Here is a 55,920-nt window from a genome sequence, read left to right on the forward strand (position 1 = left end):
GCTTGCCGAATAAACCTGCACCTATGGCTTGCACCTGTGCCAGTGAATTTGCCCGGAAGGGTATCCATGCCAGTGTCACCAGTATAAATACCAGGCCCCTGCGCATGGCTGGGGTCAGGTAAGCTGCGATTGCGCGACCACTGCAAGCACGTTCGACAATAAGAAAACTGCCATGCAAAGCGCCCCACAGCACAAACATCCAGGAAGCGCCATGCCATAAACCACCGATCAGCATGGTGGCGAACAGGGCCAGATATGTCCGGCCCCAGCCATGGCGGTTACCACCCAGCGGGATATACAGATAATCCCGCAACCAGCTGGACAGGGAAATATGCCAGCGTCGCCAGAAATCGGAAAAGCTGGTGGCGGTATACGGATAATTGAAATTTTCTGGGAAATAAAACCCCATGCTTTTCGCCAGGCCGATAGCGCATAGCGAGTAACCACAAAAATCGAAATAAATCTGCCCTGAGAAACTGAAGACCGCACACCAGGTTTCCAGAATGCCGGATTGTTCAGGATGCGCATACACTTCATTCACCAGCGGCGCAAACAGGGTATCTGCCAGCACCAGCTTGCAGAACAGACCCAACAAGAACAGGCAAAAGCCCCAGCCGACCTGGTGCTGGTCTGGCAATACCGGCTTTTCCAGCTGTGGCATGAGGATATTCGCCTTGAGGATGGGTCCGGCCACCAGATGCGGGAAAAAACTGACAAACAGGGCATAGTCCTTGAGGCTATAGCGCGAAGTCAGCACTCCACGATACACATCGACCGTATACGACAGCGAAGCAAAGGTATAAAACGATATCCCTATCGGCAGGATGATGGAATGGTCGGCATGCACAAATTGCCAACCCAGGGCAGCACCCAGGTCCGCATAGATATCCAGCACGAAATTACCGTATTTGAAATAACTGAGCATACCCAGGTTGCAGATCAGGCTGAGCAGCAGGTACAGGCGACGTCGTACCTGCGAGGCAGAGGTGGCAATGCGATTTGCCAGCAGCCAGTCCACCAGCGTGGACAACATCAGCAGGATCACATAGGGTGGATTCCAGGCGGCATAAAACACATAGCTTGCCACCAGCAACAGGCTCTTCCTGGATGCCCATCCGGGTAATAGCCAGAACAGGCCGTACACCGGGATAAAAAACAACAGAAAGGTAAATGAGTTAAACAGCATCAGTGGCCAGAACGGTCGTATTTATCCAGAAGCTGGACAGTATAAATTACTGCTGCGCAAGGTCTGATGAATACTTTAGGAACTTCGCATGCCCGCTGCGAAAACTGCACAAAAAATATGCATCTGACAGCAGTCTGCACGCTATATTCAAATTTATTCTATAGTAGTTAGGTAAACAAACCGAACAATCCTAAGCAATCATTAACAGGCTGGCTTTCCCGGCAGTGGCCTGCTAACCCTTAAAAATGGAGATCTGCACAATGACTTCGTTGAATATCAACAGCAAAGATCATCAGCTCGATGCTGACCCTTCCACCCCTGTATTATGGGCCCTGCGCGATTCCCTCGGCCTGACTGGCACCAAGTTTGGCTGCGGCGCGGCCCTGTGTGGTGCCTGTACCGTGCATTTGAACGGCCAGGCCATACGTTCCTGCGTTACCCCCATATCTGCTGTTTCCGGCCAGAAAATCACCACCATAGAAGCCATGAGCCAGGACAAGGTCGGCAAAGCCGTGCAAACCGCCTGGGTTAAGCACGACGTGGCGCAATGCGGCTACTGTCAAAGTGGCCAGATCATGAGTGCAACCGCCTTGTTGAAAACCAATAAGAAACCATCCGACGCCGATATCGATGCCGCCATGGCAGGCAATATCTGTCGTTGTGGCACCTATGTACGGATACGCGCTGCGATTCACGACGCCGCATCCACCTTGGCTTAATTCAGGAGAACGCTATGCATTTTGATTCCCGTTTGGCTGAGATGCCAAAACATTTGCAGTCCCTGATGCAACAGGCGGCTGTAGAAGACAAGCCCGATACCAGCGGCTTCAGCAGGCGCAGTTTCCTCAAAATGGCGACCGCCAGCGGCTTTGCCCTCGGTTGCTACCCCATGCTGGCAACAGCACAAGATGCTGCGGCAAAAGCCCCGGCAGGTTTAAAACCCACGGAACAACCTGGTGCTTTCGTCCAGATTGCCAAGGATGGCACGGTCACCGTCACCATCAATCGCCTGGAATTTGGCCAGGGGGTGCAGACCGCCCTGCCCCTGATACTGGCTGAAGAACTGGATGCCGACTGGTCGAAAGTCAAATACGCGAATGGCAACAATCACCCGGCCTATGTCGATCCGGCATTTGGCATGCATTTGACCGGTGGTTCGAATTCCATCGCCCACTCTTACACCCAATACCGTGAGCTGGGTGCACGCACCCGTGCCATGCTGGTACAGGCAGCAGCGACACAATGGAATGTCGATGCGTCGGCCCTGCGTACAGAAAATGGCTACGTCATTGGACCTGGTGGCAAGAAACTGGGCTATGGCGACCTGGCTGAAGCGGCAATGAAATTGCCGGTACCAGAAAAAGTCGTGCTGAAAGACCCAAAAAGCTTCCGCCTGATAGGCAAACCCACAGGTCGTCTGGATGCCAAAGCCAAATCTACCGGCACCCAGGATTTCGGTATTGATACCCACTTGCCAGGCATGCTGACTGCCGTGGTTGCCCGCCCACCTGTATTTGGCGCGAAACTCAAGTCTGTGGACGATACAGCGGCCAAAGCAATCAAAGGTGTAAAAGCCGTGCTGCGCGTGCCGGTTGATCGCGGAGGTGAAGGCGTTGCCATCATCGCCACCGGCTACTGGCCAGCCAAACAGGGCCGCGATGCCCTGAAGCTGGAATGGGAAATGGGCAGTGTGGAAAAAGTCGATAGTGTGAAACAACTGGCCAGTTACAAGGAAATGGCCAAACAGCAAGGCGCATTGAAGTACAACGACGATGTTTCAAAAATCGCAACAGCACCGCATAAACTGAATGCAGAATTCATCTTTCCTTACCTGGCCCATACCCCGATGGAGCCTTTGAACTGCACGGTAGCGATAAAAGGTGACAAGGCAGAATTGTGGGTGGGCACACAAATGCCCGGCCTTGACGGTTTTGCCGCATCCACTGCCCTCGGCCTGAAACCTGAAAATATCGCCGTCCATACCCAGATGGCCGGTGGCGGTTTTGGTCGTCGCGCCATTCCCACCAGCGATTATGTAGTGGAAGCCTGTGGCGTAGCCAAAGCAGCAGTGGCCGCCGGCCTGGATGCCCCCATCCGTACACTGTGGAGTCGTGAAGACGATGTCAAGGGTGGTTACTACCGCCCCATGCATCTGCACAAGGCTGAAATAGGTTTTGATGCCCAGGGCAATATCCTCGGTTGGGATCATGTGATCGTCGGCCAGTCCATCGTCAGCGGTACCCCTTTCGAAGGCATGATGGTCAAGAATGGCGTCGATGCGACCGCCGTGGAAGGTATGAAAGAGCCCTATGAAATGCCGATGCGGCTGTCCGTCCATCATCCCAAAATCAATGTACCAGTCTTGTGGTGGCGCAGCGTGGGTTCTACCCACACCGCCTTTGTGATGGAAACCCTGCTCGATGAAATAGCCGAGACCACCAAGCAAGACCCGGTTGCCTATCGCCTGAAACTGATGGGTGACAAGCATCCGCGTCATAAAGCGGCCTTGCAACTGGCGGTGGAAAAATCCGGCTACGGCAAGAAAAAACTGCCAGCAGGCCGTGCTTATGGTGTCGCCGTGCATGAATCCTTCTCTTCCATCGTGGCCTATGTGGTTGAAGCATCCATGAAAAATGGTCAGCCCAAACTGCACAAGGTGACGGCTGGCGTGCATTGCAACCTCGCGGTCAATCCTAAAACCGTGGAAGCCCAGGTACAGGGTGCGGCCTTGATGGGATTATCGATGTGCCTGCCGGGTGCCGCCATCACGCTCAAGGATGGGGTGGTCGAGCAGAGCAATTTCAGTGATTTTGTGGTGCCCCGCATTACCGACATGCCACAGATCGCGGTGCACATCGTGCCTAGCGCCGATGCGCCTACCGGCATGGGTGAACCGGGCTTACCCGCATTGGCACCGGCATTTGCGAATGCGATAGCCAGGGCAGGTGGCAAGCGCTGGCGTGAATTGCCATTCAAGGCAGCTTAATCCACAAAAAAGCGGTACCTGTATAACAGGTACCGCTTTTTTTGTTCCCCATCCTGCGATGACTTCAACAACTAGCGGCTATTCCGGTACACCATTGGCAAAGAAACTGGGTATCCGGGCGGGTAGCCTGGTCTTGGTCAAACATGCACCTGACAATTATCTGGACTTGCTGGCAGATTTGCCAGCCGATGTCGTCTTTGAAAAAAAGCTGACAGCCGCAACCGATATTGTCCACTTGTTTACTGAGCAGAAAACGGTACTGGTCAAAGAATTGACAGCGTATAAGTCAAAGCTGCGCAGTGATGCTGCAATCTGGGTATCCTGGCCAAAAAAATCATCCAAAGTACCTACCGACATCACCGAAGACAGCATCAGGGAAGTTGCCCTGCCACTCGGTTATGTCGACATCAAGGTCTGTACCGTCAGTGAGATATGGTCAGGATTGAAGATCGTCGTGCGTAAAGAACTACGGGCCGCATGGCCAAATGCATAGTGCCTGCAAATTTGCAGGCACTGTATATTCCATCATGTTTATATTACGTCAGTTTAATTTGATTCCTTGATCAAGCGCCCGGAATTTTTCTGTACAGGCCGCGCATTCATGGGATACAGGCGACTGAATATCATCAACTGATCGGGTGAGATTTCTATCGGCTCTTTCATGACCAGCCACAATACGCCTTCACTGCAAGGCGGGGTCGTCAACGAGCCCATGTAGGTAAAATAATCACGCTTGACTGGCAAGATGTCATTCATGTCCATTGTGACCAAAGCCTGTGCCGGGTCATTCTTTTCCAGCGGCAGGTTATTCCATACCTGTTGCACCAGACTGTGTGCCTTACCCCGTTCTATCAGCACAGCCACCACAGCCAGTTTGCCATCCGCATCCTTATGTACCAGATGGGCGACCATTTCAAAGCTCTTGCCATTCACACGTTCTTCAGAAGGTTTGTGGAAATGAAACTGCACCAGTTCATAATTGTGCCCCAGTACATTGATGTAGTTACCGGCCCCCATATTCACCTGTATGGTATGGCCATTATCCAGGACAGAAAAACGGCTGGGCTTGTAGTCAAAAGCAATCGGGTCCAGATTCACCTTGATGCCATCGCGGATATCAATCGGTGACTGTCTTTCGCCGATATCACACTTGGCATTGGCAGGGTTCAGCTTACCCCAGTTAAGCGGACCGCCTTCACCTTGGTAACTCCAGTGTATTTCGCCATGGCTGGCAGCCATGGCACTGGCGGATGCCGCAGTGCTGCTACCGCTGCCGCCGCTGCCACCATTTGTCCCATGTTCATTTTTGGCTTTGGCAAGCTCTGGCCTGCGCACCGGTGGGGCATAAGCGGGGCGTGCGGTGGCTCTGGGGGCCGTGCGGGCAGTCTCGTCTTTTTCCTTGCGGATGACGCTCAGGCGGTCGGCGATGCGCGCTGCCAGTTCATCTGCGGCCTGGGCATCCTTGGCGCGGGCAGCGGCTTCCTTGGCGGATTCTTTGCTTTCCTTGGCAGTGGGCTTGCGTTCTTCCTTGGCGGATGCGGATGCAGATGCCGAGGCAGACGCTGAACCGGACGCAGATGCAGACGCCTCTTCTTTCGCAGATGCCGGTTTGATCGGCTTGGATGGCGGCGGGTCGTTCGCGTGAACGGCCGCAGCCATCAGCATGGTAACAAGCAGAGCAAGATAGCGGCGCATAGTAGGAATAAGTAACGGGAATAAGCAAAGGGAATAAGTACCTGGAATAAAAACAGGCAGATACCCTTGTTACGGCAAGTCTCTTTGCAAACTTGAATTCCTGCAGGCAATTTGTGGTTTTTGTGTCGTCAGGCTGCCGCTGCCACGCCTTCGACAATGAACAAACGACCTATGGAATTGGCCTGGCGAATTGCCTTGGCCTTGCCATATTCGACCGAGTCGTACCACAACTGTGCCTGGGCCAGCGACGGAAATTCGACGAGCACGGTACGCCAGCCTTCATTGTGCTGGTCATCCCCACCTTCTTTTTGCAAGCGTGTACCCCCGCGTACCAAAAACTGACCACCATACCGGTCTACACTGGCGGTAGACAGTACACGGTACTCGGCATAGGGTTCGGGCCTGGTCACCTGTATTTCGGCGACGACATATGCTTTACTCATACAATTCCTGACAAGAGTGGTTAAAAATTTATCAAAGCGCCTGGATACGGGCTTTGGCTGCAGCATATTCAGATTTCAGGCGCGCCACGACTTCTGCCACAGTCAGGACATCATTCATCAGGCCCACACCCTGGCCCGCCCCCCAGATATCACGCCAGGCCTTGGCCTTGCTGCCGCTACCGGAAGCGAAATTCATCTGGCTCTTGTCGGCCACTGGCAGATTATCCGGGTCCAGCCCAGCAGCAACGATGGATTTCTTGAGGTAATTGCCATGCACGCCGGTAAACAGATTGGTATAGACGATATCTGCCGCTGCCGAATCAAGGATGGCTTGACGATATGCTTCGTCCACATTCGATTCAAGCGTAGCCAGCCAGCGCGAGCCTATATAGGCAAAATCAGCTCCCATGGCCTGTGCCGCCAGTACCGCATCGCCCGTCGCGATGGAACCGGACAGGGCGATAGGGCCATCAAAGAATTGTCGCACTTCCCCCACCAGGGCAAACGGCGACAAACCACCAGCATGACCACCGGCACCGGCGGCCACCAGGATCAAGCCATCGACCCCGGCTTCCAGTGCTTTTTGCGCATGGCGTATCGAAATCACATCATGCAGGACAATGCCGCCATAGCTATGAATCGCATCCAACATGTCTGGCGGCGGCGCACGCAACGAAGAAATGATGATGGGAATCTGGTGTTTGACGCAGACTTCGACATCATGCGCCAGCCTGTCATTCGATTGATGGACGATCTGGTTGACAGCAATCGGGCCTATCAGCGCATCCGGGTGAGCTTCCTGGTGTGCGGCCAGGTCAGCCTGCAATTCAGTCAGCCACACATCCAGCATTTCTGCCGGCCTAGCGTTCAGGGCCGGGAAAGAACCGACAATCCCGGCCTTGCATTGCGCCGCCACCAGTTTGGGGCCGCTGGCAATGAACAGGGGTGAACCGATGACGGGCAAGGTCAGGTGTTGCAGCACTGCAGGTAGATGTGACGCTGAGCGTGGCATTGAATGTGATACAGGTGAGTCGAGAGCCATAGTCGGTATCCTCTAACGATGAGCATAGAATGCTTGATGGACATACATATCCAGTATGATTTTACCGTGCTAATAAAAATCCTGTGGAGACACCATGACTTATCAATGTTTTGACTTCAGTATCAGCAATAAAATCGCCCACCTGCGCCTGAACCGCCCAGCCACGCTGAACACCATGCAGCCGGTATTTTTTCGTGAACTGACAGAAATTTTGCAAAATCTGCAAAACCAGGCAAATGCCCGCGTGCTCATCATTTCTTCGACCGGCAAGCATTTTACGGCTGGCATGGCGCTGGATGTGTTCGCCGGTGGCGGCATCACACTGGATGATGCCAGCGCCGTTGGCCGTGCCAATATTGCCCTGGCGCTGACGGACATGCATCGCGCCTTCAACCTGATCGAATCCCTGCGCATGCCGGTGATTAGCGCCATCCACGGTGGCTGCATAGGCGGTGGTGTCGACATGATCTGTGCCAGCGACATACGGCTGGCCAGCAGCGATGCCTTCTTTTGCATACAGGAAATCAACATAGGCATGACCGCCGACCTCGGCACCCTGCAACGCCTGCCCAAGCTGATCCCCGAAGGCATAGTCCACGAAATGGCCTACACCGGCCGCCGTCTGCCCGCCCAACGCGCGCTGGCGGTTGGCCTGCTCAACGAGGTATTTGACAACCAGGAGAACATGCTCGAAGCCGCCATGCAAATGGCCACAGAAATCGCCGAAAAACCCCCAGTCGCCATCTGGGGCAGCAAACAAGCCATCCACTACGCCCGCGACCACAGCACCCACGACGCCCTGCAACAAATGGGCTGGCTACAATCCGGCATCTGGCAAAGCAGCAACCTGATGGAAGCGTTCATGGCGAAACAGCAGGGAAGACCGACGGAGTATGCAGATCTGGCACCGGTTAGTTCGTTTTCAGAGACTGCGTATCATTTGAAGTAAATGGCAGTTTCATCAAAATTGGCTCATCACCTATGTTGGGCTGATGAAGCGTAGCCAAGCGAGGCCCGGCCCAACCTACGCCTCGGAAGTAGGTGCGCCGCGGTCAAAAACATTGGTCAACCACGAAGTCAGCAATGTAAATTTAGGTCGTATTGACGTTGCTTTTGAAGTTGCGGTTGCTTTTGAAGTTGCGGTTGCAGTTGCTTTTGAATTTTGTAGTTCCCATGTGTCGACGCCGTTTGTGCACTACAGAAAATGGAAAAAGAAGGGCCGGTGTCTGAGCGAAGCGAGTTTCGGACCTTCCCATTTTTTGTAGTGCACAAACGGGAACCCCGCAGGGGCAAGACGCCTGGGTCGCCTTTTTTGCATACCTTTTTGGCGAAGCAAAAAGGTATGTAGCCGCCGGTCTACCACCGGCCTGCAATCGTCAATAACGACAGAAAGTCATCTCAAAGCACGGCCCATAAATATCACAAGGCGACAAAGTAATTACAGCAAAGCATTGAAACGAACGAACTAAAATCCGGTATGGACGCAAGTCAATCGCAGGCCTACGTTAATCGCAGGCACAGTGTTGGGCTGATGAAGCGTAGCCTAGCGAGGCCCGGCCCAACCTACACGCTGAGATGAGTAAATCACTTAACGATATACGACGGACGTCGCTGGAGCACCAGCCCGGTGGAATGACGTCAATAGTATTGTTCGTATGCCAAAGATTGCTTAACCTGGATAAGCCATACAGAAGAAATAGCATTACAGCCGCTTGCACAATACCCGATTTTCATGCGCTTCCCCCTCCATGAAAAAACTGGTACTGCCCCTATCCGCATACCCCAGCCTGGCATAAAACTGCAAGGCTCTGGTGTTATGTACCCATGGTGTCAGCCACAGCATATCGGCACCGGACTGGGCCGCGCTGGTTTCTGCCGCATGCAAAAGCTGGCTACCCAGGCCCATGCGGGTAAAGGGTTCTTGTACATACAATCTGTCGAGTTCGGCAGGATGCGTGGCGGTGACCAGCTCTTGCCTGGTTCCCAGCGTAATTTGAGAAAACCCCAATAAATTCCCTTCACATTCGGCGACATGAATGAACCTACCATCCCGGGTCAGCAAATCTGTAAAAGCGGATACGGAAAATGCATGCAGCACTTCTTTGGCGATGGCTGGCCGTATGCCGGTCGTCGCATAGGTATCAAGAAAAACCTGCATCGCCAGCACACTCAGACACAGTGCGTCATCGTGCGTGGCAGGACGTATCTGGATTGATGTATTCATGAATGAATTTTATTCAACAGTCTTGGTTACGGCTTCGATGTGATGGCCATCAGGGTCAATTAAAAATGCGGCGTAATAATGAACGCCGTAGAGTGCAGCACTACACTAGCGCGTACTAATCAGCATATCGTGTTCCAGGCGGGCAGCACCGGCGGTGACCAATTCATTTGCCATTTGCAGCATCAACGCGTCGGTTTCCAGGCCCAACAGTCTGGCAGAGGAACTGACCAGGCGTGTACTGCCCAATTGGGATAGGGTGGCACTCAGGCTAAGTCGCTGTGACTCCAGCAACAGAAAAGCCAGCAGGACCTTGGCTGCATTGCGGGCGTTGCGGCGGGGATCGGCGCTTAGGTAATCCAGCCGCGACTCTGCCCGTTCCAGTGCGGCAGCCACATTGCCGAAGGCAGGGCCATGGCCGGGAATGACGATACGCGGATTCAATTCACGTATGACTTGCAGTATGGCGGCCTGTTCGGCAAAACCTGATTCGCCCTCCAGTTCTGGAAAGATCACGCCGAAACCGTTTTCCCACAAGGCGTCCGCAGAAATCAGCAGGCCTTCTTGCGGACAATACAAGATCATGGAATGCGGATCATGCCCGGGTGCAGCCAGTACTTGCCAGTCCATGCCACCGAGTTGCAGGCTGTCGCCATGCTGTATGGCGGCATCAAAACCGAAACGCTCGCATTGCTGGCCGGTGGCGGCATAACTGAGGGCGGCTTCATCCCAGGCTGCTACTGCGGCTGTTTCGGCAACCGGTATCAGGGTATGGCAGCCATAGTGGCGCTGCAACAGGGCATTGCCGCCGCAATGGTCGGAATGCAAATGGGTATTCACCAGTAAATCCAGCTTGCGCTCGCCCAGGGCTTGCTGCACCAATGCCAGGGTCTGTGGCGCATGACTGAGGTAGCCACTGTCCACCAGAGCAGTTTGCTGTTCACCGATGAACAGGATGTTATTCGAAGATAACCAGCCGCGTTCAAAGACTTGCATACCGGCGGGCAGTTGGATCATGTTTTCTCCGTGATCTTGCGCTGCAGGCCATACGGCATCTTGCGTGCAGCCAGCAGGTCGGGCGAGTTAAAGAAGTCATCACCATTCAGGTAAGCCTGCAACATGTCGGTGCTGTCCAGTCCCCAGAAACAGCGGCCATCCACCACCGTCGTGGGTACCCCAAATACGCCGGCGGCAATGGCCTTTTCACCATTGAGCCTGAGCATCTGCTTGATTTCGGGTGTGTCCAGCATGGCTGGTGTCACCTGCAATTCCGCCAGCAGGGCTTGCCAGTGCCCAGTCTGGGTAGGCAGATGGCCATCTTGCCATACGAAACTGAACAGGCGACTTACCACAGCAGCGCTAGAACCCAGCACCAGGCACAGGCGCAATAAAGGCAAGGGATTGAATGGATGTTCGGGCAACATGCGCAGGCTGATGCCGTGCTTGCGGGCGAGCCAGACGCAATGTTCAAAAGTCCATTGTCGCTTGGGCGGAATTTCTGCCGGGCCTTTGTTGTCCCAGTGATTCAGCAGGCTGGCAAACAAGACCGGATGGTAGTGCAGGCTTTCTGTCATCTGCGCGCGCGCCAGCAGTTCATGCTGCAGGTAGGCGAAGGGAGAAATAAAATCAAAATACCAGTCCAGCTGTTTCATGATGTCTCCTCTGCCTGCCGGCCCGGCCCGGGATGCTGTAAGAACGTAAAGAGGTTCTAAGCGTTAGGGCAACATTCTTTGTTGTATCAAATCCCAGATTTCCAGTTTTTTATGGCTATCCGCCTTGCTCCAGCAAATGATTTCATCAATGCTGCGATAACAGCCACTACACAGGGCAGTTTTTTCATCCATGCGACAGATATTCACACAAGGTGAGGGCACGGTGCTACCAGGTGCCATGACAAACTGGGCCGGATCAAATTCATGCAAAATGTTCATGCGCGCAAGGCCACGTCAGCAACAGGTGCACCTGTCATGGTTTTCAATTGTTCCGGCGTAAGCCTGAACACTGCATGCGGATGACCGGCTGCCGCCCAGACATGGGCGTATTGCAGCAAATCCTGGTCAATCAGCATCACGGTTTTTTCCAGATGGCCGATAGGGCAAACACCACCTATGGCATAACCGATTTTTTCTTTGACAAAACGCGCATCAGCTTTACCCAGCGGCCCCACCAGGGCCGCGACCTTGGTTTCATCCACGCGATTGATGCCACTGGCGACGACCATGACGGCAGCATTATCCTGCAAGCGACGGAAGACTATGGATTTGGCAATCTCGGCGACTTCACAGCCCAGACCGGCGGCCGCTTCAGCCGAGGTCTTGCCGCTTGCCGGCAACATGACGATGGATTGATCATGCCCCAGGCTTTCCAGCAGACGGGCGACACGCAAGACGGTTTCAGGCAATTCAGAATGCTTGGACATGATGCAGCAAAAAAAAGCTAAAAACTGGTTATATCACAAGCCTTGAACCTGCGCTGTCAGACGTGAACTGAAACAGCAGGCAGGCAGGTCAGCCATACCATGCAGAAAGCAGGTCTACGTATTCTAGCGGCACGTCAAAATATTTCATGCCGGCGCGGTATTCGCTACCACTGAGTATGGAGTAGATACAGGTTGCCTTGCAGACCACCTGGGTGCGCTGGGACGCATCACGCAGGCTGGGGACTTCCATCATCATCTGGTAAGTTTGTTTTTCTTTCAACAGGGCACTGCACTGCATCTGTATGCCACTGATGGAAAAATTAACTATTTTGACCGGTACGATTTTACCGGGGATCACCTGGATAGCGCCGCGCCAGGTCACATTAGAGCGCGGATTGGTACGGGTTTCACTCATACAAACACGAAAAAGAAATGCAAAGACATGTAGTCCAAAAAAATTGATCTCAAGAAACATGCATTGTACCGACTTCTGCCAAGCTCTGCCGACTTGCAACAAGAGCATACAAAACTATTTGTCGTTCTTCAGCCAGTCTATGACGCCCTGCGCTGCCTGCTTGCCGCTGGCCATGCATGCCGTTAGCAAATAACCACCGGTTGGTGCTTCCCAATCCAGCATTTCTCCCGCAAAAAATAGACCCGGATATGCTTGCGCCATCAACCCGGCAGTCAGTCCTTCGAAACAAACCCCACCGGCACTGCTGATGGCTTCATCGATGGGGCGCACGGCCTTGAGGTGCAGCGGCAGGCATTTGATCCCCTGTGCCAGTAGCTGGGGCTGTGCAAAATCCGATTTTTGCAGGCATTCGTGCAAAAGGGCGGTTTTCAGTGCATCCAGCCTGAGCCTGGTTTTTAAATAACTGGATAAAGAACGTGAACCACGCGGGTGCTGCAATTCCGCCATGACTTTTTGCATGGGTGTATCCGGCAACAAATCAAGTTCCAGCACTGCCTGCCCGCTAACCTCTAACTGCTCGCGCAGGGCGGCAGACAGGGCATACACCAGGCTGCCTTCGATACCACCGGCAGTCATCACGAACTGGCCTTTGCGCATGGGCAGGTCACTGCCTTGCACCCTGGCAGCCACCGTTAGCAGTGGATGTCCGGCAAAGCGTTCTTGGAAAAAAGGCGTCCAACCGACGTCGAAACCGCAATTTGCCGGCAACAAATCAGCGACTGCGATACCACGCTGGCGCAAGGTATCGACCCAGCTGCCATCCGAGCCCAGGCGTGCCCAGCTGCCGCCACCCAGGGCCAGCACCAGGGCACGTGCTGACCGCAGGACTTCGCCTGTGGGCGTGGCAAATGCCAGTGTCTGCGCATCACGCCATCCCAGCCAGCGATGCCGCATGTGAAACCGCACGCCCTGCGTACGCAAGCGATGCAGCCAGGCGCGCAACAGGGGGGCGGCTTTCATGTCGACAGGGAAGACCCTGCCCGAACTACCTATATAAGTTTCTATACCCAGACCCGCAGCCCAACTACGTAAGGCCTGGGCATCAAACTGGCTGATCATGGGTGATAAAACAGCTGCTCGTTCACCATACCGTGTCATGAAAGAGACAGAATCTTCCGAATGGGTCAGGTTCATCCCCCCTTTGCCGGCCATCAAAAACTTGCGTCCTACCGAAGGCATGGCATCATACAGACTGACAGCCAGACCTTGGCTGGCCAGGGTTTCGGCAACCATCAGGCCGGCTGGCCCGCCACCGATGACGATCACTTCATCTGCGTTGTCATTTTGTGAATTATTTAAGTGCGTTTGCATAAGTTTGCGTCATAATAGGATGTAGTGTCATTTATACTAATTTTTATGCATGGTCGAATGACGTCAATGCGGAATTGTCGCATCTATCGTCTGAAGTGCCTGTCCGAAGTTCCGGTCTGATATGACTGTTGCTGTGTCACCCATACCACCCATACCTGTCTATGGTTAATCTGGATCGTACTACGCTTGATCTTGTCGTTGTCTGCATCAGTGTGATTTCCATGCTGGTCATGCTGGCTGTCTGGCGCATCAATCGCGGCATACCCGGCACGGGGGTCTGGGCAGCAGCCGCGTCGGTGATCGCACCCGCATTTCTGGTGACGCGTTTCATCGGCGTGATTGATGTTCCCAAAGCGCTGATCATTGCCATCAACAATTCCCTGACACTTACCACCATTCTGCTGATGCTGGAAGGCACCTTGCGCTTTCGCGGCTATCCGTCGCAAACGCGCTGGCGCGCCGGCCTGGTGCTGATTCCCCTATTCGTCCTGTTGGCATTCATCAACCGGGACGACATGATACGCCGTTACCTGTTCCATGACGCGATTGCTGCGGCCTTAATGCTGGCCACCGTCGTTATCCTGCTCAGAAAAACCCGTGATCTCGAATTGCTGGCCGCAGGCATAGGTGCCTTATCCCTGTCCGCCATGGCTGCGGCTTTCATGCTGCGCTGGTACCTGGCGTTCGGTGCTGACAGCAATGCGCAACTGGCCAGCCATCCCCTGCTGAATATGGTGTATCTGGTGGTCGTCTTGTGTCTGCTGGGCTGGACGTATGGTGTCAGCGTCTGCTGTAATTTGCGGGCGCAAAACAGCATACTGCAAATGGCCCGCGAAGATGTACTCACCAGCCTGCCCAACCGCAGGCACGTCGATGAAATACTTGAGCGTGCCATAGCCCTGAGCGCCCGCAACCAGCAAGGTTTTGGTTTTATCCTGATAGACCTGAACCATTTCAAGGCAGTCAATGACCGTCATGGGCACCAGGTCGGCGACCTGTTGCTGAAGGAAGTGGCAAAACGCCTCAAGAATTTTTGCCGGCATGCCGATTTTGTCGGCCGTATCGGTGGTGATGAATTTGTTGCCATCACTTTTGGTGTCAACCAGGAATCGCAACTCGACAGCACCTTGCTACGCTTGAAAAAAATGCTGGTTGGTCCCTGCGCCATACAAGGCCATATAGTGAATATTGAAGCAGCGCTGGGTTCTGCCATGTACCCGACGGATGGACGCACTGCCGACCGCCTGATGCAGGCGGCCGATCAACGCATGTACCTCGACAAGTCAGTCCCCGACAATATCCTGGCGGCAGTCACGCAAAGAACACGCATGTAGATTCCACTATAAAAAAACAGGCCGGAATATTTCCGGCCTGCGCTCCCAACATGTTCAAACAAATCTATTTTGACCAGTAACGCTGGTAGTGATTGCGGAAATCATTGCCCGGTTCAAAGGTATTTTTCTGTCCGCCGTCATAAGCAATATTCTGTGCGGTCACCAAATGGGCAGAAGAGCTGATAAATCCACTCGGTTCAGCGCCAGAGAAAGCGCGATTGAGTTCGTCCACCAGTTGCCATGCGTGCATGGACAGTGGCTCAGGAACGGTGGCGGTCTGCAAGCTGTTGGCGCGAATACGTTTGTAGGCGGTAGGTGAACCATCACCGGCAGCAACACCGACCAGTTTGTTGTTGGCGATCAGGGCGGCAGTGGCCGGTACTTCCATCAGGTCAAAGTAGAAATCAATGACACCGATTGCATGTGTCCACTTGCTGCCATGGCGTTTGACCAGATTTTCAACCACGCCTTTCATTTTGATATGCGCATCGATCAGCGGTACATCTTCCACGCTCAATAATTTGCAGCCTTCACATTGCTTGATGGTTTCAATAATGGCGGCGGACTTGGCCTGCAGATAGGGATTAGTGGAATCGGTAAACACCACGATGCCTGCCTTGTTGTTGGAATCCACCACGGTATACAGTGCAGCAACCTGTGCTACTTCTTTTGGGTTGGTGGCAATATTCGTGAACAGACCATCCGTCGGGCCACTTTTGGTGGAAGCATGCCAGCCCACCACCGGCACCTTGGCCTTGGCTGCTGCTGCCATGCCCTTGGTCTGGGTGCCGACATCCACACCGGCCATGATGATGCCGTCGGCCTTCATGTCCAGCGCCTGGGCGACGATGGCAGAACCCTGGTTGCAACGACCACGGCAATCGATAGGCAGGGTTTCCCAGCCACCGCTGGCACTGGCTTCACGCACCTGGGCAAAGACGCCAGCCGTACCCGGATCACTGAGATCGGCAGCGACGAAAATAATCTTCTTTTTCTTTTGTAGTCGGGGTCCGTCAGCCGGACCTTCCCAATGGTTCTTCAAGGATGCCGCTCGTGCTACTCTGGCATTCGCCTTGCTAAGAAATTGCATGGGATTATCCTGGGCAAAAGCGCCAGAAATAAAGCTGAACATAACAAACAACGCGGTCAGGCACTTACTTTGAGTAGCAGTCATGATTCTCGGCTGGTCAGGTTGACAATGGGCCTGTATTGACAAATACAGAACTTATTCTTGGTATTGAAACAAATACTTACATATCTGCGATGATTATTGCAGAAAAATGCACCAAGTAAATAGAGTTTTGGTAACAACCAGCCAGCGTCGAATCTTTGCTGCATTAATCACATTTTTTCGGAATATAATTCGTTAATTAAAATATTCCTCTAAAGAAAATATCATTCCTTAAAGCAAGGACATTTGCCCTACGCCAATAAACAACACTGATATCCGGCTTTTTCAGTCCCAACGCACCTCACCAGAGCCCGCACGCTCAACATTGCGCTTGCCAGGATTACCAAAAACGTGCACGTCACCACTGCCCGTCAACTTCAGTCTGGCTTCCTGACTGGCAAATACTCTGGCACTGGACGACCCGACAGAGTTGATGAAGACCTGGGCGCTTTTCAATGAGACAGCGTTCAAGTCGCCCGAGCCATTCAGCCTGGCATTCAATACCTTGGATTGCCCCTTGATGACGCTATCACCAGAACCATTGACGTTGAGTTCAACCGTGTCGCTATTACCCAGGTTCAGGTTCAGGTTGCCACTGCCATGCAGGCCGGCATTGACTTGCTGGAAGTCGCCATCAAAGTTGACATCTCCTGAACCATTGACGGAAATATCCATTTTATTGCCGCGAAAGCCTTTGATGCTGGCATCACCGCTACCTGAGAGTTGCAGTTTTTCCAGATTCGGCAAGCTCAGTTCCACCTTGGTCTGCTCAGTCTTGCCGATGGAAATATAAATGCCGCGGGTACCGATGTGCAGGGTATTGCCTTCGATGGTCGTGGTGATGCGGGATACCAGTTTGGCGTCACCCCTGATCAGCATTTCTGGTGTGTTGGCCTGTTTCAGTATCAGGTCAACCGGGCCATGCATGACGACATTCACCACGGTGGCATTCACGGGCCGCACTTCACTGGCCGCTGATCCGCCGCTGGCCGTAGCAACATTGGCGGCATGGGCTTTGATAAAAACGACCGATGCGCCAGTCAATATGACAGACAGAGCCAACATGCCTGCGCCGGTACGAATAATGTTTTTCATCTTGTTCTCCTGATGTTGAAGCGATGCTTCTAAAACGATACCTCTGAAACGATGCCTTTGAAACGATACTTAATGACAGACTTTCAAGCCGGACGGACCAGATGCAATTGCAACAGGTTCCAGCGCAAGTAATGTCTGAAACCGATGAAGGTATATTTGGTCATGAACATGCTCAGCATCAGTAACAGCACCGAGGCGATGATCATGCCGATTCCCAGCAAGGCCTTGCTGCCATAAAAATGATTGCCGACTTCAACATGCAATTCCTGTTTGCCTGGTTCCGCAGTAGCGGCGGGCGCACTGCCAGCGACACTGCTGGTACTGTCGATCGTGATAACACCAGCGTCTTGTGCAACTTTGCTGTCATTGCTGGCCTTTTCGCCATCGATAAAAATGCCTGATTCGGTAATCTCCACCCGCATGTTCTCATGTTGCAGAGTACTCGTGACTTTGTGATGACCGTGCCTGACAGCATGATAGTTTTGGTAAGGCACATCCATACTGAAGTGATCAACACCTGACAGGCTGGCGGCGGTCACGCCTATGCCTGCCACATACAGGCTCAGGGCAAGCACATAGCTGGAACACAAGAGGCTGAAATACACGACTGCCGGGATGAACATGAAAAGATTGAAGACCATCAGGCCGATCAGGGCCACCAGCCAGCTGGCGATATTGCCAACGGTGAAATGATGTTTCAATACCTGATAGCGGTTATTGGCTTTTTTGCGGGCAGCAACCAACTCCGGTTTGGGCAGGCCGGCCGCAGCTTCTTCTTCCGATTTGCCGGATGCCATGGCATCGGCAAAGCTGGCTTCATATTCCCAGACGGTTTCTTGTATTACTGTTGCCGGCAAACCATCGAGTGCCTGGCGCAGGGCCTGCAGGTATTCAGTCTTGTTCATGGATTTCTCCCTGTTTTTTGATTGCGTATTTTGAGAATAAACAATCCCAGGGGGCAAAACCATCGGTATGCGACAGTGCGCATATTCGGAAGGATGAAATGCAAAAGTCAGGGACAGGCAGCAGCGGCTAGCGAGTCTTTTATGCAGGATGCGGGAATGAAACATCCTGTGCGTGAAGTGTGGTTTATATTTTGAACAAGACTAACTTAAATGTTTGGCAAGATGATGGCTCAGCCATCTTGTCAGTCTTTCGGTATTTTCACCCAGCATATGCAAGCCCAGGCGGCTGCGACGCCATAAGATATCTTCGGTGGTGCGCGCCCATTCATGACGGATCAGATATTCCACCTCAGCAACATACAGGCCAGGAAGCAGCATATCCCCCATGTCTGACAAGGATTGCCGGTTCTTGAGCAAGACATGGATGCGGGTGCCATAGGCATGCGCAAACCTTTCTGTCAGATGGGGCGGCAGCCACGCATATTGCTGCTGGCAATGCTGGATGAAGAGGGGAAATTCAAGTACCGCCTGATTTTGTGGTAGCTCACCCAGGATATCGCCGCCCGGCAAGCAGGCATGTTCCGTCCAGTCTGAATTGGCATTGTTCAGCAGAGGCGCCAGTAACTCCAGCGCTTCTTCTGCCAGCTTGCGGTAAGTGGTGATTTTGCCACCGTAGACATTCAACAGGGGCGGGCCATCGGCGTCCAGTTCCAGCCGGTAATCGCGGGTCAGTGCCGCGGCTTTTTCCTTGCCGCCTATGTGCGGCTCTTCCACCAGTGGCCGCACACCGGAATACGACCAGACCACGTCGGCAGGCGTGATCAACTGGGTAAAATACTGCCCGGCCAGCTCGCACAGATACAGGATTTCCTGTTCGGTAATGGCAACCTGATCAAGCGAGCCGGTGTAATCCAGATCGGTCGTCCCTATCAGGGTAAAGTTTTGTTCATAAGGAATGGCAAACACGATGCGGCCATCCGGATGCTGGAAAATATACGCATAGGGATGATGGAACAGGCGTCGTACCACGATGTGACTACCCTTGATCAGCCTCAGGGTTTTTGCTGCGCCCTGATGCAGTATTTGATGCAGTACATTCACCGCCCACGGTCCGCTGGCATTCACAAGACTGCGGCTTTTCACCGTGATCTGGCTGCCATCGGCTTGCTGCAATTGCACCAGCCAATGCTGGTCTTCTCTTGTTGCAGACAGGCAGGTGGTGCGGGTCAGTATGCGGGCACCTTTTTCTGCCGCATCCATGGCATTCAACACCACCAGGCGGGCGTCATTCACCCAGGCATCAGAATAGGCAAAACCGCGCCTGAAGTCTGCATGCAGCGGCTTGCCGGTAATATGCGTGCGCAAATCCAGACTTTCGGCTCCTGGCAATAATTCACGCCTGGCCAGGTGATCATATAAAAACAAGCCGGCCCGTATCATCCAGGCCGGCCTTTGGCCATGCGCATGCGGCATGACAAAACGCAGGGGGCTGATGATATGCGGTGCAGACCGCATCAGGACTTCGCGTTCCAGCAGGGCCTTGCGTACCAGGCCAAATTCATAATATTCCAGATAGCGCAGGCCACCGTGTATCAGCTTGGTAGATGCCGATGAAGTATGCGCGGCCAGGTCGTCTTTTTCACACAACAGCACACTCAGGCGACGGCCAGCCGCATCGCGGGCGATGCCGGTGCCATTGATACCGCCACCTATCACCAGCACATCCACTTCCAGCATCGGTTCTGTCATCTGCGCTGTCATCTACGGTATGCCATTCATTGCTTGACCAGGTGATTTGGCAACCAGCCTATGCCATGTGCATGCAGGCTTTGTATGTAGAGGCGGTCAGCGGTTTCGGTAACACCTGTGGTTTCCGGATACTGGCCAGATGGGTCTTGCAAATCCGCCAATATCTTTCCTCCTTCATTGAAAGCCAGCACGTGGCCATAGGCTGGCGGTACCGGCCACAAAGCGCGCGGCAAGCGCAGGGTAAGGCTGCGCAGCCAGGGCTTTTCAGCCATGCTGTCTATCGCCGCACCACGCGGCTTGACCAGCCCCAGCCAGATACGGCCATCACGTCCGCGCATCAGATTATCGGGATAACCGGGCAAATCACGCAACAGTATGCTGGCCAGCTTTTTATCGGGTTTGTGTTTCAGGTTCAACTGGCTGGCATGGATGGAGATTTTCCAGATACGGTATTCACCGGTTTCGGCAACGATGAGTTGCTGTTCGTCTTCGCTCAGCGCCAGGCCATTGGCAAAGCACATCCCTTCTGCCACTACGCGTGTCTGTTTGCTGGCGGGATCATATTCCAGCACCCGCCCGGTGGATGAATGTTCAAGGATGTCGAGCACGCTGGCATGAAAGGTACCGCCAGATTCGCGTGCGCCAAACCGTTGCGAGGCATCGGTAAAATACATCTTGCCGGACTTGGCGACCACCACAGCATCCGCATATAAAATCGGGCTATCGCCTACCTTGTCGGTCAGCACCACTATTTGCCGGTCCGGCGCAATCGACAACAGGCCACGGAAGGCATCTGCGGCAATCATATTGCCCGCCGCATCAAACATGAACCCCAGAACCCGGCCATCGGTATTCACCCAGACTTCGCGCTGGCTACCATCTGGCAACATGCGTAAAATGGCGCCGGAAGTGACAGCGGCATACAGACGCCCATCCGGCCCCATGGCAATATGTTCTGGCCCGGTTTCATTGCCGATAGCGATGGTCTTCAGCGCGGCCAGTTTTTCATTGCGCGCATGCGGTGGCGAATAACCGGTAAATGGCGTGGCCTGCCAGGCAACCGGGTTGATGGGGACCGGGGCCAGCAGCAAATACGCCACTACCGCTGCCAGCAAGGCCAACAGGATCAGGATGATACGGATTATCCATTTCTTCAACTTCGTCTCCTCATAGATGCAGGACCGCCTTTGCTCAGGTAAGAACCTGTGTACGATCTTACTGCGCGCGCGCAATCGGAGTCCACGCGGGGCTCATGCGCTGCTCAAAATGCTCATGTACTTAGAGTACATTCCGCTTTCTGCGCGGCTCTTCACCCCGCTGACGCTCGCTCGCTACAGATCGTAAACAGGTTCTAAGGACAGGGTCAGGGCAACATGAACACAACACGTATTTTGCACTGTCTGGATAATCATCTAACATTTATTTTTTGCAAATGCCAACGCGCTGCGTGAGAAAAGCAGGAAATACTGAAGTAAAACAAAGCGCTATCGACCAGCGCGTGTTTCAGTTCAGGCAGCGTGTGGCGTCGTAAGTACGCAACCAGGTCATTTGCAAAACGCGGGCATCATTGCTGGCGCGATGGCGGGAAATATCCAATTCTTCCTGCACCTGATTTTTGGTGGCATGCCACAGGCCTTCCTGCTCAGGCGAGATGATTTCACGCAAATCCGCCAGACGAAAACTCGGTACCCGGTCAGCAGCGTCATACAGGCGCGCCATCCAAATATAATCATGGGTCCAGCCATCGGTATACACAGTTTGTCCAGCCAGTTGCAGATTCAATTGTTCTGTCACCAGACTGGGCGACCTGCCTCTTGCGAGGAGCATTTCGCGCGAGATGCGGTGTACGACTGCGGCATGCACGTCCCAATGCTGCCAGTCCGATTCTGGACGTATCAGGCTGCACCAGCCTTCGCCTTGACGGCGCGAAAAGCCGACTTCAATAGGGTAGCTGCCTTTACCGAAGCCGGATGCTTCAAAATCAATCACGATAGGCACGCTTATCATTGCGGGTGCTCCACAGTCTGGGAAAGTTGATGCAGGTTCGATACTTGCAAAACAGGACACACGCAATATCCGGGGGCGTTGGACAACCGTCTGAACACACTGGAACCAGCCAGCTTTTGTAGGTTTTGCAGCTTTTTCAGTTTTTGCATCACCCTCATTTCATTTTTCTACGAATCAATTCAGGGTGCAAGGCTTTGCTGAGAAATCCGGGGATTTTTAAAGATGTTTGACGAATCAGCGGCAAATTGAGGACAGTCAGGCTGCCCTCGCTGCCTTATTTGCAAGGCACATGCCAAATCATGCAAATACTGGTAAGCTCAAGGGCTCGTTTCGCTTCATGTTAAAGGAAATCCATGCGACTCTTACGCATTTTGCTTATTACTCTCGGTTTCATCGCCTGCACGGCCCAGGCCACGCCTGTCGCGCCCAAGAATGGCGCAGAATTCATTACCCTGTCGGCCCCCCAGCCGGTGCTGTCCAGCGGGAAGAAAATCGAAGTCATCGAATTTTTCATGTATCACTGCCCGGCCTGTAATGCACTGGAACCCAGCCTGAATGAATGGGTCAAGAAACAGGGCGACAATATCCTGTTCCGCCGCATGCATTTGCCGCTGACCGGTGAAAAAGATCCTGAAGCGCATCTGTTTTTGACGCTGGAAGCGATGAATCTGGAAACTGCCATGCATGCCAAAGTACTGATTGCCTGGCATGTCGATCGCAGTCGCCTGACCAATGACGCAGAAAATATTGACTGGGCCGTCAAGAATGGCATCGACAAAGCCAAGTTCCTGAGTTTCTATAACTCCTTCGCTGTCGTCACCAAATTGAGCAACCTGTCGAAGCTGGTCGCCACGTATAAAGTGGACAGTACACCGACCTTTGTCGTGGATGGCCGTTACCTGACCAACCCGTCCATGATAGCCGGGGCTAACAGCAATCTGCCGCGTGAGCAGTTGTATCCGGCCACCATGCAGGTGCTTGAGGCCTTGATAGCAAAATCAAAGAAGTAGATCACTGAAGCAGCGGGTCGCCATCAAGATGGTGACCACCCTGTCTTCCGCCAACGAGTCAGCAGCGATCAACGATGCAGCCTGGCCGCTTGTTCCTTGTCAATCACGGTTTTACCTATCGGCGCCAGTGCAATCGCAGCCAGTTTCAAATGCTGGATGCCGAATGGAATACCGATAATGGTCACAAAACAGAATAAAGCCGAAAACAGGTGTGCTATCGCCAGCCAGACACCGGCGAAAATGAACCAGATGATATTGCCGATAGTCCCCAGCACACCGGTGCCTACATCTTGCTGGCCCGTGACAGCTTGACGATCGACCACTTCCTTACCAAACGGCATAAAAGTCAGTTGCCCGATGACGAAGCAGGCCCGGCCCCAGGGTATGCCTATGATGCTGATAAAGGCGACGATGCCCACCAGCCACCAGGCAAGTCCGGTGATGAAGCCGCCAAATACCAACCAAAGAATATTTCCAATCAGACTCATCACTTGCCCTTCGGTTTATTCATACCGCAAACAATCCACCGGCAATAAACGCGAGGCGCGGCGGGCCGGATAAAAGCCAAAGAAGATACCCACAAAGCTGGCGAAGCCGCAGGCCACCACCATGGCTTGCAGGCCAACGATGACTTCCAGTTTGCCGGTAGAAGTAATCGCCGCCGCTCCCGCCATGGCCAGCATGATGCCTATGATACCGCCGACCAGGCAGATCACCACGGCTTCGGTCAGAAACTGCAACAACACGTCGCGTGGCTTGGCCCCGATCGCCATGCGTATGCCTATCTCGCGGGTGCGCTCAGTCACCGATACCAGCATGATATTCATGATGCCTATGCCACCCACAATGAGTGAGATAGCACCGATGGCACCCAGCATGGCAGCCAGGCCGGCACTGATCTTGGCCCCGGTCTCTGCGATGGAGGCCAGGTTATCGATACGAAAATCATCTTCCTGGCCGGCCTTGATATGGTGGCGGTCGCGCAGCATGTCCTTGATATCGTCCTCGGCATCCTTCAACTGTTTTTCAGTCTTGCCCTGCACCACCACGTAATGTACGTTACGCGGGAAAGGGCTGCGCATAAGCGTGGCCCGGGCCGAGGTAATCGGGATCAGCACCATCTCACCCAGGTCCCCGCCATCAAACATACGACCTTCGCCCTGCAACACGCCAACCACCTGGAAGGGTACATTGTCTATACGCACAAACTGGCCGATGGGATTGTCTTTGTAAAAAAACTGGTCCGCCAGTTTCTTGCCTATGATGACCATGCGCGCTGCACCACGGATGTCGGAATCACTGAACTCATTGCCCTGATCCACTTTCCAGTTGCGCACCTTGAACATTTCTGGCGTCACACCAAGCACGGCATTATTCGAATTGTCATTCCCCACGGTCAGTTGGAAAAAACCCTGCAAGGCAGGTGCAGCGCCATTCAAGCTGCTCAATTCATTCAGCGCCAGCGCATCTTCTACTGACAAGGAAGGTGCTGTACCAGTCCGCGCCCGCACCCCCTGGGTACGGTTGGCACCGGGCGAGATGATCATCAAATTACTGCCCAGCACTTCCAGTTCCTTGGCGATGAATTTCTTGGCGCTTTCACCGACGGCCAGCATCATCACTACCGAAGTAATGCCGATGATAATGCCCAGCATGGTCAGCGCCGTGCGCAGCCTGTTGGCATTCATGGAACGGAATGCTTCTATAAAAACCTGAAGGAAGTTCATTTTGCCTCCCCCTGTGCTTCTGAATATTCCGCATGTGAAGCAGCCAGCTGGCGCAAGCCTTCTGCCGCCGGACCATCATACAAAACATGGCCATCCTTGAGCCTTACCAGGCGCTTGCTGTAGGCAGCAATATCCGGTTCATGCGTGACAAGCAGGATGGTGATGCCGCGTTCGGCATTCAATTGTTGCAACGAGCGCATGATGTCTTCACTGGTCTGGGTATCCAGGTTACCGGTGGGTTCATCTGCCAGTATCAGTGGTGGATCAGCCACCAGGGCGCGGGCAATCGCCACACGCTGTTGCTGCCCGCCGGACAATTGATTCGGCAAGCGTTTGGCATAGTCCTTCAGGCCCACTCTTTCCAGTTCAACCAGTGCCTTCTTGTGTGCCTTGTCGCGTCCGACACCGGCATAAATCAAAGGCAGGGCGACATTTTCGGCCACGCTCATGCGCTTGATCAGGTTAAAGCTCTGGAACACAAAACCGATAGTGCGATTGCGTATGGTGGCAAGTTCAGAACGCGAGAGACTCAGGGTGTTGACACCATTCAGCAGATAAGAGCCGCTGGTGGCCTGGTCCAGGCAACCGAGAATATTCATCAGCGTCGATTTGCCGGAACCGGACTGCCCCATGACAGCCAGAAAATCGCCACGCGGTACCTGTACGTCAATACCATGCAAGACCTTGGTCTCTACCCCACCAGAGAAATAACTCTTGCTGACCTGGCGTATGGCTATCAGGGTATCGCTCATCAGCGTGCTCCGGCCTTGTCCAGTGCACGGGTAATGACTTTATCACCGGGTTTCAAATCGCCGGAAATGACTTCGGTATACTTGAAGTTGGATAAACCGATTTTGACATCAACCGTCCTGGCCTGGTTTTTATCATCCAGTTTATACAACTTGAAAGTGCGGGTCAGGTCTTTCCTGGTACGGAAAGCCACGTCATCGTCGACATCAGGTGCAGGCAGATTGCTACCGGCAGATGCCGAGGCGGTGGCTGCAGCACTGCCATTCTTTTCTTTATCCTTGAGCGCCTTGGCTTCCTTCGCCTGCTCTTCCTCGGATGGTTTATAACGCAGGGCGGCGGTCGGAATGCGTATGACATTTTCGCGGCTGCCGACGACCAGGCGCACTTGCGCGGTCATGCCAGGTTTCAGCAATTCATTCTTGTTGTCGACATCCAGCACGACGTTATATGTCACCACGTTTTGTTGCACATTCGCCGCCAGGCGAAATTGGCGCAGCTTGGCTTCAAATTCGCGATCGGGATACGCATCGACCACAAACCGCGCTGGCAAGCCATCTTTCAGTGAGCCGACATCCGCTTCCGACACGCTGGTATCAATCTGCATCTTGGTCAGGTCACGCGCAATCTGGAACAGGTTCGGCGTCTGGAACGAGGCCGCCACGGTTTGCCCCATGTCGATAGTGCGCTTGATGATAACGCCATCGATGGGTGAGCGAATGACGCTGTTGTTCAGGTCAGCCTTGACCCTGTCGAGTTGCGCCCTGGCCAGTTTGATATTGGCATCCGCCACTTCGACTTCGCGCCTGGCCTGGTCCATGGCGGTGCCCGAGATATAGTTTTGCGTGACCAGCTTCTGGTTGCGTTCCAGCGTGGCCTGGGCCAGGCGTTTTGATGCTTCGGCAGATGCCAGGCTGGCTTCACTCTGCTTGATCTGGGCATTGAAAATAGTGGGGTCAAGTTTCAACAGTATTTGGCCCTGCTTCACTCTGTCATTAAAATCTGCCTTCAATTCCACCACCGTACCCGATACCTGGGAACCGACACTGATCAGCGCCACCGGATTGAGCGTGCCGCTGGCGGTCACAGTCTGGCTGATATTGCCTTTATCGACGACGGCAGTCTTGTATTTGGGTTCTTCTTCCTTGGGATTGCCTTTTTCCTTTTGGTAATACATGGCGACAGCACCACCTACGACCAACAAAGCAATAGCCACAAAAACGCGTTTTTTTGTGAAGACAGGCATAGTAAAATCAATCCCAGGTTATCAGGTAAGCAATAGACCAGCTATCAAAGATTTCGTTCAATTCGGAAAAACCAGGCCAGCAGTGGTGCCAGCAACACGGCACAAAGCGGCACCCACAACCTGTAGGAGAATTGCATGCCGACATACACGCAACCGGCCCAGCCGAAAGAACTCAGGGCTTCCAGCAAGGCAGCTATCCACTGTGCGTGGCCACGCCGGTTAAACTGGGCCCGTGGCGCAGGTTTGGATTGCCACAGATTGATCAGGACAGAACTGAGCATGGCCAGCACCACACACAGCGTCACCCCCAGCCCCAGCAACAGCTGTTGCGCGCTGAGCCAGACCAGGGCAGGTGACATCAAGAGCATGACCGGCAACAGTGCCGCAATCAACTTGCTGCTGACAATAGTCAGTGGTTTGACCGGCGCTGCGCGCAGCAGGTCTGGCGCATCTTCTGCCGAAACGATCACCCAGATCAATGAACCGGCCAGCGAAGCCGCCAGGAAAACCATGCCGGCCGCCGCGCCTGGCAAAATCGACTTACCCTGGAAAATAACTAAAAACAGCGGTGTGATATACAACAATTGCAGCAATACCTGGGAAATCAGTTGCGGATCACGAGCGATCAGACGCCATTCTTTCTGGATGATGGTCATGCGCAGGCTGCGTCCAAAACCGGCCTGCCCTGCCTTGCTGCCAGCCCCGGCGCGCAGCAACTTGCGCTGGTTACCCACCGATTGCTGCACGCCGCGCACAAAGAATTGATGAGTAAACCGGGCAGTCAGCCAAAAACTGACCAGACCGATCAGGCTGAATACCAGGATAGCGGGTAGCGAACCCAGCATGGCACGCGCCGGTGTCCATAACGGGCTTTGCGCATCCAGCAGGCCACCGGGCTGAAACAGAGGGGTCAGGTAAGCCTCTACATCCTGACGTACTTCTTTACGCACATGGCCCAATAGTTGCGACAAAATGAAGATGGAAGCACCTGTGAGCGCACCCAATATTTGCCCGACGGTACGGGTATGGCGCACGCCTATGGTTTTCACCAGTCCCAGGGTCAGCAACATCGACAGCGAAGCGGTAATCATGGCCATGCCCAGTATGCTCGGGTAAATCCCCAGCCAGGCCCACTGACCGAGCACCGCGCCCATGTTGGCCACCGGTGCCAGCAATACCAGAAACCAGACCACCACCCCAAAAGTCACACCTGCCAGCCTGACGCCGAAGATGGTCCGCGACGATAAGGGTGACGACAGCAATAAATCCAGGTCACCGCGTTCAAACAGGGCCCTGACACTGCGCGTCAAGCCCAGTGACAGCATCATGCTGAAGATCACTATCATCAATAAACCGGCAGCGATCAGGATCTGCGGCGGTATGTCCTGGCCCAGCGGCGGCATTTTGCGCAGCAGAAACCAGGCCCCGACATGTGCCAGCACGGCCACAAAGGCGATCAGGCATATACCAAACACGGACATGCCTCTGGCGGCGGCGCGACCGGGGCGGCTTTCGCCCATGTCATAAAACGCCAGACGGATTTCATGCCATAACAGCCAGGCAACAGTGCCTGGCTGGAAATTCAAGCCGCGCGCCATTATGCCGGCTCCGTCAATTGCAGGAAGACTTCTTCTAGGGTACCGGCACTCTGGCTGGTCTGGGTGCGCAATTCGTCCAGCGTGCCTTCGGCGATCAGTTTGCCATTCTGGATGATGCCTATGCGTTCGGCCAGCCGCTCAGCCACATCCAGGATATGCGTGGTCAATATCACGGTGCCACCCTGTTTCACGTGCGCCAGCAAGACATCCTTGACCTGGCGCGCCGCTGCCGCATCCAGTCCGGTCAGTGGTTCGTCCAGTATGATCAGTTCCGGTTGATGAATCAGGGCACCTGCCAGTGCCAGTTTTTGCTTCATACCGCGCGAAAAACCTTCGGTCAGCTCGTCGGTATGCTGCAACAGATCCAGCCATTCCAGCAATTCACGCGCCCGGGTTTCTGCGACGTCGGCCGACACGCCCCACAGGCCAGCCACAAACGCCAGGTATTCAAAGGGCTTGAGCTTGTTGTACAACATGGGATCATCTGGCAGATAGGCCAGCTTGCTCTTGGCCAGTGCCGCATTGCTTGCCAGATCATTGCCAAGGATATGAATACTGCCACTGTCGGGCAATATCAGGCCAGCCACCATGCGCAGGGTCGTGGTCTTGCCGGCACCATTCGGGCCTAGCAAGGCATACAGTTCACCGCGACGTACCTGCAGGTTCAGATTTTCTACGGCGGGACGACCGAAGCTCTTGCTCAGGTCGCGCAACTCCAGGGCTATGTCTGTCATTTTGGGAAATGTTGTCTAAAAATTTAGCCATTGTATTCCTAAATGAACAAAAATAAGTACTGCACACACAAACCACACACAAACCACAAACAAACAACACGCAGGCATGTTATTGCCTGCATGTTGTGCAAAAAAAACAAGCCCAGAATCAGCGCATGAAATCAGCTAAAAACCGGCACATGCGGATCAACCCCGCCAAAGCGAATTTCAGGATGCCGTTTGCTGACCAGCTCCTTGATTTCTGCCACCCGCTTGAAAGGTACGTCCACCATCAGCAAGACGCGGCCATTTTCTATCTCAGCCAGGAAAGGCTTCAGGCGCGAGCTGGGAATGGCTGTGGCCGCCTTGGCCGATGCCCAAGAACCAAACATCGCACCACCCAGGGCGGAAATCACCACCGCGACGATGCGCATTTCCATCCCCTCGGGCGGAAAAATCAGCCACAGGCCGCCCGCCAGCAAGCCCGCGATACCACCTATCAGCATGCCGACTTCTGCGCCATGTATCAAATCCGTCTTCTGGAAAGAATTCGCCTCTGGCATATCGGCTGGCAGCATGCCTTCGCTGGCATAAAAATGCATATGTCGCTCATCCACACGGGCCAGCAACAGTTCATCCAGCATAGCCCTGGCACCGCCCACGTCAGGTAACATGAAGTACAGTCTGCGTCTCATGACAACCTCCTGGAGTAAATATCCAAAGAGGCAGTTGCGATAGCTACACGGTGACCGGAATTGGTCAGGGGATAAGACAGCAAGCATCGTCATTCCATACCAGGAAAAACGACAGGATGCGCAACTGCCTTATCTTCCTTTATAGTCAATTCCAGACAAAATTCAAATGACAAATCAGACAGGATGGATAAACATTTGTGTACACGCTGATGCTGGTCAAACTAGCAAAAAATTCACTTGACCTGCCTGTCGTCAGGCTCAATACTGGGGCTACTCTGACCAGGCATGGCTGCATGCGTGCTAGCTTTAGCGGATACGATAAAGACCTTTGAGCATGATCATCTCTTTCATCGAACTGAAATGAAAAAAATCATCTGCCTGTTCGCGGTATTTCTTGGCCTGTTCGGTCCAACTGGCCAGGCCCGGTCAGCTGCGGTTGAACCCATCAGATGGGTCACTGCCGAATTCCCGCCGTTCATCTGGCTGCAGCAAAATGTCCCGCAGGGTTATGCCTATGAGCTGATCACCGCCATGTCCAACCAACTAGGTCGCCAGCCCGCTCTGACGTTTTATCCCTGGTCACGGGTGGTCAAGATGAGCAAGGAAGGCAAATCCTATGGCCTGTTCCCGCTGGCCAGGACCCCGGATCGCGAAACCAGCTTCAAATGGCTGGTGCCACTGAGCAAAGTCAACTACAGCTTTTTTGGCCACCACACCGGGAAAATCAGTATAGAAAAGGCCACTCTCGAACAATTGCGTGGCATGCGTATCGGCATCCTGCGCGGTTCGTCGCTGGAAAAAGATCTGCAGGCAAGAAATTTCCGGCATATCCAGTACGAAAAAAATTATCAGGACTTACTGAAAATGTTGTCGCTGGGTGGCATAGACGCTATCTATGCCGGTTACCCCATGCTGATCTCGGCGATAGAAGAATATGGATTTCGGCTGGAGGATTTCCATACCGGCGTCACGCTTGGCTCTGCTGAGCTATATCTGGCCAGTTCCCTGGGCTTGCATGAACAAGAAGAAAAAGCCTGGAAAACTGCCTATGAAACCTTGCTAAAAGATGGGACGGTCATAAAGCTGAAAAACAAGTATTTTTCGTGGGAATAAATGCGGGTCTGTGATTTAGATCTATAGACCTACAGACCTACAGACCTATAACACGAGCCTGTAACACGGGCTCGTTTGTGAATTTTTTCATGCCAGCGAACCGCCTGCACCTGCTCAAAAACAGGCCGCGATATTCCCCCATCATCATCCCGCCATAGGTGTGCACAGTTCGACCAGGCTGCCATCCGGGCAGCGCAGGTAAGACACCACCTGGCCCCAGGGCTTTTGCACAGGTGCAGCAAGTTCTTTGGCACCGGCAGCAATCGCCTGCGCATGGGCCTGTGCCACATCAGCCGTGGTAAAAGCGATTTCCATCCCCAGCGGCCGGTCAGAGCTGTGGGCCTCTACATGACCGCATGAATAATTCATTTCACCCATGGCATGCGCGGCAAATGCCAGTGTCGTGGCACCAGTGTCCAACTCGCCATACATGCCGGATTCATGCAAAAAGCGGGTGGCAAAACCAAAGGCTTTTTCAAAGAAAGCCAGCGATGCGGCAACATCGGGCACATAGATAATGGTGTAAGCAAAGTTCATGGAATCAACTCCTGATTTTTTTTGTAAAGTCCCCCGACACGCAGCCCGGGGGACATCCAGTTTTTACTCTTTAATACCCCATTGCGACAGCATCCAGGCTGAATTGAAAGCACCTTCGCGTATCGCATCATAACGGCCAGAAGCACCGCCATGGCCGGCTGCCATATTGATTTTCAGCAGCAGGGGATTTTTATCGGTCTTGTAGTCACGCAGCTTGGCGACATACTTGGCCGGTTCCCAATACATGACCTGGCTATCGTTCAGGCTGGTGGTCACCAGCATAGCCGGGTAAGCCTTGCGGGCGATATTGTCATAGGGCGAATAGCTGCGCATATAGTCATACGCTGGCTTTTCATTCGGATTGCCCCATTCCAGGTATTCACCCGTGGTCAAAGGCAGGCTGGCATCCATCATGGTGTTCATCACATCGACAAAGGGCACGGCGGCATGCACGGCGTGGAACAAATCCGGACGCATGTTCACCACCGCCCCCATCAACAAGCCACCGGCACTGCCACCCTGGATGATGAGCCTGTCCGGGCTGGTCCATTTCTGCCTGACCAGGTAATCGGCGCTATCGATGAAATCATAAAAGGTATTTTTCTTTTTCATCAGCATGCCATCTTCATGCCAGTGTTCACCCATGTCACGGCCACCACGGATATGCGCCTGCACATAGATGACGCCACGATCAAGCAGACTTAGGCGGCTGATGGCAAAAGTCGCCTCGGTAGAATAACCGTAGCTGCCATACGAATACAAAAGCAAAGGCGCGCTGCCGTCAAATTTCACCCCTTTTTTATATACGGCCCACAGCGGCACCTTGACGCCATCCCTGGCTGTCATCCACAAGCGACGGCTTTCATATTTGCCAGCATCGTAACCACCGACAATTTCCTGCTGCTTGAGTACATACTGCTGCCCCGTCGCCATATCGACATCCAGCACGGTCGGTGGGGTCACTGGTGACTGGTAAGACATGCGGAAGCGGGTAGAAGAAAATTCCGGCGTCCCAGCGCCTGTTGCCAGATACACCGGGTCATCAAACTTGACTGTCTTCCATTGCCTGCTGTTGAAATCATAGATGCGGGCACGATTCAGGGCCTGGGTCTTTTCAGTGACGACCAAGAAATCCTTGAAGACATCGGCACCAGACACCAGCACATCGGGATCATGCCTGACCACTTCCTGCCAGTGCTTGCTGTCCGGCGTTGCCAGCGGCGCGCGCACCACGCGGAAATTCTTGGCATCCTTGTTGGTGGTGATATACAGCTCGCCGTTGCGGTGTTCCACGCTATAACGATGGCCTTTTTCGCGCCCCAGCACTGAATGGAATATGCCGCCCGGTGTACCGGCTGGCAGCAACCTGACTTCTGCCGTATCGGTGGCATGGCTGGTCAATACAATGAATTGGCGATCACGGGTAGTTCCCACTGCCAGTGAGAACTGCTCCACCGCTTCACGCATGATTTCTACCGGTGCCTGGCCCAACTCCATACGGAACAGGCGGTCGGACCGTTTGGTGACCGGGTCTTCCTGCACAAAGAACAGGGTCTTGTTGTCGCCAGCCCAGGCCAGCGATGTCACACGCTCCACCGTATCAGCCAGCAACTGGCCGGTTTTCAAATCCTTGATGTGCAACTGGTATTGGCGATAGCCTACGGTGTCTGTCACATAGGCCAGCAATTGCTCGTCCGGACTGACCAGACTGCCACCAACGGCAAAGAACTTGAGTCCCTTGGCCATCTCGTTCTGGTCCAGCAAGATTTCTTCAGCCGCCTTGTCGTCATAGGCCATGGCCGCATCGGCATGACGGCGACAAGACAGGGGATATTGCTTGCCTGCCTCTGTCCGCGAATAGTAATAATAATTACCGCGACGTACGGGCACGGACAAATCGACTTCCTTCATGCGGCCCTTGATTTCGCCATACAGTTTTTCCGCCAATGGCTTGATATCCGTACTCATGGCCTCGGTATAGGCATTCTCTGCATTCAGATAGGAAATCACGTCCGGGTTTTCTTTTTTCTGCAGCCAGCGGTAGTCATCGGTCACCACTTCACCATGACGGGTTTCCTGCCACGCTACTTTGGCGGCAACGGGCGGAACTGCTGCTGCAGGGGCCAGATCAGCAGCCTGCGCCGACCCGGATGTAGCAAGACCAAGTACGCTGGCAGACATGAGCACAGAGATTTTTTTGAAGGACACAGCAACTCCTGTAAGGATGACTGAATAGGACATTCTAAAGCGATGCAAACAAAACAAGAAATTTTTTTGCATATTGCTGAAATGGGCTGCATTGGGTTGCAACGCGGGATTTCCCGGGCATGAAATCATGCCAGACATGAGACTGTTTTACCCTTCAGAAAGTTTCTATCTGAAATTTGAGCTGCCTCGTATGCCATTTTCATTTTTCGGATATGCTTGCTCGATATTTTTTGCAAATGTGATTGCAAAGACAACTGAATCTTGAAGGAACACACCGTGAGCACTCTGTTAAACCGACGTCTGGCACTACTCGACAGTGAAGCAAACCGTCCTCTGCTTGCCAAGGGATTGCGCGGTATAGAGCGGGAAACCCTGCGTGTGCATGCCGATGGCAAGCTGGCGTTGACGCCGCATCCGCCGGCACTGGGTTCGGCGCTGACCAATCCGCAAATTACTACCGATTATTCAGAATCCCTGCTGGAATTCATTACCCCGGCAGAACCTGACATCGCCACGGCGCTGGAAGAACTGGACAATATCCACCGCTTTGCCTACACCGTGATGGGCAATGAAATGCTATGGCATCAGTCCATGCCCTGCACCTTGCCAGAAGAAAAAGATATCCCGATTGCCTGGTATGGCAATTCACACATAGGTATGATCAAGCATGTATACCGACGCGGACTGGCATTGCGCTATGGAAAAAGCATGCAATGCATCGCCGGTATCCACTACAACTATTCGCTGTCGGAAGATCTGTGGAAGGTCTTGCAGCAGGCAGAACAGACGCCTGGCACATCCAAATATGTGCAGTCGGAAAACTACATTGCGCTGATCCGCAATTTCCACCGCTATAGCTGGCTGCTGATGTATCTGTTTGGTGCGTCGCCAGCATTGTCCACGCCTTTCCTGGGCGGCCGCCCGCACCAATTGGAAACCCTGTCGGACGACACGCTGTACCTGCCCTATGCCACCAGCCTGCGCATGAGCGACCTGGGTTACCAGAACAACGCCCAGGCAGGCCTGGTTCCTCCTTACAACACCCTGCTGGAATACATGCGCAGCCTGTCGCTGGCGGTACGCCAACCTTACCCCGATTATGAAAAAATGGGTACGCGCCAAGATGGTGAATGGGTGCAGATCAATACCAATGTGCTACAGATTGAAAACGAGTTTTACGCCACCATACGTCCAAAACGCGTCATCAAAACCGGCGAACGCCCGGTCGAAGCGCTGTGTGCACGCGGTGTGCAGTACATAGAAGTGCGCTGCATGGATGTTAACCCCTTTGACCCGCTAGGCATCAGTCTGGAAACCTCGCGTTTCCTGGACGCCTTCCTGCTGTTCTGCGCGCTGGATGACAGCCCGCTGACGAACCGGGTCGAAGGCCAGGAAAATGTCGACAATTTCGCGCTCACCGTCAAGCAAGGCCGTCGCCCAGGCCTGATGTTGGCGCGCCAGGGCCAGGCCATCTCGCTGCAAGACTGGAGCAGGGAATTGCTGGAGAAGATTACACCGGTAGCCGCTCTGCTGGACGCCCAGCGTGGTGACGACAGCCACGCCAGGACCCTGCAAGTCCAGCGCGAAAAATTGCAAAACCCTGAACTGACACCGTCCGCCAAAGTGCTGGCCGCCATACGTGCCGCGAATAATTCTTTCACCCAGTTTGCCTTGCAACAAAGCAAGTTGCTGGCAGACGAATTCCGCGCGCATCCCCCTGCTGCCGATCAACTCGCCCTGTACACCCGGATGGCGGAGCAATCGCTGGCAGAACAAGCCACAATGGAAAGTTCACAAACCGGCAGTTTTGACCAATTCATCCATGATTACCGCTCACGCACCTCGAGTGAAATTTGCTGCGATACCTTTAACGAGGCGTCCCTGATACAACGTGTGACGCTGTAAGAACCTGTTTACGATCTTAGCAACAAATCCTTCCAAGGCTATTCCAGAAATCATCAGGAAAGTGGATACTCTGCGTTGACACTTTCCCACTGATAAGGAAAACCAGCGATGAGCATGCAATTCGGTATCCACAAACACAGGATGGAAGCCCTGATCGACGGTGTATTTGCCATCGCCATGACGATACTGGTGCTGGAAGTCAAAGTGCCAGAACTGGAGAATCCACGTGATGGTGCGGCCTTGCTGAATGCGCTGCAACATCATCTGTATATCATCATCGCCTATTTCCTCAGTTTTGCCATGCTGGGCTTATTTTGGGTCTGGCACCACAGACTGGCAACCAAGGTAAAGGAAATTGATGGTGCCCTGATGCTGTGCAGCCTGGGGTTTTTGTCGCTGATCTGTTTTTTCCCTTTTGCCGCTGCCTTGTTTGGGCGTTACATGTTTTATACACCGGCTGCCTTGCTCGTGTATCTGCCCGTGGTCGGCCTGATTTTGATGTCACAGGCTTTATATTTTTTCGTCGCCATCAAACGCAAACTCATTCATGAAGATGTCAGTGCAGAAGCAGTACGCTCCGCACACAAGCACAATCTATACGCCTGTGGCATTTTCTGTCTGACTGCCATACCGTCAGCATTGATTGCAGGCATCAGCGTCGCTGCAGGCTGCGCCGTCGCCGCTAGCTTGCTTATCTGGCGCGCCATCAAAGCCTGATGCCTTATTTCTTTTCCGTGCCTTTGGAACGTAAATCTTCACGCTGTTTTTCATATTGCTCGTAAGTCGTCTTATTTTGTTGCAGACAAGTCTTGCGCTCATTCCAGTCCATGCGTTTTTCACACTGATGCTGGGCGACGTCTTGCTGCATATCATAGAAGAAAGCGCAGCCACTCAAACCCAGTGGGCTACAAAGTACCAAGGCCCGCAGCAGTAATTTTTTAACATGTCATTCATTTTGAAAAATAGTGTAAATTATAAAATACGACCAATAGAAGAACATACGTGACACGATAGACCCCTGTTAAGCGAATTTAGATCCCATGCGCCATCCCATACGATATCCCGGCGCGGGTATCCATGCCCCCCTATGTGCTCAGGCAAAGTGCTGCATTACCAGCCTTTGATGAACGCTTTATCAAGGATTTCACTCCCTCATTCGCTTGCTTGGCGTGATTTACCGCACGGTGGCGTCTGCTGACTTCATCTAATCCTACAAATGCGGACGCCCATGTCCTATATGGGAGTGCCTGGGGCCGATGCTAGTATTGATTGCAAGTCAATAACAGTTACAGCGGCACGCTGACGGCTTATGGTTTAGGGACTCTGACTTACCCACATAGCAGGATGCACCAATCTTCAGGAGAAATCGCAATGAATACATGTCTATTCAAAGGTGGAGTATTTTTTCTATATGGCGCATTGCGCGTAAGCCTGGGCCGCCTGCTTGGCAAGCCGCAACTTCGTGCCAGTGGCTACCAGATGCTGACCAATGCCAGATGCCAGCTCGTCATCAGTGATGCACAAAAGGTGATCCGGCAGTGCATCAAACGCCAGCAAAATAATCTTACTTCGGTTTCAGGGTCCTGATCCCCGATCATTTTGAACAATTTAATTTTTTTGGAGAAATACATGATAGCTACCAAACACCTCTTCCTTGCGGCCGGTCTTGCCAGTTTGGCGCTGCTGACTGCTGTCAGCAAGACGCTGCATCGCGAAAAACACGTCGCCAAGAAATTACATAAAACCGAGTTAAGCACCTGGGAAGGTGAAGGCGGCAACCTGCCACCAAAAAGCAGCACTCAGGCTGTGAATAAAGACATAGAACCCAAATAAACTTTATGCGAAAACACTAGTGGACTGTAACAGTTGAAACAGAAGTGAAAGACGCTTGCCCGGCGATCAGGGCAAGGCAAGGTTACCCCTTATGCACAGCGATAGTGAACTATCGCGAGCATTTGCAACGCAGCCATGGTCGTCGCGCAAGCGGAAGGCACTCTGTTTTCTACTGTTACAGTCCACTACGGCGTGTTGACCCACGTTTGACTGTGTATTCGCTCTTCATCCGTCTCTCACATGTCGCTGTATCCCCTGAAAGCAAAGGGGCTACAGCGCAAGGAGGCTTATGACATATCTTGCCAGTTTCCATGAGCTATATCGCGTTGCTATGCTCACTTCCCCACATAGTTTATCAAAGTGCTATGCTGTCAGCGTATACGCATGACTTATGCCGCTTTGTCTGATGCCGTACAGGAATTAGCTGGCATGATTTTGTGCACTCCCCATTTGAAGGAAGAAAATGATCCGTATTGCAGTCTGTGACGACCATCAAATTGTGCGGGCCGGTTTCAAGCAGATATTTTCAGGAGTCAGTGATTTCGAAGTGGTTGCCGAGGCCACGAACGGGCGTGAAGCCCTTGAAATCGCCAGGAAACAGGCTTGCGATGTCATGCTGCTGGATATCAGCATGCCTGATCAAAGCGGTATCGACACCTTGCGTACCATCAAACAGGGGCAGCCAGAGTTACCGATCCTGATACTCAGTGGTTATCCTGCGCAGCAATATGCGGTAAATCTCTTGCGTATGGGTGCGAATGGCTATCTGAACAAGGAATGTGATGCAGAGGAGCTCATCAAGGCCGTCCGTACGGTATCGACCGGCCGTCGTTATGTGAGTGCAGACGTAGGAGAGATCCTGGCTCAGGGCTTTGACCGGCACGCAGACACTGCCATGCATACCGAACTCTCTGATCGTGAATTCCAGGTATTTTTAAGACTCGCCAAAGGTGAATGCGTTTCCGATATTGCCGTGACCCTGTCGCTCAGCGTGAAAACCATCAGCACCTATCGTACCCGCGTGATGGAAAAAATGAATCTGCAATCAAACAGCGATCTGACGTATTACGCGATGAAGAATAATTTGCTTGAATAAGCAAATCACGGATATGTTGTCGCGTAGATAAAATAAACAGTTAAAACAGCAGAAGTTAGTGAGCCAGGGCCTGGATATGATTAACCAGATTATCCATTTCGCGGGATTTGTCAAAAAAGCCCTCTGCTCCCAGTGACATGGTGCGGACTTTTAAGGCATTGCTGGGGTTGCTGGTAAATACCAGGCGTGATCCATACAGGCGACCATCATTTTTCAGACCGGACAGCACGGCCAGGCCACTGCCTTCACGCAAGCCTATGTCAACAATGGCGACGTCCCATTCAATAGAGCGCAGCTGACTCAAGGCATCTTCTTCACTTTCTGCGAAACCGATGACTTCTACATTGTCAGTCTGCTGCAAAACCTCAATCAGCACTGAACGAATTCTTTGCGCATCTTCAATTAAAAATACTTTCAATTTTTTCTTGTCTTCCATTTTGTTCCAAACGAGTGGAAACTGAAACTTGCTGTAATAAGACCATCGGTATCGGTCATCAGGTGTCAATGCAATTCATTTTAAGTAGACTGCTGTTGATTAGCAATAAGCTTTCGCGGAATAGTTTGTAGGAGAAAACCTACTTCTCGCGTTTTCCCGGGCCAGAGACAATCTCTCCAAAATTATCGACACATTGTTTATCAATTGAGGTATTGTTTTCGTAATCGGAACACAAGCCACATTTGCCAGGCTGAAAGAAAAAACACATGAAAAACTGCATGGCTGGTTTAATTTCCAGCAGTAATTGCCTACGTATTTCAGCCGCCTCGTGAGGAAATTTTCTTGAAAAAAACCCCGTCCACGTCGATACCTCTGTACATCACGTTTCTGTTCATGATCTGCCTCTTCATTTTGATTGGCAATGCCTATTCTGCTTACCAGAATCTGGAAAAACTCAAGGCCAACAATGACTGGGTGGAACATAACTGGAGTGTCAAAGACAAACTCAAAAATATCAACCTGCTGATCATGGACTCTGAAAGCAGCCTGCGCGGCTATTTCATGTCTGGCAATGAAGTCTATATTCGCCCCTGGGAAATAGCCCGTAGCAAGCTGGAAAGTGACTTCAGGGAACTGGAAAAATTATTGCAAGATAATCCTGCTCAGGTCAAAAATCTGGCTGAATTGCGCAGGCTCTATGACAGCAAAGCCAGGGTGTTTGAACATGGTATTTCAACGTACAGAGAGTTTGGCCTGACCGGTATCATGGAGCTGGCAAAGGTCGGTGATGGCCGGGAAGTCATGGATGAAATCCGACTGCTTGATATCATCATGGAAAAGGAAGAAAACGAGGTACTGGCAACCAGGCGGCAGGTTTCGTACGCAGAATACAAGGATGCCCTGTTCTTTGGTACTGCAACCAATTCCATTGCGCTACTGGTCCTGATTTTGTTTTACCGTCTGATCTATCGCAGTTTCTACAAACAACGTGGCATAGAAAACGCGCTGAAGATAGCCAACGATAACCTGGAAAGTACGGTATTAAAACGCACTGAGCAATTATCAGTCTTGTCGCATCACTTGTTAAATGTCTCGGAAAAAGAGAAAGCCAAACTGGCCCGTGAGCTGCATGATGAAATGGGGTCAAATTTAACTGCGATCAGCATGGATATCTCTGTCGTCACTGAAAAACTCAAGGACAAAGAACCTGAGCTGGCAAAGCAATTGCAAAGAACCAAGCGTGCCTTGCTGGATACCGTCGATCTGAAGCGACGCATCATAGAAGACTTACGTCCCAGCATGCTGGATAATCTTGGCCTGTCTGCCTCGATACAACACTATTGTGAAGAGGTCACGGCAATTGCCGGTTTATCGTATGTGGCTGACATTACGGAAGATTTCGACACCATCGATCCTGCCTGGTCAATTGCCCTGTTCCGCATTACCCAGGAATCACTGAACAATGTCATCAAGTATGCACAGGCCACCGAAGTCAAGATCAGCCTGAAACGCACGGAACAAGGCTTGTGGCTGCAGGTTCTTGACAATGGCATAGGCATACCGACAGATGCCATCAGCAAACCCAAGACCCACGGCATATTGGGCATGCGTGAACGTGCCTTGCTGTTGGGTGGCAGCTTTTCTGTTAAATCCGGCCCGAACAACCGTGGTACGGTAACGGAAACCTTCATCCCTTTTAAAACATAAAAAACCCCCGCGGTCATCAGCGGGGGTTTTCCTTGCATTGACTTGCCGGCCTGTCAGCCTGCCTACATGGTTAACGCAGTATGCCGGTGGACAGTATCTGGTCAAATTCCTGCCTGGACACGCGATAACACTCACCCGCATGCATTTCCAGTCCTTCACGATCCAGCACGGTGATATTGCCGCGCTTGTACTGGATCAGGCCTTCCAGCTGCAATTTCCCAGCGGCTTCGGTAACGCTTTCACGACGCACACCCAGCATGTTGGCAATCATTTCCTGGGTCACTTTCAATTCATTGCTGTACAGGCGATCCAGTCTGTCGAGCAACCAGCGCGACAATTGCTGGTCGATGGAATAGTGACGTCCGCATACCGAGTTTTGTGCCATTTGCGCAAACAAAGCTTGGGTGTAGCGCATCAGTATTTGCTGCAACTTCCCGCCCCTGGCATACGCTTCCTTCAATACCGAGGCCTTCAATTTATAGGCACTGCCAGCACATTGCACCATGGCGTTACCCAGTGCGCGCTCGCCCATCAACACAGAGATACCAAGCATGCCTTCATGCCCGGTCACGCCAATTTCAGTGACATCTCCATCTGCCAGCACGTATAGCAGGGCAACCACAGCGGTAGCCGGGAAATACACATGGGACAATTTGTCACCATACTCGTAAAGTTCTTTGTCAAAAGGTAGATCGACCAGTTCCAAGTGTGGCATGAGGAATGCAATTTCATCTTCAGGCAGCGCTGCCAGAATATCATTTTGCATCGTGTCGTCAAGCAGGTCCAGACCTGTTCTTGCTGTCACTGCAGGTGTGTAGTCAACTGAATATCTGCGATGTAGCGTCCCGCCAGAAGTCAGCGCTGGATGCGCGGTCATTGAAACCCGTGTTTGCGTGCTATTCATTGTTGCTCCTCTTTTCAAAGACATTCTATGTCACGCCTTGCCTGTCATAGTCGTCAAATACACAGCATTACTTTTTTTCGATACAGACATCAGCTATTTCTTGAACTTGGCCCGATATCTTTCCGACTGATTACACTTTAGTTCTTTATCCTTGAAACAGGCATCGGACAGTCCGGCAAGCGCTTGTACGCTGAGCACGCTGTGCTATGTGGGAGTAGTCCTACAAGAGGGAAGCCGCACTTGATCCGCATCAAACATTCGTCAATGCCAAAGTGCGTTATCGCACCGATTGCCACATCACCGGAAGCTATGATTTTTCACGTCAACAACAGAGGAGAATGATCATGAATATCTGCAAACAAACTACTATCGCCGTCACTATTGCCGCATCTGCCCTGCTGTGTGCATGCAGCAGTTCCCCCACAACAGCAAGCGCCTATCCCGTCTCAGAGACGGCTTACAGTAGCTACGGTGTAATTGAATCGATACAAACCGTGCAAGTGTCGAATGAGAGTAAAGGACCTGGTGCCGGTGCCATCGTCGGCGGTATTGTTGGTGGGATTTTGGGTAATCAGGTTGGGGGTGGTACGGGTAATACCCTCGCCACTGCAGCCGGTGTCGTTGGCGGTGCGGTCGTCGGCAATAACATAGAAAAGAACAACCGCAACCAGCAGGTACGCGAGGCCTATCAGATCAGCGTGCGCCTGGATAACGGTGTCTATCAAACCGTGTTACAGGACAATATCGCCGACCTGCGTGTCGGCAATCGTGTATATGTAAAAAACAATTACGTGTACCGCAGCTAAGCTCTGTCAATGCGCGTTGCATAAGTGTTGCATGAGCGTGATGCGGATGTGATGCGGGTGTTATGTAATTCAGGCCCGAAAAGCCGGATAGTCATTCCCTTCGGGGAATGACTTTAATTTGCCAGGCCCATGCCTGCTTATTCGCTCAATAATTCAGCCACGGTTTGCATGCCATCGATATGTTCGGATATGACTTTCACGATCACGATAATCGGCACACCCAGCAACAAGCCCCAGGCACCCCACAACCAGCCCCAGAACAAGAGTGAGATAAAGACGGCTGCAGCATTCATGCGGGTAATGCGCCCTGTCATCCAGGTGGTGACCACCGTCCCCACCAGCGCCGCAATCGCGATCGAGATACCCGCCACCAGCAAAGCCATGGAGATAGTACCGAACTGTACATAGGCAATCAGACAGACTGCCAGGGCCATCAATAGCGATCCAAAATAGGGAATGATATGCAACAGGCCGCTAGTCAGCGCCCAGGCACCTGCATTTTCCAGCCCCATGAAATGAAATGCGATCCAGCTGAGTAATGCCAGCAAACCGTTGGTGATCAATAACATGAACATATATTGCTGTACCGAGGTATTGATCTTGCTCAGGATTTGTACGGTAATGCGCTTCTGTGTCAGCGAGGGACCGGTAATCTTGACCAGTTTTCGCTTGAACTTGTCACCGGATAACAGCAGGAAAAAAATAAGAAACAGCGTCATGATTGCCTGGCCCAGCAAATCCATGATGCCCAGTGACCCTGCCAGAAGCAATTCGCGCAATTTCAGCACAGGTGTTTCAGTGACCACCGCTTTCTTCACGTTGGGCTGCACACCGGTTGTCGCCTGGCTGGTAGCCTTTTCTATTTCAGTAGCTGCCGTCTGCATTTTTTGCATCAGACCACTCTGACCGATTTGCAGCTTGCTCATTTCACTGGAAAACTTGCGGGTCGCTATCGGCAACTGATCAAGAATGGCATCAAATTCCGTATGCAATGAATTGATCTGCGTGCCTATGATAGTCAACATGCTGATCATGACCACAGTGGTAGCGATCACACGTGGCAAGCGCCAACCTTGCAAGGTATCGACCAGAGGAGACAGCGTGTAGGCCACCAGGATACCAAAGACCAGGGGGATGAAAAACCGCTGCGCTGCGCTCAGGGCAAAGAAGAAGGCGACAGTTGCCAGTATGGTCAAGGCCACACCGCGGGCGTTGACATGTACACCGGGGAATACTTGCGTCTGGGTGTCAGCAAGGGCCACTGCTTTCACATCATTCATCACGGCACCAGCGTCGCTGTCGTCCGTTTCAGGGGGAATAGTTGGTATAGGCACGTCCATCGCTCTTGTCCACCTGTCTGAATTATTGGGATGTTGTTGAATTGGCGACTTTAGTAGTACTGCCGGAATTTGCAAGGAAGTGCAAGGAATCACAAGGAATTTCAGGGCTCTGCATCAACCTGGTTGCACAAGCCCAAAGTGTCAGATGCTCAATGCTGTTGACCTGTTTTGAATACTTCCTTGATATTGCCCAGGGCTTCTTGCATGCTACCCTCTACTTGCTTGGCAGCGCCCTTGGCTTGCTGTTTCTTGCTTCCAGCAAGCTTGCCACCTTCCTGCTGAACTTTACCTGCCACTTTTTTTGCCACGCCTTTGATCTGATCTGAATTCATCATGAAACTCCTGTTTAATTGTTTCTGTCGAAAAAGACTGCTGCGCTTCTTTCAACGAGGCCATGTATGCCACTTCAAATGACATAGAGCCATTGATTAAAGTAGACGTAATTTATACAAGGCTTGAAAATTCTTCTGTACGCTGACTAACACAGGGGATAAAACCGGAACCCGTCCTTGCAAAGGATGGCAATCATGTCCGGCTGTGCGCCAGTGATCGAAGAGCGCGTGGAAAAACGAAGCCAATAACCGTGGCCCAGCGCTGCTAAAAAATAGCCAGCGTGTTTGCTGGAATAAGCTTGATTGAAATTAGCTTGAATGAGGTAGCGATATAAGGCGACGAAGTCAGCAGAGAAACACCATCCCGCCGATGTGTTGGGATATTGATGCAGAGATGAGGCACAAATGTGTTGATATCCAAGCTTGCCCTGGCGGCTGGGACAAGAAATACAGAGCGATGTCAACACCGTACAGAAAGCTAAGGGCGGTACTGGCAAGTAATCATACCAGCACGCCCGCTTACTTATTTATCTTCCTTATTCATCTTCAAAAATATTACTCAGCCCACCAAGTACCGAACCTTGTTCGCCTCCTTTGCTGCCACCGATTTTCGATGCGCCGACTATGCGGTTTGCCAGGCGGGCCAGCGGCAGCGATTGCAGCCAGACCTTGCCGGGGCCGCGCAAATGGGCAAAGAATATCCCTTCACCACCGAACAGGGCGGTCTTGACGCCGCCGACATACTTGATATCGAAGTCCACTTCCTGGGTAAAGGCCACCACACAGCCTGTGTCCACACGCAGGGTCTGGCCAGGATGCAAGGTCTTTTCTATGATGGCACCACCAGCATGGATAAAGGCCAGACCATCCCCTTCCAGTTTTTGCAGGATGAAACCTTCACCACCAAAAAAGCCTGCACCCAGCCGCTTTTGAAAAGCAATGCCCAGCGACACCCCTTTGGCAGCACACAGGAAGGCGTCTTTCTGGCACAACAGGGTGCCGCCCATCTGATCCAGATGCATGGGAATGATTTTGCCGGGATAAGCAGCACCAAAGGCAACTTTCCTCTTGGTCCTGCCAGCATTCATAAAGACCGTCGTAAACAGAGATTCGCCGGTCACCAGGCGCTTGCCGGCACCCAGCAATTTGCCGAAGATACCTGTCTGGCCAGCAGAACCGTCGCCAAAGACGGTTTCCATCTCAATGTCGTCTTCCATGTAAAACATGGTACCGGCTTCACCTATGGCCGCTTCGCCAGGGTCAAGTTCAACTTCGACGAATTGCATGTCGTCGCCAAAAATTTCGTAGTCTATGACATCCATGGCCATGATGATTTTCCCATTGAGTAAAAATAAACCGCAAACCCGTGCGGCAGTGATGGGCATTCTATGAAATTTTTTGGTTTTAGGATAGATGACGGAAGCGGTAATCTTTTAAGGAAATTACCGCTGCTAATCTGTGAATATGCCGCCGAATACGTCACTGAATATGTCACTGAATATGTCACTAACTATGTCGAGGGAGATGTCTTTAGCCCAGCAGCGTCACGGCATCAAGCACCGTCGCATATTCCCCCTGAAGATTGCTGAGTGCGTGTATATGTACTTCTTCTGCAGTCTGTGGCTTACCATGCAAATCCAGTCTGTCAAAACTGAAGCAGGCATCAGCGACTACCGTAGTGGTAAAGCCCAGGTTACCCGCACTGCGGGCAGTGGCCTCAACTGAATTATTGGTGCTGACACCGACTATCACCAGGTCTTTGATGCCACGCACGTGCAGCCAGCGTTCCAGACCTGTATGGACGAAGGCATCGGTAACGTTTTTTTCGACCACATGTTCGCTGGACAATGGCACGAAACTATCCTGAAATTCATTGCCAGGCTGCCCTGGCCAGAATAGCGAAGCGGGTGAGCGCGACATGTGCCGGACATGCACTATCGGTTTGCCTGCTGCGCGCCATGCCGCCAGCAACTGGCGTATCTTGTCTTCTGCATCTGGATTATTCCTGCGCCCGGCTTTGGGATCTGCCATGCCACGCTGCATGTCGATGATGATCAGAGCCGCGTCTTGTTTTTTCATATTATCCATTCATGTAGCCACTACGCAAAGCCCTGACCCAATCTTCACGTCCACGCGAGGCCGCAAAATCTACCATTTGCTGATACGCATAAGGAACATTGATCAAACTGGCGGTCCAGCCGTGCGACATCTTTTCGACGATGGCATAACGTGCATCTGGTGAGCCGGATTCAATCACATGCGGGTAAGGGTAATCATATTCATAGGCGGGATGACCAACGCTGCCGGGATTGACGATCAGTTGGCCCGCAATAGTGCGCACAGTGCGGGCGACATGGCTATGGCCACAGGCTATCACGGCTGCAGTTTGTTGCCCCAGCCGGTCTTTCACTTCCTGTGCTGTGGCATTCCTGTCTGCCACTTGCAGCAAGGTGGTGGTATCGCTGTCCGGTGTACCGTGGCAGAGCAAGACTTCTTCAGTCAGGCGCAGCACCGGTTTCAGACTTGTTATCCAGTCCCTTTGCGCTGTCGTGATTTGCTGATGTGCATACACATCGCCGGCACCTGAACGCTCATTCAATTCCAGAATTTGTCTTTCATGATTGCCAGCCAGATGTATCCAGCCAGCTTGTGCCATCAGGAAGTCTGCCGTTTCTTTTGGCAGCAAGGGGCCAGACAGGCTGTCACCCAGATTGACTACCTGATCAACCCCACGCAGACGCAGATCGGCAGTCACCGCTTCCAGCGCTGCCAGATTGCCGTGTATATCTGAAATCACTGCAATACGCATACTGAGCATACTGGCTTACTCCGCTAAATTTGTTTATGAAAGAAGCTCGTTCCGCAAAATTCGCCATCAGGCATCAGGGCATAGTTGGGTACCACGCCCACTTTCTGCCAGCCAGCACGTTCATACAGGCGTTCGGCATCGCCACCCGTGACTGTATCCAGCACTAGCACGGTCTTGCCTTCGGCTCTGGCGGTTTTTTCAACTGCCGCCATCAGTGCTTGCGCAACACCTCGGCGACGCGCCTTCCTGTGCACCAGCATCTTGGCGACATCGGCCCGGTGTGGCTGGTTGTCTGGCATGGCGGTGATCAATTGTACCGTGCCTATGATGTCGCCGTTATCATCCCTGGCGACCAGCAAGACGCGCTCCTTGCGGGCAACACCCTCTGCAACGCCTTGCCAGAATTGCAGCGCGCGTTCGCGTGGCAAGGGCCACATGAAGCTGACGGATGCACCACCGGCAACGCAGTCTGTCAATACATCCGCCAGGGCCGGCACACTGGCTAAGGCTTGCCCTGCATCAAGAATGTGTATGCGTACTTGATCAGTCATCATTTACTCCTTGCAAAGCGCCACCAGATAGCGTGCCAGGGCAACGCCGGGATTATGAAAAGTAATGGGTTGATCCAGTTTCATGGACAGGCAATCGCCGGTATGCAAATCCCAGGCTTGTTCACCCACATGAATACGCATTTCACCTGCCAGTATCCAGACTTGCTGCTGGATATCCACATCACGATGAAAACTGTCATAGCGCACGGTTTGGCCTGCCGGGAATTCAACTTCCACCAGTTGTATGGGCGCAGGCAGGCCAGGTGAGAGATTGCGACGCATATAGCCGGATGCAGGATCAGTCCAGCAAACCTGCTCAGCCAGGCGCGAGACTGGTGATGCCACGGCTGCTGGTGTACTGTCTTCAAACAGTGAAGCCAGCGATACCCCCAGCCCCACGGCCAGCTTGTCCAGCGCTGCTGCCGTCGGGCTGCTTTCTGCGCGTTCTATCAGAGAAATATTCGAACGGCTGACGCCACTGCGCTTGGCCAACGCATCCAGCGACAGCTTTTGTTGATCGCGTAACTCACGCACCCTGCGGGCAATAATTGTATTGATATCCATAATTTCCATTATATAGGATAAATAAATCCTGTAAACTGGAAATTATTTCTGCCGTATCTGCGAATACCTCAAGCTTGTGTCAATTGCTTTATGGCAGCTACCAGTTTATCCAGGTCGTCCAGACTGGTGTACAGATGCGGCGTCACCCTGACGATGTCATGCCCATCCAGATCACGCGTGACGGTGAATATCTTGTGCTCGCGCATCAGGTAATCAACGATGGCATGACCAGAATTGCCGACGATGCCAAAACCGGCAATGGCACACGAACGTTGCGGGTCAGTCGGTGTCATGATGCGCACATCAGGCAAGCCACGCACCTGGTTCACCCAGTATTGGGTCAGGTAGCGCAAGCGTCCTTCCTTGTTGGCTGAACCTATGGATTCATGGAACTTCAACGCATCGAGCACCGTCAACACATTCGCTGGCGGCACCGTACCCACTTGCGTGAATTTAAAGATTTCATTGTCGGCAAACTTGACATTGCCAAACAGCGGCGCAATATCCGCCACCCTGTGTTTGCGTATGTACAGCATGCCTACCCCCAGTGGCACGCCCAGCCATTTATGCAAATTCACCGCGACAAAGTCGGCACCCAGCTCTGTCATGCGGTAGTTCAGATGGGCAAACGAATGCGCCGCATCCACCATGACATCCACTCCATGGCGTCTGGCCATGGCAGTGATCTTGGCAACCGGCATGATTTGCCCTGTCCTGTGTACGATGTGGGTGACCAGTATCAGTTTGGTTTTGGACGTAATCGCCTGCTCGTAGCAGGCCACAATGTCTTCATCACTGGCAGGGTCGAATGGCAATTGCAAATGCCGTAGTTGTATCTGCTTGCGTTTCTCCAGCATCATTAAGGTATCAATGACGTGGTCGTAATCATGCGTGGCGAGTATGACTTCATCACCGGCCTGCAAAGGATAACCCTGCAGCAGGATATTCATGCCCTCAATCAGATTACGCGTCAGTACCAGTTCCCCTTCATCTACACCGCAAAAATCCTTGAGCGCCTGCATGACTTGCACAAACAGGGGCGCGTAACGCACCCGCAAGAAATACGAAGTCTCGGCATTCACCTGCGCCTGATAGCGCTGGAAAGCCTCAAACACAAGCTGCGCCTGCACACCAAAGTAGCCGTTTTCCAGATTGATAAAATCTGGTGAGACGGTGTATTGCGAACGGATATCTGACCAATAGGCCTCATCATCAGCGGCGATGTGATGCAAATTATTTGACAAAACAAACTCCTGTATTGATTAACGCACTTGAAGCGTGTGTTAATCTTGTTTTTAACGACATACCTTCATTTCCATCTTGGCTTTTATGAAGAGATGTGCTCTGAAATGAAAAGTTCCCTTTAATACATAAAATGAATGTATCAATCTTGTTAATGTCCGTCTCTTGCACCAGTGCGTATCTATGCGACGATCAGAGAAAATGAAAACTCCGGCCCTGCTACAGACCATACGTAACAACAGTGCCAGCCTATACGAAGAAGTAAAGCAGATGATAGCTCAAGAGGCAGGTCTTGATCACATCGCCGAATGTGGAGAATCAGCGTTAAATTTGGCGTTCTACAATGGTCGCTTTGACGTAGTCAAATTGCTGCAGGATGCGGGTGCTACTGGATGTCAGCTTAAATGGACAGATGTCATGGAAGAAGTCGCATTTGGAACAACTGCGAGCCTGAAACAGAAAGTTGAAGAAACTGGCGATCTGGAGACGGTAGACGTCTTGTCGCGCACGCCATTTTTAGTTGCTGCTCTGCTTGGCGATATTGAAAAAGCGCGTCTATTGTTTGAACTTGGCGCAAATCGGCAAGCCTTAGGTTTCGATGGAATAAACGCGATGCATTATGCCGTCCAGACAAATCAAATACTTATGTTGACATGGTTGTGTGATGAGGGGTTCAGTATTGAAGCCACTGACAATTACCTTAACACCCCATTAATCTTGGCGGCAGAACTTGGTCTGACTGACTGCGTAAGATTCTTTCTCGAAAGAGGTGCCGATGTTTCAAAGGAAAGTCAGATTCCTTATCGCGCAATTCAAGTAGCAAAGAATTTGGACATCGTTGATCTACTCGTCAAATGCGGCGAAGACATTAACGACATCAGCCCAAGAATGCATGCAAATTTGCTAGGAATTGAACACAATGCTTCGCCTGTCGTATCAAAAGAAGATTATCTCATTGGAAGATACAGAGAATTCGGCGCTGCAAATGGGGTCAAAACCAATAAACCATTCTGGTTGGCGATGATACGCTCAGGAGCATCTGCATGGCGTGCGAGTGAAATGTTTCATGATGATGGCAGCCACGATGGCAACATCATTTGGTGTTATGAACGCTATGGCCGGACAACGACCATCTTGCCAGACGGCCGCATCATAGAAATTGGCGGCGAGCACGAAGATTTCTACGATCCTGATTTTTGCATTTATAACGACGTAATCGTGTTCGAAAAGAACGGTGACATCAATATCTACAGCTATACAACGGAAATCTTTCCACCCACGGACTTCCATACAGCGACCTTGGTTGATGATGACATTTACATTATCGGCAGATTGGGCTACCAGGACACAAGAATTGCCGGACATACCCCCGTCTATAAACTGGATACAAAATCACTAAAAATCCAGCAATTCAATACCTCAGGTAAAGGCCCGGGTTTTATCAGCCATCACAAGGCAAGGCTCAAAGATGACAAGATTTTTTTGTCTGGCGGCAAACAAATCATCATGATCGATGGTAAAGCAGACTATATCGGCAATACTGAAAATTACCAGCTATGTCTGAAAACTGCTGTGTGGTCAGTTGCGTAAAGCTTCTTTGAAAAGCCTGTCATCTGTTGGTCATAAATGACCAATTCATACCAGACGCTGCATCCTTCTTGCATTCTGCGTACAGCTCCTCTAGCATGGCGTGGTTAACTTTAAGCACTTGCTCATGCCTGCCCTGCCTGAATTGAATGAACTGGAACGCATTATCGCCCTTGGCCGCGGACAGCTGGAGGTAGAGGTCTTGTGCGAAGTTGCGGTCAGGCACAAGCAATTCCCTGTGTATAAACTGGCGCTTGGCAATCCCGATACCAGTTTGCCCGCGATTGGTTTTTTTGGTGGCATCCATGGCTTGGAACGTATAGGTACGCAAGTCTTGCTGTCTTTTTTGCGGGCTCTGCTGACACGCCTGTCCTGGGACAAAAGCCTGCAACATATGTTGCAGGATGTGCGCCTGGTGTTCATGCCACTGATTAATCCCGGTGGCATGTGGCAATCTACCCGCTGCAACCCCAGCGGGGTCGACCTGATGCGCAACGCCCCGGTGGACGCGCAAGACAAGGTACCCTTCCTGCTGGGTGGCCATCGCTATAGCCCACGCCTGCCCTGGTATCGCGGCGCGGCCGGTGCAGATATGGAAGCAGAAAACCTGGCCTTGTGCCACACGGTACAACAAGAATTGCTGTCGCGCCCTTTCAGCATGGCGATTGATTGCCATTCCGGCTTTGGCCTGCGTGACCGTGTCTGGTTCCCGCATGCGCACAGCGTGCACCCCATAGAGCATCTGGCCGACATCCTGGCGCTGGAAGAATTATTTGAGCAAACCCATCCCAATCATTCTTACCTGTTCGAGCCACAAAGCCTGCAATACCGCACCCATGGCGATGTCTGGGATTATCTGTACCTGCAGGCGCAGCAAGACAGCAACAAGACCTTTTTACCGCTGACGCTGGAAATGGGATCATGGTTATGGGTAAAGAAAAACCCGCGCCAGTTATTTTCACGACATGGCATGTTCAACCCGGTGGCACAGCACCGGCTGAGCCGCGTCTTACGACGGCATAGTTCCTGGCTGGATTTCCTGATGCGGGCGACTTCCAGCCACGCGCAATGGCTGGCCAAAGGCCCAACCCGTCTACGCCTGCAAGAGCGTGCCGTGGCGCGCTGGTACAGGCCATGACGACCTGGGTGTTATTGCGTGGGCTGATGCGCGAGAGCAGGCATTGGGGCGATTTTCCTGCGCGCTTCCAGCAAGCAGTCAGCGCTGACCGTCTGCTCTGCCTGGACTTTCCCGGCAATGGAGAATTGCATGCGCAAGCCAGCCTGACGACTGTGGAAGCCATGGCCAATTACTGCCATCAGCAATTACAAACCCAAGCCATACGCGAGCCAGTGCAGGTACTGGCAGTTTCATTAGGTGCCATGGTGGCGCTGGCCTGGGCAAACCAATATCCGGATGACTTGCAGCGCATGGTGCTGATCAATACCAGTGTAGCACCGCACAATCCCATTTACCACCGGCTGAGACCGGGAAATTACCCGGCACTGATCGCCACCATGTTATTCGGTTCGCGCAGGCAGCGCGAGCAATTGATCTTGCGTATCACCAGCAATCTGCATACCAAAGAACAGGGCAAAGAGATCGTGGCGCGCTGGATTGCCTATGCGCAGGAAAATCCCATCAGCGTTGGCAATATCCTGCGACAACTACTGGCCGCCATGCGTTTTCGTGCGCCACCCTACACTGGCAAAGTGCCGCTGCTTTTGCTGGCGGGTGAGCATGACCACCTGGTGAATGTCGCCTGTTCACACAGGCTGGCAGAGCAATGGCATAGCCCCCTGCACCTGCACCCCACGGCAGGCCATGATTTGCCGCTGGACGATGCGGCCTGGGTGATACAGCAGGTGCTGGCATGGTGAGGCGCGGTTAATTCTTGAGCTTAATTCTGCGCCAACTCCGCAATCAGAAAATCAATAAATACCCTGACCCGCAAAGGCAGATGCCGGTCACGCGGGTACATAAGAGAAAATGGCCGGGTGCGCCCGCCGAATTCCTGTAATACCTCCACCAGCTTCCCTGCACGCAAATCCTGTTCCACCATGAAACGCGATGCCTGCAACAAACCTGCGCCATGTCTTGCCAGGGTAATGATGCCCAGCAAGTCTTCCGAACAGGTGAGGCTACCCTTGGTAGGCCAATCTACGTCTTCACCATTCCGCCTGAAAATCCAGACGATGTTTTGTCCGGCACTGGGCAAGACAAATTGCAGGCATTCATGCTGATCCAGATCTTCGAGCTTTTTCGGTACGCCAACACGCTGCAGATATTCTGGCGTGGCACAGACCACGATTTCTGTGTCTTCCAGCCTGCGTGCAATCATGCCTGAATCTGGCGGAATGCGGCCACGTATCACCAGGTCAAAGCCATCAGCAGTGAAGTCAATATTGCGATTACTCAATTGCAAATCCAGCCTGACCAGTGGATATAACTGACGAAACTTTGCCAGCAGGGGCAATACCCGGTAATGCCCGTACGGTGTCGGCATGCTGATACGCACCAAACCTGCAGGTTGTATCTGCTGGCCAGATACTTCCCGTTCGGCTTCCACCAGTTGATTCAGGGCTTGGCGACATTGCACAAAATAGGCACGCCCCGCCTCGGTCAGCCGCAACTGCCGCGTGGTGCGCACAAAAAGGCGCACGCCTATGCGTTCTTCCAGCCTGGCGATCGAACGACTGACTGCTGCCGGCGTCAGCCCGGCTGCATTCGCCGCATCCTTGAAGCTTTCCAGCTCGGCCGCCAGGCAAAACAACTCTATGCTGCCGAGTAACACATCTGCAAAATGTCGATTCACATTACACCATGTAATTTATAAAGTAACTTTTACCTAGTTTATCAACTATTTGGCTTGGCATAGTATGCGCCTATGCCTTGCCCGCTTGTCCACTTATGCAGCGACAGGGCAGCATGTCAACTCTTATGGAAAGAAAACAATGAAACTCTATTTCTCACCCGGCGCCTGCTCTTTGTCTCCCCATATCATCCTGCGTGAAGCAGGTCTGGATTTCAAACTACAAAAAGTCGATACCTCTACCCATAAAACTGCGGATGGTGGGGATTTTTACAGCGTCAACCCCAAAGGCCAGGTACCGACCATGGAACTGGACGATGGCCAGATACTGACGGAAGGTTCCATCATTGCCCAATACGTCGTTGAACGCGCAGAAAACCGCGACTTGCTGCCGGCCTCTGGCATGGCACGTTACCGTGTACTGGAATGGCAGAACTACATCACTTCGGAATTGCACAAATCCTTCGCCCCGCTGTTTAACCCGGCCATGAATACCGAAGGTAAAACCCTGATCGCAGGATTGCTGCGCAAGAAATTCGCCTGGGTCAATAGCCGCCTGGAAGCTAGCACCTACCTGACAGGCAATACCTTCACCGTGGCTGACGCCTATCTGTTCACCGTCAGCGGCTGGGCCAAACATGTGAATCTGGATATCAGCGACTTTGCACATCTGCAAAACTTCATCGCCACCGTCAAAGCCAGACCACATGTGCAAGCAGCGTTGAAAGCAGAGGGCCTGCCCACCTGATACCTGATACCTGATACCCGATACCCGATACCCGATACCCGATACCCGATACCCGATACCTGATACCTGATACCTGATACCTGATACCGGCACATCGTCAGCAATAAAAAAACCGGCTACCAACAGCCGGTTTTTGTCGTCACACTCAAGGAATAAAAATGGACACCGCCTACCCCGACATCATAACCATCCTGCACCAGTATTTTGATGGCCTGTATCAAAGCGACACCCGCATCCTGGCCCAGGTATTCCACCCCGAGGCCCATTACTTCTGCGCCACTGATGGCAATCTGCTACACCTGGACATGCAGCACTACTTCCCTATAGTTGATCAACGCCCATCCCCCGCCAGCCGCAACGAAACACGTCGCGACCGCATAGTCTCCATAGAACTGGCTGGCCCGGTAACAGCTTTCGCCCGCGTGGAATGTGCGATAGCAAACAAATTCTTCACCGATTTTTTAACGCTGATCAAACTCGATGGCAAGTGGCAGATTGTCAGTAAGGTGTTTCATTTTGAGTTGATGGATGCTTGAAAAAGCCCGAACTACTGGCGAAGCCTTAGCCAAATTAATTCCAGTCAAAGTCCCATTTGACGCTGGTAAGCTTCAGTAGTTCCTCATAACGCGCCGGACTAAATCCTATTAGTATTTTCTGGCGCTTGGAATGTACGATAGCGAACAGATATGCCACCGATCTTCTGACAACATCAAATTCCTCGACCAGTGATAGATTGCCAGTGAAACGTCGCATTTTGAATTGATTGATAAATCTGACTGGAAACCAGTCGTACCACGCAACAAACGCCCCTGGATTCCAGCCAAGACCACGCTGGAATGACGTCAATATTGTTATTGTGAATTTACCGTATTTTCAGCCCGATACCCCTCCAGGATTTTTTATCCGAAAAGTTGTACACTAAGCACCACTTTGGGTCCGCAACCATACTCTATGGCAAGCCCCGCATAAATAGCGCTGAATTGAAAAAGGCATTGCCAAGCATCAAGCACAGGCCCATCCGGTCTGCCGATTGAATTTATTGCCCCGACGACCATGCCCGAATCGAACCGCTTGAACAGCGCCGCAAGCGCAGAACGCACGACACCTGTACACATTATTCATGAACTGGAAACCGGCCTGCTGGCCGACGCTGCCCACACATCGCCCAAGTATTTTTATGATGCGGTCGGTTCGGTATTGTTTGAAGCCATTTGCGTACTGCCAGAATATTATCCAACCCGCACTGAAGCAGAAATTTTTACTACACATATGGCGGACATGACCCATGTCATCGGTTCTGGCGGCAGCCTGATAGACCTGGGTGCCGGCAACTGCGCCAAGGCGGCCCGCCTGTTCCCGGTCTTGCATCCCAACCAGTATGTGCCCATCGATATTTCCGTCCATCATTTGCAAGATGCCGTGCGGCGTCTGCAACAGCGCTTCCCACACATAGAAATGACGGCGCTGGGGCTGGATTTGTCGCAAGACTGGCAACTGCCAGTAGAAGTGCGCTATGACAAGCGGCTGTTTTTTTACCCTGGCTCATCCATAGGCAATTTTGAACCACACCAGGCACTGGCTTTCTTGCGCCATTTGCGCGCAGCCTGTGATGACAAT

Annotated in this window: 59 protein-coding genes (2 of these 59 running past the window's edge); 21 read left to right on the forward strand and 38 right to left on the reverse strand. The window is 52.5% G+C overall.

Going from position 1 to position 55,920, the window contains the following annotated elements; all coding sequences use genetic code 11:
• Positions 1-1,186, reverse strand: the 5' portion of a protein-coding gene (locus ACO0LM_RS14605; RefSeq protein WP_423038009.1) for an MBOAT family O-acyltransferase. 218 nt of this gene lie to the left of the window's left edge; the window shows 1,186 of its 1,404 coding nt (coding positions 1-1,186); the start codon lies at positions 1,184-1,186; the stop codon falls past the left edge of the window.
• 260 nt (positions 1,187-1,446) lie between these two features.
• On the opposite strand from ACO0LM_RS14605, the gene ACO0LM_RS14610 reads away from it, so the two are divergent.
• The 3 genes from ACO0LM_RS14610 to ACO0LM_RS14620 are packed head-to-tail and all read left to right on the forward strand — an operon-like array spanning position 1,447 to position 4,665.
• On the forward strand, positions 1,447-1,905 hold the full coding sequence (locus tag ACO0LM_RS14610) for a (2Fe-2S)-binding protein (RefSeq protein WP_422989770.1): 459 nt from the start codon (positions 1,447-1,449) through the stop codon (positions 1,903-1,905).
• 14 nt (positions 1,906-1,919) lie between these two features.
• On the forward strand, positions 1,920-4,172 hold the full coding sequence (locus tag ACO0LM_RS14615) for a molybdopterin cofactor-binding domain-containing protein (protein WP_423038010.1): 2,253 nt from the start codon (positions 1,920-1,922) through the stop codon (positions 4,170-4,172).
• A gap of 58 nt (positions 4,173-4,230) precedes the next feature.
• Complete coding sequence (locus tag ACO0LM_RS14620) at positions 4,231-4,665, forward strand: DUF3052 family protein (protein WP_423038011.1); 435 nt, start codon at positions 4,231-4,233, stop codon at positions 4,663-4,665.
• Between the two features lie 53 nt (positions 4,666-4,718).
• Here ACO0LM_RS14620 and ACO0LM_RS14625 read toward each other — a convergent pair whose 3' ends face one another.
• From ACO0LM_RS14625 to ACO0LM_RS14635, 3 genes are all read right to left on the reverse strand, one after another.
• Positions 4,719-5,837, reverse strand: a complete 1,119-nt coding sequence (locus ACO0LM_RS14625; RefSeq protein ID WP_423038012.1) for a carbonic anhydrase — start codon at positions 5,835-5,837, stop codon at positions 4,719-4,721.
• Positions 5,838-5,995: 158 nt separating this feature from the next.
• Positions 5,996-6,310 carry a DUF1330 domain-containing protein gene (locus tag ACO0LM_RS14630; RefSeq protein WP_423038013.1) on the reverse strand — a complete coding sequence of 105 codons (315 nt, stop codon included), beginning with the start codon at positions 6,308-6,310 and terminating at the stop codon, positions 5,996-5,998.
• A 31-nt stretch (positions 6,311-6,341) separates the two neighbouring features.
• Positions 6,342-7,322 carry an NAD(P)H-dependent flavin oxidoreductase gene (locus ACO0LM_RS14635; protein ID WP_423038014.1) on the reverse strand — a complete coding sequence of 327 codons (981 nt, stop codon included), beginning with the start codon at positions 7,320-7,322 and terminating at the stop codon, positions 6,342-6,344.
• A gap of 124 nt (positions 7,323-7,446) precedes the next feature.
• Between ACO0LM_RS14635 and ACO0LM_RS14640 the strand changes: the two genes are divergently transcribed.
• Both ACO0LM_RS14640 and ACO0LM_RS14645 read left to right on the forward strand, forming a co-directional pair.
• Positions 7,447-8,301, forward strand: a complete 855-nt coding sequence (locus ACO0LM_RS14640; RefSeq protein WP_423038015.1) for an enoyl-CoA hydratase-related protein — start codon at positions 7,447-7,449, stop codon at positions 8,299-8,301.
• Positions 8,302-8,344: 43 nt separating this feature from the next.
• A complete protein-coding gene (locus ACO0LM_RS14645) occupies positions 8,345-8,617 on the forward strand; it encodes a hypothetical protein (RefSeq protein ID WP_423038016.1) in 273 nt (90 codons plus the stop codon).
• 437 nt (positions 8,618-9,054) lie between these two features.
• Here ACO0LM_RS14645 and ACO0LM_RS14650 read toward each other — a convergent pair whose 3' ends face one another.
• The 7 genes from ACO0LM_RS14650 to ACO0LM_RS14680 all read right to left on the reverse strand — a co-directional run bounded on the left by ACO0LM_RS14650 (position 9,055) and on the right by ACO0LM_RS14680 (position 13,778).
• Entirely contained in the window at positions 9,055-9,576 is a 522-nt protein-coding gene (locus ACO0LM_RS14650) for a GNAT family N-acetyltransferase (protein ID WP_423038017.1), read from the reverse strand.
• 105 nt (positions 9,577-9,681) lie between these two features.
• On the reverse strand, positions 9,682-10,590 hold the full coding sequence (locus ACO0LM_RS14655; RefSeq protein WP_423038018.1) for an MBL fold metallo-hydrolase: 909 nt from the start codon (positions 10,588-10,590) through the stop codon (positions 9,682-9,684).
• Complete coding sequence (locus tag ACO0LM_RS14660; RefSeq protein ID WP_423038019.1) at positions 10,587-11,225, reverse strand: 2-hydroxychromene-2-carboxylate isomerase; 639 nt, start codon at positions 11,223-11,225, stop codon at positions 10,587-10,589. The genes ACO0LM_RS14655 and ACO0LM_RS14660 overlap by 4 nt, the downstream gene beginning before the upstream one ends.
• A gap of 63 nt (positions 11,226-11,288) precedes the next feature.
• Complete coding sequence (locus ACO0LM_RS14665; RefSeq protein WP_423038020.1) at positions 11,289-11,504, reverse strand: DUF1289 domain-containing protein; 216 nt, start codon at positions 11,502-11,504, stop codon at positions 11,289-11,291.
• Positions 11,501-11,992 (reverse strand): YbaK/EbsC family protein, encoded by a 492-nt coding sequence (locus ACO0LM_RS14670; protein WP_423038021.1) that lies wholly within the window; start codon positions 11,990-11,992, stop codon positions 11,501-11,503. The genes ACO0LM_RS14665 and ACO0LM_RS14670 overlap by 4 nt, the downstream gene beginning before the upstream one ends.
• An 88-nt stretch (positions 11,993-12,080) precedes the next feature.
• The gene (locus ACO0LM_RS14675; protein ID WP_423038022.1) at positions 12,081-12,407 is read right to left on the reverse strand and encodes a hypothetical protein; all 327 of its coding nucleotides are present in this window, start codon (positions 12,405-12,407) and stop codon (positions 12,081-12,083) included.
• Between the two features lie 114 nt (positions 12,408-12,521).
• On the reverse strand, positions 12,522-13,778 hold the full coding sequence (locus ACO0LM_RS14680; protein ID WP_423038023.1) for a TIGR03862 family flavoprotein: 1,257 nt from the start codon (positions 13,776-13,778) through the stop codon (positions 12,522-12,524).
• 161 nt (positions 13,779-13,939) lie between these two features.
• Here ACO0LM_RS14680 and ACO0LM_RS14685 point away from each other — a divergent pair, with 161 nt between their 5' ends.
• The gene (locus ACO0LM_RS14685) at positions 13,940-15,112 is read left to right on the forward strand and encodes a GGDEF domain-containing protein (RefSeq protein WP_423038024.1); all 1,173 of its coding nucleotides are present in this window, start codon (positions 13,940-13,942) and stop codon (positions 15,110-15,112) included.
• Between the two features lie 64 nt (positions 15,113-15,176).
• Here the strand turns inward: ACO0LM_RS14685 and ACO0LM_RS14690 are convergent, their stop codons facing one another.
• The 6 genes from ACO0LM_RS14690 to ACO0LM_RS14715 form a co-directional block, all read right to left on the reverse strand.
• Positions 15,177-16,286 carry a substrate-binding domain-containing protein gene (locus ACO0LM_RS14690; protein WP_423038025.1) on the reverse strand — a complete coding sequence of 370 codons (1,110 nt, stop codon included), beginning with the start codon at positions 16,284-16,286 and terminating at the stop codon, positions 15,177-15,179.
• A gap of 282 nt (positions 16,287-16,568) precedes the next feature.
• Positions 16,569-17,378 carry a head GIN domain-containing protein gene (locus tag ACO0LM_RS14695; protein ID WP_423038026.1) on the reverse strand — a complete coding sequence of 270 codons (810 nt, stop codon included), beginning with the start codon at positions 17,376-17,378 and terminating at the stop codon, positions 16,569-16,571.
• 83 nt (positions 17,379-17,461) lie between these two features.
• Positions 17,462-18,283, reverse strand: a complete 822-nt coding sequence (locus ACO0LM_RS14700) for a DUF1700 domain-containing protein (RefSeq protein ID WP_423038027.1) — start codon at positions 18,281-18,283, stop codon at positions 17,462-17,464.
• 201 nt (positions 18,284-18,484) lie between these two features.
• Positions 18,485-20,032, reverse strand: a complete 1,548-nt coding sequence (gene glpD, locus ACO0LM_RS14705) for a glycerol-3-phosphate dehydrogenase (protein ID WP_423038028.1) — start codon at positions 20,030-20,032, stop codon at positions 18,485-18,487.
• Positions 20,033-20,058: 26 nt separating this feature from the next.
• Positions 20,059-21,189: an SMP-30/gluconolactonase/LRE family protein gene (locus ACO0LM_RS14710; protein ID WP_423038029.1), complete on the reverse strand. Its 1,131-nt coding sequence runs from the start codon at positions 21,187-21,189 to the stop codon at positions 20,059-20,061.
• A gap of 346 nt (positions 21,190-21,535) precedes the next feature.
• Positions 21,536-22,039 (reverse strand): hypothetical protein, encoded by a 504-nt coding sequence (locus tag ACO0LM_RS14715; protein ID WP_423038030.1) that lies wholly within the window; start codon positions 22,037-22,039, stop codon positions 21,536-21,538.
• Between the two features lie 353 nt (positions 22,040-22,392).
• On the opposite strand from ACO0LM_RS14715, the gene ACO0LM_RS14720 reads away from it, so the two are divergent.
• On the forward strand, positions 22,393-23,049 hold the full coding sequence (locus ACO0LM_RS14720; RefSeq protein ID WP_423038031.1) for a thiol:disulfide interchange protein DsbA/DsbL: 657 nt from the start codon (positions 22,393-22,395) through the stop codon (positions 23,047-23,049).
• Positions 23,050-23,117: 68 nt separating this feature from the next.
• Here the strand turns inward: ACO0LM_RS14720 and ACO0LM_RS14725 are convergent, their stop codons facing one another.
• The 7 genes from ACO0LM_RS14725 to ACO0LM_RS14755 form a co-directional block, all read right to left on the reverse strand.
• Entirely contained in the window at positions 23,118-23,537 is a 420-nt protein-coding gene (locus tag ACO0LM_RS14725) for a YccF domain-containing protein (protein ID WP_423038032.1), read from the reverse strand.
• 15 nt (positions 23,538-23,552) lie between these two features.
• Positions 23,553-24,776: an ABC transporter permease gene (locus tag ACO0LM_RS14730; RefSeq protein WP_423038033.1), complete on the reverse strand. Its 1,224-nt coding sequence runs from the start codon at positions 24,774-24,776 to the stop codon at positions 23,553-23,555.
• Entirely contained in the window at positions 24,773-25,528 is a 756-nt protein-coding gene (locus ACO0LM_RS14735; RefSeq protein ID WP_423038034.1) for an ABC transporter ATP-binding protein, read from the reverse strand. The genes ACO0LM_RS14730 and ACO0LM_RS14735 overlap by 4 nt, the downstream gene beginning before the upstream one ends.
• Entirely contained in the window at positions 25,528-26,769 is a 1,242-nt protein-coding gene (locus ACO0LM_RS14740; RefSeq protein WP_423038035.1) for an efflux RND transporter periplasmic adaptor subunit, read from the reverse strand. Before ACO0LM_RS14740 ends, ACO0LM_RS14735 begins: the two co-directional genes overlap by 1 nt.
• 44 nt (positions 26,770-26,813) lie before the next feature.
• Positions 26,814-28,367, reverse strand: a complete 1,554-nt coding sequence (locus ACO0LM_RS14745) for a putative ABC transporter permease subunit (protein WP_423038036.1) — start codon at positions 28,365-28,367, stop codon at positions 26,814-26,816.
• Entirely contained in the window at positions 28,367-29,101 is a 735-nt protein-coding gene (locus ACO0LM_RS14750) for an ABC transporter ATP-binding protein (RefSeq protein WP_423038037.1), read from the reverse strand. Before ACO0LM_RS14750 ends, ACO0LM_RS14745 begins: the two co-directional genes overlap by 1 nt.
• A 161-nt stretch (positions 29,102-29,262) precedes the next feature.
• On the reverse strand, positions 29,263-29,775 hold the full coding sequence (locus ACO0LM_RS14755; RefSeq protein ID WP_422988769.1) for a DUF1269 domain-containing protein: 513 nt from the start codon (positions 29,773-29,775) through the stop codon (positions 29,263-29,265).
• A gap of 360 nt (positions 29,776-30,135) precedes the next feature.
• Here ACO0LM_RS14755 and ACO0LM_RS14760 point away from each other — a divergent pair, with 360 nt between their 5' ends.
• A complete protein-coding gene (locus tag ACO0LM_RS14760) occupies positions 30,136-30,888 on the forward strand; it encodes a substrate-binding periplasmic protein (protein WP_423038038.1) in 753 nt (250 codons plus the stop codon).
• 144 nt (positions 30,889-31,032) lie between these two features.
• Here ACO0LM_RS14760 and ACO0LM_RS14765 read toward each other — a convergent pair whose 3' ends face one another.
• A complete protein-coding gene (locus ACO0LM_RS14765; protein WP_423038039.1) occupies positions 31,033-31,425 on the reverse strand; it encodes a VOC family protein in 393 nt (130 codons plus the stop codon).
• A gap of 63 nt (positions 31,426-31,488) precedes the next feature.
• On the reverse strand, positions 31,489-33,633 hold the full coding sequence (locus ACO0LM_RS14770) for a S9 family peptidase (protein ID WP_423038040.1): 2,145 nt from the start codon (positions 33,631-33,633) through the stop codon (positions 31,489-31,491).
• 276 nt (positions 33,634-33,909) lie between these two features.
• Between ACO0LM_RS14770 and gshA the strand changes: the two genes are divergently transcribed.
• Together gshA and ACO0LM_RS14780 are read left to right on the forward strand one after the other, a co-directional pair.
• Positions 33,910-35,538: a glutamate--cysteine ligase gene (gene gshA / locus ACO0LM_RS14775; RefSeq protein WP_423038041.1), complete on the forward strand. Its 1,629-nt coding sequence runs from the start codon at positions 33,910-33,912 to the stop codon at positions 35,536-35,538.
• A gap of 108 nt (positions 35,539-35,646) precedes the next feature.
• A complete protein-coding gene (locus ACO0LM_RS14780) occupies positions 35,647-36,255 on the forward strand; it encodes a TMEM175 family protein (protein ID WP_423038042.1) in 609 nt (202 codons plus the stop codon).
• A gap of 4 nt (positions 36,256-36,259) precedes the next feature.
• On the opposite strand, the gene ACO0LM_RS14785 is transcribed toward ACO0LM_RS14780, so the two are convergent.
• Positions 36,260-36,457, reverse strand: coding sequence for a hypothetical protein (locus ACO0LM_RS14785; RefSeq protein ID WP_423038043.1), 198 nt, complete (start codon positions 36,455-36,457; stop codon positions 36,260-36,262).
• Between the two features lie 452 nt (positions 36,458-36,909).
• Between ACO0LM_RS14785 and ACO0LM_RS14790 the strand changes: the two genes are divergently transcribed.
• The 3 genes from ACO0LM_RS14790 to ACO0LM_RS14800 all read left to right on the forward strand — a co-directional run bounded on the left by ACO0LM_RS14790 (position 36,910) and on the right by ACO0LM_RS14800 (position 38,467).
• A complete protein-coding gene (locus tag ACO0LM_RS14790; RefSeq protein ID WP_422988783.1) occupies positions 36,910-37,125 on the forward strand; it encodes a hypothetical protein in 216 nt (71 codons plus the stop codon).
• A gap of 42 nt (positions 37,126-37,167) precedes the next feature.
• Positions 37,168-37,371, forward strand: coding sequence for a hypothetical protein (locus tag ACO0LM_RS14795; RefSeq protein ID WP_423038044.1), 204 nt, complete (start codon positions 37,168-37,170; stop codon positions 37,369-37,371).
• A 463-nt stretch (positions 37,372-37,834) separates the two neighbouring features.
• Entirely contained in the window at positions 37,835-38,467 is a 633-nt protein-coding gene (locus ACO0LM_RS14800) for a response regulator (protein WP_423038045.1), read from the forward strand.
• 55 nt (positions 38,468-38,522) lie between these two features.
• Here ACO0LM_RS14800 and ACO0LM_RS14805 read toward each other — a convergent pair whose 3' ends face one another.
• A complete protein-coding gene (locus ACO0LM_RS14805) occupies positions 38,523-38,903 on the reverse strand; it encodes a response regulator (protein ID WP_423038046.1) in 381 nt (126 codons plus the stop codon).
• A gap of 342 nt (positions 38,904-39,245) precedes the next feature.
• On the opposite strand from ACO0LM_RS14805, the gene ACO0LM_RS14810 reads away from it, so the two are divergent.
• Entirely contained in the window at positions 39,246-40,610 is a 1,365-nt protein-coding gene (locus tag ACO0LM_RS14810) for a CHASE3 domain-containing protein (RefSeq protein WP_423038047.1), read from the forward strand.
• A 70-nt stretch (positions 40,611-40,680) separates the two neighbouring features.
• On the opposite strand, the gene ACO0LM_RS14815 is transcribed toward ACO0LM_RS14810, so the two are convergent.
• On the reverse strand, positions 40,681-41,376 hold the full coding sequence (locus ACO0LM_RS14815; protein ID WP_423038121.1) for a Crp/Fnr family transcriptional regulator: 696 nt from the start codon (positions 41,374-41,376) through the stop codon (positions 40,681-40,683).
• Positions 41,377-41,858: 482 nt separating this feature from the next.
• On the opposite strand from ACO0LM_RS14815, the gene ACO0LM_RS14820 reads away from it, so the two are divergent.
• Entirely contained in the window at positions 41,859-42,320 is a 462-nt protein-coding gene (locus tag ACO0LM_RS14820) for a glycine zipper 2TM domain-containing protein (protein ID WP_423038048.1), read from the forward strand.
• Positions 42,321-42,457: 137 nt separating this feature from the next.
• On the opposite strand, the gene ACO0LM_RS14825 is transcribed toward ACO0LM_RS14820, so the two are convergent.
• The 8 genes from ACO0LM_RS14825 to ACO0LM_RS14860 all read right to left on the reverse strand — a co-directional run bounded on the left by ACO0LM_RS14825 (position 42,458) and on the right by ACO0LM_RS14860 (position 49,160).
• Positions 42,458-43,660, reverse strand: a complete 1,203-nt coding sequence (locus tag ACO0LM_RS14825; protein WP_423038049.1) for an AI-2E family transporter — start codon at positions 43,658-43,660, stop codon at positions 42,458-42,460.
• Positions 43,661-43,809: 149 nt separating this feature from the next.
• A complete protein-coding gene (locus ACO0LM_RS14830) occupies positions 43,810-43,995 on the reverse strand; it encodes a CsbD family protein (RefSeq protein ID WP_423038050.1) in 186 nt (61 codons plus the stop codon).
• A gap of 533 nt (positions 43,996-44,528) precedes the next feature.
• Positions 44,529-45,320, reverse strand: a complete 792-nt coding sequence (locus ACO0LM_RS14835; RefSeq protein WP_423038051.1) for a TIGR00266 family protein — start codon at positions 45,318-45,320, stop codon at positions 44,529-44,531.
• 202 nt (positions 45,321-45,522) lie between these two features.
• A complete protein-coding gene (locus ACO0LM_RS14840; protein ID WP_423038052.1) occupies positions 45,523-46,071 on the reverse strand; it encodes a cysteine hydrolase family protein in 549 nt (182 codons plus the stop codon).
• Between the two features lies 1 nt (position 46,072).
• Entirely contained in the window at positions 46,073-46,810 is a 738-nt protein-coding gene (locus ACO0LM_RS14845) for a metallophosphoesterase family protein (protein ID WP_423038053.1), read from the reverse strand.
• Between the two features lie 14 nt (positions 46,811-46,824).
• Positions 46,825-47,352, reverse strand: coding sequence for a GNAT family N-acetyltransferase (locus ACO0LM_RS14850; RefSeq protein ID WP_423038122.1), 528 nt, complete (start codon positions 47,350-47,352; stop codon positions 46,825-46,827).
• A 3-nt stretch (positions 47,353-47,355) separates the two neighbouring features.
• Positions 47,356-47,916, reverse strand: a complete 561-nt coding sequence (locus ACO0LM_RS14855) for a helix-turn-helix domain-containing protein (RefSeq protein WP_423038054.1) — start codon at positions 47,914-47,916, stop codon at positions 47,356-47,358.
• A 68-nt stretch (positions 47,917-47,984) separates the two neighbouring features.
• Positions 47,985-49,160: an aminotransferase class V-fold PLP-dependent enzyme gene (locus tag ACO0LM_RS14860; RefSeq protein WP_423038055.1), complete on the reverse strand. Its 1,176-nt coding sequence runs from the start codon at positions 49,158-49,160 to the stop codon at positions 47,985-47,987.
• Positions 49,161-49,359: 199 nt separating this feature from the next.
• On the opposite strand from ACO0LM_RS14860, the gene ACO0LM_RS14865 reads away from it, so the two are divergent.
• The 3 genes from ACO0LM_RS14865 to ACO0LM_RS14875 all read left to right on the forward strand — a co-directional run bounded on the left by ACO0LM_RS14865 (position 49,360) and on the right by ACO0LM_RS14875 (position 52,623).
• The gene (locus ACO0LM_RS14865; RefSeq protein ID WP_423038056.1) at positions 49,360-50,748 is read left to right on the forward strand and encodes an ankyrin repeat domain-containing protein; all 1,389 of its coding nucleotides are present in this window, start codon (positions 49,360-49,362) and stop codon (positions 50,746-50,748) included.
• A gap of 124 nt (positions 50,749-50,872) precedes the next feature.
• Positions 50,873-51,883, forward strand: coding sequence for a M14 family zinc carboxypeptidase (locus ACO0LM_RS14870; RefSeq protein ID WP_423038057.1), 1,011 nt, complete (start codon positions 50,873-50,875; stop codon positions 51,881-51,883).
• Complete coding sequence (locus ACO0LM_RS14875; RefSeq protein ID WP_423038058.1) at positions 51,880-52,623, forward strand: alpha/beta fold hydrolase; 744 nt, start codon at positions 51,880-51,882, stop codon at positions 52,621-52,623. Before ACO0LM_RS14870 ends, ACO0LM_RS14875 begins: the two co-directional genes overlap by 4 nt.
• 20 nt (positions 52,624-52,643) lie before the next feature.
• Here the strand turns inward: ACO0LM_RS14875 and ACO0LM_RS14880 are convergent, their stop codons facing one another.
• On the reverse strand, positions 52,644-53,558 hold the full coding sequence (locus tag ACO0LM_RS14880) for a LysR family transcriptional regulator (RefSeq protein WP_423038059.1): 915 nt from the start codon (positions 53,556-53,558) through the stop codon (positions 52,644-52,646).
• 139 nt (positions 53,559-53,697) lie between these two features.
• On the opposite strand from ACO0LM_RS14880, the gene gstA reads away from it, so the two are divergent.
• From gstA to egtD, 3 genes are all read left to right on the forward strand, one after another.
• A complete protein-coding gene (gene gstA, locus ACO0LM_RS14885; protein WP_423038060.1) occupies positions 53,698-54,303 on the forward strand; it encodes a glutathione transferase GstA in 606 nt (201 codons plus the stop codon).
• 158 nt (positions 54,304-54,461) lie between these two features.
• Positions 54,462-54,839, forward strand: coding sequence for a nuclear transport factor 2 family protein (locus tag ACO0LM_RS14890; RefSeq protein ID WP_423038061.1), 378 nt, complete (start codon positions 54,462-54,464; stop codon positions 54,837-54,839).
• A gap of 517 nt (positions 54,840-55,356) precedes the next feature.
• Positions 55,357-55,920, forward strand: partial view of an L-histidine N(alpha)-methyltransferase gene (egtD, locus tag ACO0LM_RS14895; protein ID WP_423038062.1) — the 5' portion only. The gene runs 405 nt beyond the window's last position; only the first 564 of its 969 coding nucleotides appear in the window; its start codon is at positions 55,357-55,359; its stop codon lies beyond the right edge, outside the window.

This window comes from Undibacterium sp. Di26W (assembly GCF_049340265.1).
GTDB lineage: Bacteria > Pseudomonadota > Gammaproteobacteria > Burkholderiales > Burkholderiaceae_D > Undibacterium.

What these genes read in the sequence shown, in the direction of transcription:
- ACO0LM_RS14820 (WP_423038048.1), top strand. Translation starts at nt 41,859, where the DNA reads ATGAATATCTGCAAACAAACTACTATCGCCGTCACTATTGCCGCATCT.
- ACO0LM_RS14835 (WP_423038051.1), bottom strand. Translation starts at nt 45,320, where the DNA reads ATGGCCATGGATGTCATAGACTACGAAATTTTTGGCGACGACATGCAA.
- ACO0LM_RS14640 (WP_423038015.1), top strand. Translation starts at nt 7,447, where the DNA reads ATGACTTATCAATGTTTTGACTTCAGTATCAGCAATAAAATCGCCCAC.
- ACO0LM_RS14805 (WP_423038046.1), bottom strand. Translation starts at nt 38,903, where the DNA reads ATGGAAGACAAGAAAAAATTGAAAGTATTTTTAATTGAAGATGCGCAA.
- glpD (WP_423038028.1), bottom strand. Translation starts at nt 20,032, where the DNA reads ATGACAGAACCGATGCTGGAAGTGGATGTGCTGGTGATAGGTGGCGGT.
- ACO0LM_RS14755 (WP_422988769.1), bottom strand. Translation starts at nt 29,775, where the DNA reads ATGAGACGCAGACTGTACTTCATGTTACCTGACGTGGGCGGTGCCAGG.
- ACO0LM_RS14780 (WP_423038042.1), top strand. Translation starts at nt 35,647, where the DNA reads ATGAGCATGCAATTCGGTATCCACAAACACAGGATGGAAGCCCTGATC.
- ACO0LM_RS14625 (WP_423038012.1), bottom strand. Translation starts at nt 5,837, where the DNA reads ATGCTGATGGCTGCGGCCGTTCACGCGAACGACCCGCCGCCATCCAAG.
- ACO0LM_RS14630 (WP_423038013.1), bottom strand. Translation starts at nt 6,310, where the DNA reads ATGAGTAAAGCATATGTCGTCGCCGAAATACAGGTGACCAGGCCCGAA.
- ACO0LM_RS14825 (WP_423038049.1), bottom strand. Translation starts at nt 43,660, where the DNA reads ATGGACGTGCCTATACCAACTATTCCCCCTGAAACGGACGACAGCGAC.
- ACO0LM_RS14725 (WP_423038032.1), bottom strand. Translation starts at nt 23,537, where the DNA reads ATGAGTCTGATTGGAAATATTCTTTGGTTGGTATTTGGCGGCTTCATC.
- ACO0LM_RS14795 (WP_423038044.1), top strand. Translation starts at nt 37,168, where the DNA reads ATGATAGCTACCAAACACCTCTTCCTTGCGGCCGGTCTTGCCAGTTTG.
- ACO0LM_RS14750 (WP_423038037.1), bottom strand. Translation starts at nt 29,101, where the DNA reads ATGACAGACATAGCCCTGGAGTTGCGCGACCTGAGCAAGAGCTTCGGT.
- ACO0LM_RS14685 (WP_423038024.1), top strand. Translation starts at nt 13,940, where the DNA reads ATGGTTAATCTGGATCGTACTACGCTTGATCTTGTCGTTGTCTGCATC.
- ACO0LM_RS14615 (WP_423038010.1), top strand. Translation starts at nt 1,920, where the DNA reads ATGCATTTTGATTCCCGTTTGGCTGAGATGCCAAAACATTTGCAGTCC.
- ACO0LM_RS14635 (WP_423038014.1), bottom strand. Translation starts at nt 7,322, where the DNA reads ATGCCACGCTCAGCGTCACATCTACCTGCAGTGCTGCAACACCTGACC.
- ACO0LM_RS14700 (WP_423038027.1), bottom strand. Translation starts at nt 18,283, where the DNA reads ATGAACAAGACTGAATACCTGCAGGCCCTGCGCCAGGCACTCGATGGT.
- ACO0LM_RS14655 (WP_423038018.1), bottom strand. Translation starts at nt 10,590, where the DNA reads ATGATCCAACTGCCCGCCGGTATGCAAGTCTTTGAACGCGGCTGGTTA.
- ACO0LM_RS14745 (WP_423038036.1), bottom strand. Translation starts at nt 28,367, where the DNA reads ATGGCGCGCGGCTTGAATTTCCAGCCAGGCACTGTTGCCTGGCTGTTA.
- ACO0LM_RS14730 (WP_423038033.1), bottom strand. Translation starts at nt 24,776, where the DNA reads ATGAACTTCCTTCAGGTTTTTATAGAAGCATTCCGTTCCATGAATGCC.
- ACO0LM_RS14715 (WP_423038030.1), bottom strand. Translation starts at nt 22,039, where the DNA reads ATGATAAGCGTGCCTATCGTGATTGATTTTGAAGCATCCGGCTTCGGT.
- ACO0LM_RS14660 (WP_423038019.1), bottom strand. Translation starts at nt 11,225, where the DNA reads ATGAAACAGCTGGACTGGTATTTTGATTTTATTTCTCCCTTCGCCTAC.
- ACO0LM_RS14865 (WP_423038056.1), top strand. Translation starts at nt 49,360, where the DNA reads ATGAAAACTCCGGCCCTGCTACAGACCATACGTAACAACAGTGCCAGC.
- ACO0LM_RS14830 (WP_423038050.1), bottom strand. Translation starts at nt 43,995, where the DNA reads ATGATGAATTCAGATCAGATCAAAGGCGTGGCAAAAAAAGTGGCAGGT.
- ACO0LM_RS14815 (WP_423038121.1), bottom strand. Translation starts at nt 41,376, where the DNA reads ATGCAAAATGATATTCTGGCAGCGCTGCCTGAAGATGAAATTGCATTC.
- ACO0LM_RS14840 (WP_423038052.1), bottom strand. Translation starts at nt 46,071, where the DNA reads ATGAAAAAACAAGACGCGGCTCTGATCATCATCGACATGCAGCGTGGC.
- ACO0LM_RS14610 (WP_422989770.1), top strand. Translation starts at nt 1,447, where the DNA reads ATGACTTCGTTGAATATCAACAGCAAAGATCATCAGCTCGATGCTGAC.
- ACO0LM_RS14670 (WP_423038021.1), bottom strand. Translation starts at nt 11,992, where the DNA reads ATGTCCAAGCATTCTGAATTGCCTGAAACCGTCTTGCGTGTCGCCCGT.
- ACO0LM_RS14720 (WP_423038031.1), top strand. Translation starts at nt 22,393, where the DNA reads ATGCGACTCTTACGCATTTTGCTTATTACTCTCGGTTTCATCGCCTGC.
- ACO0LM_RS14760 (WP_423038038.1), top strand. Translation starts at nt 30,136, where the DNA reads ATGAAAAAAATCATCTGCCTGTTCGCGGTATTTCTTGGCCTGTTCGGT.
- ACO0LM_RS14695 (WP_423038026.1), bottom strand. Translation starts at nt 17,378, where the DNA reads ATGAAAAACATTATTCGTACCGGCGCAGGCATGTTGGCTCTGTCTGTC.
- ACO0LM_RS14620 (WP_423038011.1), top strand. Translation starts at nt 4,231, where the DNA reads ATGACTTCAACAACTAGCGGCTATTCCGGTACACCATTGGCAAAGAAA.
- ACO0LM_RS14790 (WP_422988783.1), top strand. Translation starts at nt 36,910, where the DNA reads ATGAATACATGTCTATTCAAAGGTGGAGTATTTTTTCTATATGGCGCA.
- ACO0LM_RS14650 (WP_423038017.1), bottom strand. Translation starts at nt 9,576, where the DNA reads ATGAATACATCAATCCAGATACGTCCTGCCACGCACGATGACGCACTG.
- ACO0LM_RS14645 (WP_423038016.1), top strand. Translation starts at nt 8,345, where the DNA reads ATGAAGCGTAGCCAAGCGAGGCCCGGCCCAACCTACGCCTCGGAAGTA.
- ACO0LM_RS14875 (WP_423038058.1), top strand. Translation starts at nt 51,880, where the DNA reads ATGACGACCTGGGTGTTATTGCGTGGGCTGATGCGCGAGAGCAGGCAT.
- ACO0LM_RS14675 (WP_423038022.1), bottom strand. Translation starts at nt 12,407, where the DNA reads ATGAGTGAAACCCGTACCAATCCGCGCTCTAATGTGACCTGGCGCGGC.
- ACO0LM_RS14845 (WP_423038053.1), bottom strand. Translation starts at nt 46,810, where the DNA reads ATGCTCAGTATGCGTATTGCAGTGATTTCAGATATACACGGCAATCTG.
- ACO0LM_RS14740 (WP_423038035.1), bottom strand. Translation starts at nt 26,769, where the DNA reads ATGCCTGTCTTCACAAAAAAACGCGTTTTTGTGGCTATTGCTTTGTTG.
- ACO0LM_RS14690 (WP_423038025.1), bottom strand. Translation starts at nt 16,286, where the DNA reads ATGACTGCTACTCAAAGTAAGTGCCTGACCGCGTTGTTTGTTATGTTC.
- ACO0LM_RS14890 (WP_423038061.1), top strand. Translation starts at nt 54,462, where the DNA reads ATGGACACCGCCTACCCCGACATCATAACCATCCTGCACCAGTATTTT.
- ACO0LM_RS14870 (WP_423038057.1), top strand. Translation starts at nt 50,873, where the DNA reads ATGCCTGCCCTGCCTGAATTGAATGAACTGGAACGCATTATCGCCCTT.
- ACO0LM_RS14850 (WP_423038122.1), bottom strand. Translation starts at nt 47,352, where the DNA reads ATGACTGATCAAGTACGCATACACATTCTTGATGCAGGGCAAGCCTTA.
- ACO0LM_RS14735 (WP_423038034.1), bottom strand. Translation starts at nt 25,528, where the DNA reads ATGAGCGATACCCTGATAGCCATACGCCAGGTCAGCAAGAGTTATTTC.
- gstA (WP_423038060.1), top strand. Translation starts at nt 53,698, where the DNA reads ATGAAACTCTATTTCTCACCCGGCGCCTGCTCTTTGTCTCCCCATATC.
- ACO0LM_RS14800 (WP_423038045.1), top strand. Translation starts at nt 37,835, where the DNA reads ATGATCCGTATTGCAGTCTGTGACGACCATCAAATTGTGCGGGCCGGT.
- ACO0LM_RS14665 (WP_423038020.1), bottom strand. Translation starts at nt 11,504, where the DNA reads ATGAACATTTTGCATGAATTTGATCCGGCCCAGTTTGTCATGGCACCT.
- ACO0LM_RS14765 (WP_423038039.1), bottom strand. Translation starts at nt 31,425, where the DNA reads ATGAACTTTGCTTACACCATTATCTATGTGCCCGATGTTGCCGCATCG.
- ACO0LM_RS14855 (WP_423038054.1), bottom strand. Translation starts at nt 47,916, where the DNA reads ATGGATATCAATACAATTATTGCCCGCAGGGTGCGTGAGTTACGCGAT.
- ACO0LM_RS14680 (WP_423038023.1), bottom strand. Translation starts at nt 13,778, where the DNA reads ATGCAAACGCACTTAAATAATTCACAAAATGACAACGCAGATGAAGTG.